Genomic DNA, 57,671 nt, shown 5'->3' on the forward strand with positions numbered 1-57,671 from the left:
ATACCTTATGGTTGTTGGGGTGACCATCTGCTCTCATCCCTTTTCACTTTATTTGATTGCTAATTTATCAATTGACAACAAACATAGGAGGGGTGACAAGCAAAGCGATGTCGGGGTGAGTAAACTCTGCGCCCGGTATCTGTTCACCAACTCACTTTGTAATTTTTAAATTACCCTCACAAACACAAGGGTTTAAGTTTGTAACTTACCATCAACATTAACCAAACAATAAACCCTTTACCATTATGAAAACCTTTTTACTGCTGTTTGCGGCCCTGCTGCTTTCGGGATACAGCTATGCCCAGCAACTACCTGCCCGTTGGGATGAGTTGGTTGCCTCCGATTTTCCAGCCGCGCTCGAAAAATCGGCTAAAACCTGTATCCTGCCCATCGGAATCCTCGAAAAACACGGCCCTCACTCCCCCATCGGTACCGATTTGATCCATGTACGTGAGTGGGCGGCTCATGCTGTTAAAAGCGAATACGCGGTAGTTTTCCCGGATTATTTTTACGGACAGATCAACGAGGCGCGCCACCAACCGGGCACCTTCGCATTGCCAAGCAAAGTGATATGGGATTTACTGGAAGCCACCTGCGACGAAATTGCCCGCAACGGTTTCGAAAAAATAGTGATCCTGAACGGACACGGCGGCAACCCCGAGTTTATCCAGTTTTTTATGCAATCGCTACTTAATAAGCGGCACAATTACGCGGTGTATTTTTATAATCCTGAAGGAGGCGATAAAGAATACAATGCACAATATCGTAAAATGCATAAATCGCCAATGGAAAATGATCAGCACGCCGGTGAAAGCGAAACGGCTACCCTACTGTACTATCGTCCGGATTTAATGAAGATGGACAGGGCTGCCTCACAATCGGGCGATAACCAGCACCGTTTAAGTCTGCCTAATGTATATACACCAATATGGTGGTACGCCGCTTACCCAAACCACTATGCCGGCGAAGGCACTAAAGCTACAACCGAGTTTGGTAAGTTTATAGCCGAACATGAAATAGCTACTTTTATACAGGCACTTAAAGTTATTAAGGCTGATACCAGTACCATTAAACTACAGAATGAGTTTTATGATAAGGTAGATGGGGTGAATAAGTAAACCTATCTCCAAAATGTCATTGCGAGGAGGAACGACGAAGCAATCGCTTGCTATACAGGGCGGCTATGCTTCCGTGCGATTGCCACGCTGCGCTCGCAATGACATTTTTGAAACTATCAATCCTCCTTTGCCCCTAACACTTCATCAATTACCCCAAAAGCTTTAGCTTCTTTGGCTATCATCCAGTAATCCCGGTCAGATACCTCGTGAATTTTCTCGTAACTCTGCCCGCTGTGCTTAGCTGCTACCTCGTAAAGTTCCCTTTTCATTTTGGCTATCTGTATAGCCGCAATTTCAATATCCGAGGCCTGCCCCTGCGCGCCCCCCAGCGGCTGGTGCATCATTACCCTTGAATGTGGTAACGCAGCCCTTTTGCCATGCGCTCCGGCACAAAGTAACGTAGCAGCCATAGAAGCAGCCAATCCGGTACAAATGGTTGCTACATCGGGCGCGATGAATTGCATGGTATCATAAATACCCAATCCGGCGTAAACCGACCCTCCCGGCGAATTGATGTATAGCTGGATATCCTTTTTGGCATCTGCCGATTGCAGGAACAGCATTTGCGCCTGGATGATATTGGCCACGTTATCATCAACCGCCGTACCCAGAAAAATGATTCTATCCATCATCAACCGCGAAAAAACATCCATTTGCGATATGTTCAACTGGCGTTCTTCCATTATGTAAGGCGTCATCCCCATGTTGATCTGGCTGTTGTTTGCCCGCGCTATAAACCTATCTACATGTAAACTTTGCACACGGCGGTGCCCTACCGCGTATTTGCGGAACTCATTTTTGATATTCATAAAATTTAAGGTGTTTAACGTTTACCGAATAAACGCATGATCTTTTGTCTGAAACTTTGGTGTTCGACTTGGCTGAATAGTTTTTGATGTACAGCTTCTATCTCGGTTTTGAGGTTGTTACGGCCGTACTGTTTTACCATGCTAAGGGTTTGCTTATGCAACACAATTTGCTCATGAAGTGCTGGGTTGATGATCAGTTTAGCCTCAAACAGCAACGCGTCATCGGGCGGGGCCAGTTTCAGTACATGATCATCAATTGCCTTGATCTCATTCAATGAAGTCCGCATAGGTTAATGATTGTTGTTTAACAGTTTCCCTTACTTTTTCAATGCATTTGTACTTCTGTACCGTGGCCGAGCGCTCGCTTGTGTAACCGAATAATCCGGCAAGTTCTTTCATTGGGGTTTTGTGGTAGTAGAAAGCGCTTAATAACTCCATACATTTTTTTCCGGCAGTTTCGAGGTAGTGCATCAGTTTGCTTCCCGATAATTGCTCGTCTGCTTCATCAGTAATATCAAATCCAGATTCATCAAGCGGCTGGTTATTGCTATCCTCCCTAAACTTTTTGAGCCAAAGATGTTTGGTTATGCCTAACAAATAGGCTTTCTCATTAGCCTGCACGGTCAACTCACCATTAACCAATTTCTCATAGTAAATAACCAGCGCATCGTGAAAAACATCCTTTGCATCATCAAACGACCCACCCATTTTGGCTACATATTTGGCCGCAACAGGGAAAGCCGTTTTATAAAGCGTTGTAATGAGCTTTTCCCTTTCGGCTACCGGGTTATCAAAAACTATTTCATTTGCCATGATCATCGCGTTTAATAATAAGTGCGCAAAATGGATGATATATCACCGTGAATTTATGAAATTATTTTTTGATGGAGTTTTTTTCACGCAGGGGACACGTTTTTATAGAATGTATGATGCAGAGTGAGGCACGCAAAGGCGCTAAGACGCAAAGTTTTTTTGTAGATTGGTTTAGAGTGCATGATGTAGAAGTAAGCACGCGAAGGCGCTAAGACGCAAAGTTTTTTTGTGGATTGGTTTAGAGTGCATGATGTAGAAGTAAGCACGCGAAGGCGCTAAGACGCAAAGTTTTTTTGTGGATTGGTTTAGAGTGCATGGGAAGAATTAAGTACGCCAAGTCGAGAAGGTTCTTTTATCATCTTCGTACATAAAAAAAACTCTCAACTATCCATCCCTTAAAAACCTTTGCGTCTTAGCGCCTTTGCGTGCTCAAAATCTTAAACTATCCATCCTTAAAAACCTTAGCGCCTTCGCGTCTTTGCGAGCCTAAAATCCCAAACTATCCACCCTTAAAAATCTCAGCGCCTTTGCGTGCCTAAAAATCTCAAACGATTCACCCTTAAAAACCTTTGCGTCTTAGCGCCTTTGCGTGCCTAAAAATCCCAAACTATTCACCCTTAAAAATCTTAGCGCCTTCGCGTGCCTAAAACTTCACCTGCGATCCTCAACTAATTTAATTCCAATCACATTACAGATAAGCATTTTAAAACCTTATTTTTAGCCCCTCAAATACCGATGCCCCGTGTATCAGTTTAACAGCAACATAAATAAATGAAAGTTTTAAAATTTGGTGGGACATCAGTAGGTAGCCCCGCCCGGATGAAAGCGCTGCTTGACATCATTAACCCGGCCGAGCGGCAGGTGGTGGTGCTCTCGGCAGTGTCAGGCACAACAAACAGCCTTGTAGAAATTGGACAAGCTTACCTTGCCGGCGATAAGAAGAAGGCGGCACAGCTTATTACTATCCTGAAGGATAAGTACGAAATTTTTATAAAGGAACTGCTTGCCAAGCCTGAGTTTTTAGCCCAGGGCAAGGAGGTGATCGACTACCATTTTTCATTACTAAGCAACCTGGCTAATGATCATTTCACCAATATTGAAGATAAGATCATCGTTGCCCAGGGCGAGTTGCTTTCAACCACGCTTTACCATGTTTACTTGAAAGAGATTGGCGTACCGTCGGTACTGCTGCCTGCTTTGGATTTTATGAAGATAGATGAAGACAACGAGCCTATTGTTGACTACATCACCGAGAACATCCAACCGCTGATTGATAAACACCCGGAAGTAAACCTGTTCATTACGCAGGGCTACATCTGCCGTAATGCCTACGGCGAGATAGATAACCTGCGCCGCGGTGGAAGCGATTACACAGCCTCACTAATTGGAGCAGGCATCCGCAGCGAAGAAGTACAGATCTGGACGGATATTGACGGTATGCACAATAACGATCCTCGCATTGTAAAAGGTACCCAGCCTATCGCCCAGCTATCATTTGATGAAGCTGCCGAGTTGGCCTACTTCGGTGCGAAAATATTGCACCCTCAAAGTGTTTTCCCTGCTCAACGCTACAAGATCCCGGTTAGGTTACTAAACACCATGGATCCTAAGGCACAAGGCACGCTGATCACCAATACCAGCGAGAAGGATAAAATCAAATCTATCGCGGCTAAAGATGCCATTACGGCCATTAAGATCCAATCAAGCAGAATGCTTTTGGCGCATGGTTTTTTACGTAAGGTATTCGAGGTATTTGAACGTTATAAAACCTCTATCGATATGATCACTACATCCGAAGTGGGCGTTTCGGTAACTATTGATGATACAACTTACCTTGGCGATATCACCAAAGAACTGAATACTTACGGCTCGGTAGAGATAGATGTTAACCAAACCATCATTTGCGTGGTAGGCGATTTCGGTGCTGAAAAGCATGGTTACGCGGCACGTGTGTTGGAGGCAGTTAAGCATATCCCGTTAAGGATGATCTCGTACGGTGGTAGCGACCACAACCTATCGCTATTGGTTAAAACCGAAGATAAGGTTGAAACTTTGAGGAGCTTGCACAACAGGTTGTTTTAATTTCGGATTTATTTAAAATTGAATTAAAAACGTCATTGCGAGGAACGAAGCAATCCCCGATTAGCATGATCCACGCATGATTTGATGATAGATTACAATGTTCACAACAAAAACTATAGATAAATTTAACGGCTTAGATACCCCGTTTTATTACTACGATATAGAAGTGTTGAAAAACACTTTAAGCGCCTGCCGTGATGCTTCGGCAAAGCATGGTTTCCATGTGCATTACGCCATGAAGGCCAACTTCAATCCAAAAGTTATCGATACCATCCAAACCTATGGCTTTGGTGCCGATTGCGTGAGCGGTGGCGAGGTTAAAGCAGCTATTGAGCATGGCTTTGATAAAAGTAAAGTGGTATTTGCCGGCGTAGGCAAATCAGACAGGGAGATAAACCTTGCCCTTGATGCGGATATCTTCTGCTTTAACGTAGAATCCATCCAGGAGCTTTTTATTATTGATGGATTGGCTAAGGCTAAAAATAAAAAGGCTGGTGTGGCTATCCGCATTAACCCTAACGTTGATGCCCATACCCACCATTTTATCACTACCGGTTTGGATGAAAACAAATTCGGCATCAATACATGGCAATTGCCCGATGTTGCGGCTGCTTTGCGCAAATGTGATAACCTGCAATTTTTAGGTATCCACTTCCACATCGGTTCCCAAATTACTGATCTGGAGGTTTACAAAAACCTTTGTACCCGCATTAACGAAATGCAGGATTGGTTTGAAGACCGTGGTTTCCCGGTAAAAGTGCTGAATACAGGCGGCGGCTTAGGCGTTGACTATTACAACCCCGATACTAACATTGCCGATTTTGAAGCTTATTTCCAGGTGTTTAAAAACTTCCTGAATGTTAAGCCGGGACAGGAAGTACATTTTGAGTTGGGTCGCGCATTGGTTGCTCAAAGCGCTTCGTTGATCTCACGTGTACTGTATGTTAAAAACGGTCAGAAAAAGAACTTCCTGATCCTTGATGCTGGTATGACGGAGCTGATCCGCCCGATGCTTTATCAGGCATATCACCAGATAGAGAACCTGAGCAGAAAACAGGAAGCCGAAAGTTTAGCTTATGATGTTGTTGGGCCAATTTGCGAAAGTACCGACTGCTTCAGGAAAGACGTTACCCTTCCCGAATCATTCCGCGGCGATTTGATCGCTGTACGCACAGCCGGTGCTTACGGCGAGGTTATGGCTTCGGGCTATAACCTGCGCGATAAAGTTGGTTCTGTTTACTCAGAATAGCTATTTGAACCGGTAGCCAAATCTAAACTGCCAGTAATATCCGCCTTCAACAATTACTATGTAATTTTTTGTCTGCATAAAATAAGCAGCGGTTACCACACCCGGACTATCAACCCGGTAAAGGTAATCGCTGTTTTTGTTGCGATAGCCATTGTCGCCAAACGTACCTCCCCAAAAAAACCTGAAACCAAACTGGTTGTCCAGGCTCCGGCTTTTAAATATCATCTCAGTTGTTGCACCCAGAGTAAATAAGTCGGTACGGGTATCGGTATAAAACTTTGGCATATTGGTTACCGCCCTTCTAAAATTGAGGTAATCGCCAAACTCATGGCTGTATGCCGCTTCAAAACCTATAATGCGAAAATCAATTTTACGGGTGCTGATCACGGCATTGCCTGAAAGTCGCCCGCCAACAGCGCCAAAAAACTTGTTCTTAAAATAATATGGATCATTAGGCTGTAGTTCTTTATTGTGATAACTTCCAAATGCTCCAAAGGCTCCGTAGGCCAGGTTAAAATGATCGAACGCATGGCCCCGGCTCAAATTCAGTTGTCCGCTAACCAGTTTGTCAGCGTAGTTAGGACTATAATCCTGCACTATCCCTCCGGAAATATAAGTTGAAGATCTGGCAGTATCCGAAACTACGGGCTTAGGCAGATAAGCAATATCGCTATGATGCATAGCAGGTGCGTACACATGTTCACTGCATGATGTAATGGTTATGGCAACGCCAAGCAAACAAAAAATTAAAGGGAGTTTCATCGTAATAGGTTCAGATACAAGGTTTATAATCTAAACAATAATACGCTAAAACTCCCGCTATAATAACAGGTGCCACTAATTATTTTACCAATGCGGTAAAATAGCTATCAGTAAAATCGGCGGCAAAGTGAACTACATTCTGCAATTCGGCAAACTCCTCTTGCTCATGTGTTGTGGTGAGTACCACGGCTTTCATTCCGGCGTTGGCTGCTGCTTCTGCACCTTTAGGCACATCTTCAAAAACCAAACAATCGGTTGGCAGGGTGTTCAATAATTCGGCGGCTTTTAAAAATGTTTCGGGATGGGGTTTGCTTAGTACCACATCATCAGCACTTACTATCGCTTTAAAATAATGGCGGATATTGAGGTTATCTAACACAAAATCGATATTAAAAGGAATAGCGGCCGAACCAATGGCCATCGGGATCCTTTTTTTATAGGCAGCTTCCAAAAACTCATGTAAGCCGGGCAGCAGTGCAAGGTGAGGTAAAAACTCATCCTGGTAACGTTGCTCTTTCAGGATAGCGAGGCGGTCCATCTCTTCCAACGTAAAACGATCGGGACCAAACAGGCGTACCAGTACTTCCTGGTTTTTACCGTACATCTGTGGTTTTACTTCGTCCCAGGTAAAGTTGCCGCCCAGATCATTATTTAAAAGATATTGCCATGCTTTGGTGTGGAACGGCATATCGTTTATCATTGTGCCGTTAAGATCAAAAATAAAGGCCTTCATTCGTTTTTCAATTTTATGAGGGGAATTTGAAACCAATCGCGGTTTCGGCGGCAAACTTAAGTTTTTAAAAACTAAAACCCGGAAACAGGCGTATATTCTTTAAACACATTAACAGGCTAAGTTGATAAGGATAAGTAATAAAATGTGGCTAAACTGATAAGGCGGGGCGTCGAGGTTGTTTTTTGTGCGATTATTGGTTTAGCAAGCCCTTTGGCCCCAAAAGCTGATGGGCTTTTTTGTGTACAACAGTGTCGCAACACCCATACAACCAACAGCTCTTTTATTTGCCTGTTTTTAACCTTTACGAATTATCGATTTAAACAATAGTTAACTCCTTTTGGTTATAACAGAACGATTACCAAAAACAAGCGTTATTTTTACATTTTTAACATCTGCAATGCAATCTATTGCGTAGTTCAGGAAAAAGGCATATATTTTGAATGCCGAAAAGAAAAAATTATTTAAGGCATTAAAAAAATCTACTAAAGATTGTATGACGAACAGCGCCCCCCTGCGCCTGCGTGCCGTTCAAAGGTTTAAGGACCTTAACGACGATATCATAGTCGATTTAAATGAATTGGTTAGCCTGGCGGCAGACATTTGTAACACCCCCATAGCGCTTGTTACGCTGCTTGACACCGATATGCAATGGTTTAAAGCAGCAACAGGAACTGATATTACCTGCACCCCGCGCGAGGTTGCATTTTGCAACCATACCATAGCCCAAACCGAAGTTTTGGTAGTACCCGATCTGTTGGCCGACGAGCGTTTTGCCAACAACCCTATGGTTACAGGTCCAACAGCTGCAAGGTTTTACGCCGGCGCCCCTCTTCTAACTAAAGATGGGCATGCCGTAGGTAGCTTATGCGTAGTTGATTTTAAAACAGGCGAGCTAAGTCCCCGCCAAATTAAATCATTAAAAAGTTTGGCAAAACAGGTTGTAAACCTGATGGAACTTAACTGGAGCCTGCAAACACTTGAGCAGCAGCATAAACAGTCTCAATCGCAAAAGGCATCCATTACCGAATCGGAAATGAAGCTTAAAGCTATCTTTGATAGTTCGAAGGATACCCATATTTTGGTTGACAGGAGCCTTGAAATAATGGCCTTTAATAAAGCGGCCTCTGTATTTTTCAAAACAGCTTACAATAAAAAGCTGGCTAATGGTGATAACCTGATCGATTATACCGATGCAGAGATCAGAAGCCAGTTCCTAAAATATTTCGCTGTAGCCTTAACCGGAAGATCGATCAAGCGCGAATGGGAACTAATGCCAGGAACGCCACAGGTTTGCTGGAAAGAAACGGCCTTTGTACCGGTAAAAGATGACGAAGGCGAAGTAATTGGCGTGGCCATCAACTCAACCGATATCACAACCCGCAAACGGCACGAAGAACAGATCAGCATCCAGAATGAAGCGCTTAATCGGATAGCCATCATCCAATCGCATGAATTACGTCGCCCCGTAGCTTCACTACTTGGCATCATTGATCTGATGCGGATGGAAGATATCGACTTTAGTTATTTCAGCATGCTTGAACATACCATTAACGAACTTGACGAGAAGATCAGGGCGATAGTAAAAGATTCGGAAGATACGATACAGGGCAGACACCTGGCCATAGTGGCCTGAGCGTAAAGGGCTTTATAACAAATCTAGAAGCAAACGCGGTTATAACCGTTCTAAATAAAGCTGTCCGGCCTGTTAAAGTATGCCAAATTATCCCTACCTTGGGCGCATTAATAAATAAAATAATGCAAAATCAAGGAACAGTAAAATTTTTCAATGAAACAAAAGGTTTCGGATTCATCGTACCAAGCAATGGCGGTGCCGAAATATTTGTTCATTCAACAGGCCTAATTGACGAGATCCGTGAAAACGACACCGTAGAATACGAAGTTGAAAACGGCCGTAAAGGTTTGAACGCGGTAAATGTAAAAGTTATATAATTATAATATAATCATTAAGCCTACAAGGCACCCATTTTTATGGGTGCCTTTTTTGTTTGTATATTGTTAACGCAGCAGGCACTATAACTTAATGTTTGAATGATATCTTTAAATTAAAACTGGCACTGTTGTTGTTTAAAGCATAGTATCATAAATCGTCTACACATAAACAAATAAAGAACATGAAAGATCAAGCAAAAGTTATAGCAGCATTATTAATAGGTGCGGCTGCAGGCGCGGCTTTAGGTTTGTTGTTAGCTCCTGAAAAAGGAACTGAACTAAGAGGAGACATTGCAGATTACATCAACGATTTAGTTGACAACGCAAAAAATAAGGCTCAGACCACTGCACACGATATAAAAGAATACAGCAGCAATGTTGTTGACAAAGCTAAAACCAAATTTAATGGTACAGTAAGCGATTTGTGGGATGCTAAAGACCACGCTGTTGACGCAGCAAAAGCAAAGTTTAACGACATTGCAGGCACTGCAACTGATGTTGCCGAAGATGCAAAATCAAAAGTAAAAGCTACTGCCGATAACCTGAACAATTCAGTACAAAACGCATAATATTTAGTACTATCATAAAAAAATAAAACCCGACCAATTGGCCGGGTTTTATTTTTTATATGCTTTTTTTTATTATTTAGTCCAGGTATTATCAGCATCGGTAGCATCCATAAATATGCCGCCATCCAAGGTAACTGATTTTACTGCTTTGGTGGTTTTGATATTTACAGTGATCGCCTTTTGATCTTTTTCCCATACAGCAGGTGTTTGGTGTAAGGTTTCTGTAGCGCCATCAGCATAAGTCACTTTTACATCGAACGGAACTACAAAGCCGCCAACGTTTTTGATTGCTACCACATAGCCCCCGGTTGCTTTAGTTACGTTTTTAATCGATAAGTCGATGTAGTAATTAGTGAAGAACCAATTATTAAAAAACCAGTTATAGTTTTTACCGGTAACGCTGTTAATTGAGTTAAAGTAATCCCATGGTATAGGGTGCTTGCCGTGCCAGCGATCCATATAGCCATGCAGGGCTTTTTTGAACAGTTCATCGCCCAGCATATCTTTCAACGCGAAATAGCTTAATGATGGTTTACCATACGAGTTATTGCCGTAACCGCCTCTTAACTCACTTGATGGGGTAATAACCGGCAAGTCTTCGGCAGTGGCCACATCATGGATCCAGCCATTAACACGGAACATTTTGTACAGGTTTTCGGCTTTTTCTTTACCTACTTCTGATGTGCCTATCAGCAGCTCGAAAGTAGTGGCCCAGCCTTCATCCATAAAGGCGTAGCGGCTTTCGTTAATGCCCATGTAAAAAGGGAAATAAGTATGGGCTATTTCATGATCCTGCACAAATTGCGAAAAACGGATATCATCGGTATGGCTATCGTTTACCATCATAGGGTATTCCATATCGGCAAAACCCTGAAAGGAGGTCATTTTGGGGAATGGGTAAGGTACGCCCGGCCAGTTGTGCGACAACCAATCCAGCGAATTACGGCCAGCCTGCACTGCATGGTGAAAATCTTCCGAACTATCTAAAAACGCGGCCTGCATGCTTGCACGGCGATGGGTTGCATCGTCAACCACAACGCTGGCAGCATCCCATACATAGTGGTCGCTCACGCCTACAGCTACATCACTAATATCATTGGCAGTCCATACCCAGGTATTCAGATCTTTTTGAGCAGTCACCTTGTGGGCCGCAAGCTCGGCAGCAGAAGCAACGTGTACGGTCGAATCGCTGGTGAATGAAGCCTGCAAACGTTTGGCATACTCAGGCTGTAGTACTTCGTTAGCATTTTGTAAGGTACCCGTTGCCCAAACTACATAGTTTTTTGGGGCGGTTACGCTTAATTTGTAGTCGTTAAAATCGTTATAAAACTCTTGGGCATCTAAAAATGGTAGCCTGTCCCATCCGTTATAATCATCATATACCGATACCCTTGGGTAAAAATAAGCCAGGTAGCAGGTGGTTGAATCGATCATACCTTCGCGGCCGCTTTCTTTCGAGATCTCAAAATGCCAGTCGATATCCAGCTTAACCGAATCGTGCGGCATTAAGGGTTTGGTTAAAGGCACCCATTGGTTGGTTGAGGTAGATGGAACTTTTTTAGCCTCGCCGTTAACAGCAAATTTATCAAACTGAATTCCGGGAGTAAGGTAATCGGCACCGGCATCGCCCATACGCGCAACACCTGGTTTGTGAATATTAACGATCAGCTTCATGTTAAGCCTTTTCAGCGTATCAGGGCTGTTGTTAATGTAAGTGATCTGCTCGGTACCTTTTAGCGAGCGGCTTTGCGGAATAGCGGTAATGCTAATGTTATATTTACCGGTATTTTGCCAGTACTTTTTCCCCGGACGTCCATCTACCGATCGGGTTTCTTTTTGATAAGCCTTTTGTATATCACGGGGCATATACAGGCTTTGAGCCTTAGCCTGCACTAAAAAAAGGCAGCCTACGGCCGATAAAATAATAGGTTTGATCATGTCGTCTTAAATTTCAACCTGCAATTTAATGTAAATGAATTAAATTTTGATGTGTAGAAAACATTAATCAAAAAATTCCTTTGCTCAAACCCTCTGGTAAATCGTTGTACTGCAATCCTTTTGTAACAAAGCTGTCACAAATATTTTTTATGATTAAATATTTTCGTTGTAACGAATATATTTTTTTTACTTTGCTTTAGTTATTTTAATAGGGGTATTAAATAACTAACATTTAAGCCATTCGCGCTATGCGGATGGCTTTCTTTTTTGCTATTATTTTCATATTAAATGTCTAACCTACAGCTATATACTCTTTTGTAATAAGCGTAAACAGTTCGTCATTATCAATCGATTCGTCTTTACACTCGGTTAAAAGCTGTTGAGCTTCGGTGTACTCTAACTGTGCGGCAACCATAATGAGCATATGGCACGATGTTATATTAATATGCTCCAGTAGTTGCAGATACATGATAATATCCATATCCAACAGCACCGGTATGGCCTGTTCCTCATCTAAACAAAACTCATCCTTAACAATAGATTTTATGGGATTACAATTTTTATCGGATGGGATCTCGTTCAGCAGTTTGTAAACCTGCTCCATCCGGGCAATTTGTTTTTTAATATCATCCCAAAACTCCTGTATCCCTTGTTGTAGTGCGGTAAATGAGGCGAGGCTTTTAAGGTGTTCAAGGTGATTATTGAGATAGCATTTTCCAAAATAAATCCGGTTTAAATTGTGGACAAATACGTGTTTAAGCGTATCCTGATCGAGGGTTTTAGGGGTACTGTTGCTCATGGGTGTGAAAATTAAGGAGATTGAACTATCTGTTAAACTTATTTAAAAAACTGTAAATTTTATTGTTGCTGATGGTTCGGTAGGATAAATTACCTTTGCATATTGATACTACCAATGTTATGAAATATAAATTAGGCGATTTTGTTCGGTTTGTTGATGAAAAAATGGAAGGTTTTGTAACCCGCATCATCGACGAGCAAATGATAGGTGTTACCGGCGAAGATGATTTTGAAATTCCGGTACTGGCTGCCAAGGTAACTTACGTACACGGATACGAACAAACCGGCGGTAAAAAGAGTGGCAATACCGTTGCCGACGAGAAACCGATAGATCTTGGCCAGTTTGTTAAAAACGGCGTTTACATTGGTGTAGCTGTAGACGAGAAAGCAAATTCGGTGGTACATTTTCATCTCATAAATGAAACATCTTTCCAACTACTGGCTACTTTAACCACAGATAAACAACAGGTTTTTAAAGGCGAATTTGCGGGCATTATCACCCCAAAATCAACCGAAAATATTTACTCAGCCCAACTGGCCGATCTGCAGGTTTGGCCTAAATTTATTTTTAATGTTTTGTTCAGCACCAAGCAAAACGTTGAACCTCCTGCCCCGCTCAACATCGAGGAAAAGTTTAAAGCCAAAGATTTTTCGACCACTAAAAAGAACCTCCCTTTACTTAATAAAGCGGGCTGGCTGATCAGGCTTGATGAACCGGAACTGGTTATTGATGCGCAAAAACTAAAAGAAAGTTTTTTTGAAACCCCAATCGAAAAAATTGTAGTTGAAAAACCTGTTAGCGAGGTTGATCTGCATATTGAAAAGCTGCGCGATGATCACCAGTTTTTAGATAGTTCGGAAATTATGAACATCCAGCTGGCCCACTTCCATAAAGCGCTGGATGCTGCTATTGTTCATCAACTGCCCGATATTACTTTTATACACGGCGCAGGCAACGGTACTTTGCGTAATGAACTGCACAGGCAGTTAGGCAAAAACAAAAAAGTACAAACCTTTATGGATGCCCGTAAAGAGAAGTTTGGTTACGGAGCAACCAAAGTAATCTTGAAATGATCCGGCTAAATAAACAGGGCTGCACATTGGCAGCCCTGTTTATTTCTTATCATCCTATAGCACCTTCAATTTTATAAACAACCGCTATATCATTAGGCTTAATGGCAGGCGTTTGTATTTTAAGCCCTTCGGCGGTTTGCTCCCAGCTTAGTTTGCCCGGATAACCAACCATACTTACACCGGTAATTTTCTTATCTTTTATTTGTGCCGATGAGCTTGCCAGCGTTTTTATCAGGCTACCTTTTTCGCCGGGCCAACCAAGCGCTATGGCATAAAGTGTATTTCCCTTTTTTGTAAACCGGACATCGTCGCCGGTAAATGGTTTGCCTTTACCCTCGTTAAAGCCCTGGGCACTTAAAGGCGCTGCCGATTCAATTGCAGGTCCTTCGCCAAATACCATCCAGGGGCGGGTGGCGTAAATGGCTTCGCTATGTACCTGCATCCATTGAGCAATGCCTTCAACCACGTTACGCTCTTCTGCATCAACGGAGCCATCGCCCCTGATGGGGATATTTAATAACAGGTTACCATTTTTGCTCACCACATCGGCCAGGGTGTGGATTATGGTTTTGGCTGTTTTATATTGTTTATTATCAAATATGCGCCTATCATAATGCCAGGCACCTATACAGGTATCGGTTTGCCAAGGTTCAGGCTCTATCTGGTTGCTTTGGCCGCGTTCAATATCCCAGATCATGCATTTACGTTGCTGCTCGTCCAGTATTTTTCCAAATAAAGCAGCCTGAAGCTTTCCGTGCTTTTTGATGCTTGTATTGTACATATGCGCGGCTATTTTTAAACCGGCATCGTTAACAGGCCAAAGTGGTAAAACGGTATCATCAAAGTAGATCAGGTCGGGACCGTATTTATCAATTAGTTCGATAGTGCGGTTCAAAAACTTATCGCAATAAGCTTTACTGGGCATAGCTACACCACCGCCCCAAGCCCATTGGCTATGTATAGCGCTATCATTCAAACTATCTTTACTTAAGGAATGGTTTTGAGCATAAAGTTCCTGCGGATCATAGCCATCCCACCATTTGCCTTTTCCATCCTGTTTGGTAAGTTTTCCATCGTAAGGGATACCGGCCAACGCTCCGGTTTTATCGGCACGTTGTGCAACCTCCATCCAGCTCCAGGTGTGGGCTGCATGCACGGTAACTCCAAAAGGGATATCATGAGTTTTAGCGGCTTTAGCCCAGCCACCTATCAAATCTTTTTTAGGGCCTAAGCGGGTTGAGTTCCATGATTGATAAGTACTGTCGTACAGATCAAAGCCGTCGTGATGGTTGGCCAGGGCCATAAAGTATTTTGCACCGGCGCGTTTGTAAAGGCCCAGCAACTCATCGGGTTGCCAGTTTTCGGCTTTCCACTCGTTAATAACATCCTTAAAGCCAAATTTTGAGGGGTGACCATATTTTTCGATATGATATTTATACTGATCGCTGCCCTCCTGGTACATGCCGCGTGCGTACCAGTCGCCGCGTTCGGGTTGGCACTGCGGTCCCCAATGCGCCCACAAACCAAACTTGGCATCTCTGAACCATTCAGGCACCTGGTATTGTTTAAGCGATTCCCAATCGGGTTTAAACGGCCCTCCGGCTATAGCCTGGCCATGGTTTGCAGCAAGCGAGGCAACACCGCCGAAGGCTTTTTGCAGGTAAAAAGCAGGAATAGCCGCGGCCATCCCCTTTAATAAATTTCTTCTCTTCATAGGTTTATAATTAATTGTTTTTTACACACTTAATTATTTGCAATTTAGAAGATAAAATTTTATTTCCCTACTTTTTTGCAAACCAGATATTCAGGTTGGGCAACTTCATAGTTTGATGTGGCGAAGCCGGGTTGTGCAGCTTTAAACTCACCGGGTACAGCTTGTTAATATCAAGCACAACAGGGGCAAGATCTTTTATATAAATATGTTGCGGAATGCTGTGCGTTATTGCAAATGGGATAGCTTTTTTAAAGTTATTAAACACTTTAATCAATAACTGATTGTTACCTGGCATCAAATCCAAACCAATAACATTACTTACAGATGCTGCCTTATCGGGGTTATTGTTGATAAGTAACTGTTCTCCATTAAGGAATACCACTATGCCATCGCCGCTGGTTATTTTAACCTGTGCATAAATTACATCAGTACCGGCGTTAATGTTTTGCAAAATGTAGTAGGCATTATCCATACCGGCTGGCAAATTAACCTGCTGCCCGTTTTTATAGTTATTCAAAACCTGCCACGGCTTACCAGCATCTTTGCCGAAAGGTTTGGTGATATCAATCTTATTGGCACTGCCATTCAGCCCGCCTAAACCAGTATCATAAGGGCCCGTGATATAAAGCTGTCCCCATTTTATTTTCGCCGTATCGGGCTTGTATTTCATCAGCCTGTCGCTATCCAGTTTTAGGGTAGTTGTCACGCCATCTACCGAAAAATCAACCATACTGCCGCGCTCCTCATCGGTATATTGTATAGTAGGCAGATATTTATCTTTATGTTTGGCCCTTATTGTCCAGGCTTGTTTTACTGTGCTTTGGTAGTTACTATTATAATCAACGCCCGATGAGCTATAGTAGTTATAAGCGTTATGTTCATCCAGCTTGATATGATCATAACTGCTGCTGATAATATGAACTGGGCGTACTTTATATCCTTCGGCTATATCAACTGCTATCACTTTTATCTCTCTCGCCGCGTCAAAGCCTGGCGGCAAGGTAATTTTGGTGGTATCTGCTGTTTGCTTAAACGCCAGTTGCTGTTGCTGGCCCAAAACAGCAACATTGTTTATTTTACCTTCCAGTCCGGGTAAGGTGATCAATGCATCAGCGGGCACATTAGTTATAAAAAGGTATAACTTGTTAGATCTGCTGGTAACGTTTCCCCATTTAAACGCGGTAAAAAAAGGATCGGCAGCGGTACCGTAAACAGCATCAGCATTTTTGTGCAGCCATGTGCCTATCCGCAGTAAAATATCTTTTTCAAACCCTACAACACTTCCATCTCCTTTAGGGCCAATGTTTAACAGGTAGTTTCCTCCCCTGCTTATTACCCTGATCAGGCTTTCCAGTTTCTCTTTATATTTTTCATCTTCGCTGCCCCGTACCTGCCACGAACGATAGCCCCAGGTTTCGTCGAAAAAAGAGGCCGGTGATTGCCATGGCGTGCCTATAGCGTAATCAGGATATTGGTTATCTCCCATCACCGCGAAATCGCCCTGATCATTACCTAACCTACTGCTTACCATACAATCGGGCTGCAGGCGGTGCACTAACGCATATAATTCCTGGCTTTGCTCACGGCTTTGCGATCCCATATCAAACCAAAGTTCGGAGATGCTGCCGTAGTTTGTAAGTAGCTCGGTTACCTGCTTTTTATTGTATTCGTGATGCTCGGGAGTGATATAGTCCGAATTATGACTTGATATTGGCGAGGCTTGCGGGTAATGCCAATCTATCAGCGAAAAATACAAACCAAACCTTAAGCCCTGGCGTTTGCAGGCCTCGGATAGTTCTTTAACTACATCACGTTTAAAAGGTGTAGCATCAACTACATTAAAATCTGTAGTTGCGGTTTTAAACATGCAAAACCCATCGTGGTGTTTTGAGGTGAGCACTATTGATCGCATCCCTGCGGCTTTAGCCAACAAAGCAATACTATCTGCATTCCAATGCACGGGATTAAAATTTTTGGCCAGGTTAGCGTATGTATCGCTATAAATACCGGCATGTGCCTGGATCTGCTCGCTTAAGCCCCGACTAATTGGCTTGCCATCCCAAACACCACCTAAAACAGAGTAAATGCCGCCGAAGTGAATAAACATCGAAAACTTTTGATCCTGCCATTGCTTTACAGAGGTTGCTACAGGTTGTGCCATTAGTACTTGTTTAGCGGCCAACAAAAAAACAATTAAAATGAATTTATACCTGGTCATAATTTTAAGGTGAGACAAACACAAATGTAAAAAACTTGTTATTACACAGATTACCTACAACCTGAGGTTGAGCAGTTTTAAAAAAACAAACCAACATCAGAAGCTGTAAATGAACATTTTTTAAAATATTTCAACAATATCAAAATCCTGTTAACATTTTGTTACGTAAATGAGCTATCTGTTATTAAAAAAAAATCGCCATCTTTGTAGCGCTCCCCCTAATTTTAATTGCAGACGCGTTAACCAGCTGTAAAATCAGCCGATCCGTTTAATTTTTTTATAGAAATATGTCCGAATACATTACCATTCAACCAAACATCCATTGCGAACCTTGTAAAGACTGCGGTACCCGTCCCGTAATTCAGCAAACTCGTAAGGGTTTTGTAGTAGCGTGCCCAACCAGTAAAAAACACTTCTCAACACAACCTGGTTTGGTAAATATTGATGAATGGAACAGAGCAAACAAAAAGTCACCTGTGCTTACCACTCCTGTATATAAAAATAAAGCATCTTAAAGTGATTAGAGGTTAGAGATTGGAGTTTAGGCATGGTAATTCATTTTTGCCTAAAACAACTGATCTCTAACCTCCATCAAATCTCACAAAAAGCTATCTTACAAACGGAAGCTTTGATTGCTTGCTCCCGTTTTTCACATACTGAGAGTAACTATCTTTAATATAGGTTACCATATCATAATCGTTCATCTTTTTCACCTTTTTGATGTCGGGGTGATACTGGTTCATGAAGTTTTGTAATGAATCGCCTTTAAGATTAGTTACAGATGAAACTTTCTCTGGCGAGAAAAACCTATCCACATATTCATTTTCCTCATCCTTTAATAAAACCTTTTGCAGCTTTGATTGCGGCGTTTTATGGTTACCCAACATATCGATCACCGAAAGCAGGTTCACGCTTAATATTGTCGCGGTGCTTTTATCGGCGGTAATGTTATTGCTCGGAACGTATTTGGTTGACCGGGTTATAAAGGCATCTTTAACCGTTGCCCCGCGATAGTTAAAAACAGAAGCATATTCGCGCCTGTTCCGCAACGAATCGGCTTTGGCGTTACGCTTCGCCTTGATGCGCACCTCATTTAACACGGTTGAAGCGGGATCGATATAGCACCGTAGTGTATCAGTTTTTAAAAACCCGGTAACCATTTGATAGGGCTTATACCCAACACAGGTTATCCTCAAGGTATCGCCGGGTTTAATGTTACCCAATATAAACTTGCCTTGCAGGTTACTGATTCCCTGCGACGACCGGGTGCCAACAAAAGCGTTACCAACGGGCAGATATGTATTTTTATCGATAACAATACCAGCTATACGCTGCGCGAAAAGATTGGATGACAAGAGCATCAATACCAATACGGAGATGTTTTTCAATGCTTTCATGACGGTTCAGTTTAGAGTTTGGTAGGTTAAATAAATATACCACTTTAAATAATCCACCGTATGTTTTTAACGAAAATTAACAGTGTATTTACAATTTGAAAAGTGTTTCTCAGATAGTAAACATTGATGCATTCTTTTTATTGATGGTTAAAATAAAAAGGATGGTTATTAAAAGTAATGCAAGTAAAAGCAAATTACCCGGCGAACAGAGAAAGTCGAAAGTCCCTATTTTGTAAAAAAGAAAAGCAACCATAAAGGGTTACTTTTCTTCTTATTATACAACGCCATTTGTAGCTTTATCGAAAACAAAACCAGTACACCACAAATTAACACACATATGGACACTCTGGTAAAAATATTTGGCCAGGCGGGCGAATTAAACACCATACAGATGAGCTGCCGAGGGGTGGTGCTATTTTTCATAGCATTGGTACTCATCCGCATTTCGGGCAGGCGAAGTTTTGGGATCCGCGGCCCTTTAGATAATATCATTACCATTTTACTGGGCGCGATACTCAGCCGCGCAGTGGTAGGCGCAACGCCCTTTGTTCCGGTAGTTGTAACCGGTTTGGTAATTGTATTACTTCATCGTTGGATATCGTGGTTGATAACAAGCAATGACAGCATCGCGAAAATAGTGCAGGGCCAGAAAATCCTCTTGTATCAGGATGGAGAATTTATTGAACGCAATATGAAACGCGCCTTATTAAATCACGAAGATGTGATGCACGCGATACGCAGATCCGTCCTTACTGAGGATATGAGCCGAATATCAAAAATTTACATTGAGCGCAGCGGCGAAATTACAGCTGTTAAAAAAGATGATTAAGCCTGGTTTCCCAGGCGTCTCCTATTTTATCTGCCAGTATCCGGCTTACTTATTATAAGCGATAACGCCCCTAAAAAACTGGATACCGCCAAAAACTATCGCTCCCCAAAATATGAAGCCGATATGCGCCAGGGTTAAAAGCAAGCCACCTACGCACCATAAGGCGCCGTAAAGCATATCTTTTTTAGCCCTGCCCTGACGTGCATCGCTAATTTTCTGCTCCAGGTCCTGAACAATATAATCGGCATTGCCTTCATCCAGGCCACGGGCCAATAGTGCTGTTTTTACCTCGTAAGAGTTTTGTCCGGCTATTAAAAGATTGGTGGCGTATTGATACATCTCGTTGATATCAACTGCTGCAGCGGTGGCTTCGGTGTTTTCTGACATGATAAGGGTTTGGGTATTGATTGTTTGTTTAAGCAATGTAAAGCTATTTATTATCAACCGGATTAGCAATAACAATTAACTTCTTGCTAAACCGGGGTTTCGAGCTAAATAACCACCATACATTTTTTCCCATTCAGTAATGGGAATAGCCGTTTCCTCAGTCTCGTTATCAAAATAGATCCAAGCACTAAACTCGTTTGAAAGCTGAATAAGGGTATCAATATCATCCTGATTTATAAAATGGCGCCCATATTTCCGTGGCCCATTTAGTACCATCTCCCACAATTCGTATTCTAATCCACTCATCCAACCTGCGGCATAAGCCTCTTCTGATAAATAACTCATAAAATCTGCAAGCTTTTGTTGAGCAGCCGTTAAAATGGTTTTCATATCATAAATATAAAGATATTGTTACCGAAGGCAGAGTAGTACCGCTGCCCTCAATTGCATTTTTTTTATAATTTGCGCCAATTTTATTCACAACCTGCAATCCTATTTTATTAATGAACAATAATGAGCTGGCCACCAAGCCACATTATCCCATATTAGATGGCCTTCGCGGCGTAGCGGCTATCATCGTAGTAACCTTCCACCTTTGCGAACCTTTATCAACCAGTAATTTCGATAAATTGGTTAATCACGGCTATCTCGCTGTTGATCTTTTCTTTTTGTTATCCGGTTTCGTGATCGGTTACGCTTATGATGATCGCTGGCAAAAAATGACTATCGGCAGTTTTTTTAAACGCCGTATCGAACGCCTGCAACCCATGGTGGTTTTGGGGATGACTTTGGGCGCTATCGGGTTTTACTTTACAGATTCAACGCTGTGGCCGCTTATCCATACTGTTCCCGTTTGGAAAATGTTGTTGGTAATGCTGATCGGTTATACCATTTTGCCCGTACCCCTATCGCTCGATATCCGTGGTTGGGAGGAAATGCACCCGCTAAACAGCGTGGGCTGGTCGTTATTTTTCGAATATATTGCCAATATTCTTTACGCCGTTGGTATCAGGAAGTTATCGAAAACGGCGTTGGGTGTCCTCGTGGCTATCTCGGCCATCGCGCTCGCGCACCTGGCAATAACCAATGGCGATGTTAGCGGCGGCTGGACATTGAACGTACCCCAGGTGCGCATCGGGATAACCCGTACAATTTACCCTTTCTTTGCAGGCTTACTACTTTCACGCATAGCTAAGCCAGCCCAAATTAAAAACTCTTTTTTATGGTGCAGCCTTATATTGGTTGTTATACTTTATATGCCACGCATTGGCGGTGCCGATAATGTTTGGATGAACGGCCTTTATGAATCTGTGTGCATTATCCTTATTTTTCCGCTTGTAGTTTACCTCGGTGCCAGCGGAGTGATCCGAACTCAATTGGGAAACCGGATCTGTAAATTTTTAGGCGATATCTCCTATCCGCTTTACATGGTTCATTATCCATTGGTATATTTTTATGTTGCCTGGATAAGCAATAACAAGGGTATAACCTTTGCACAGGTATGGCCTTATGGCTTGCTTATTTTACTAAGCGCGATAGTTTTGGCCTACGCCGCGCTGAAATGGTATGATGAGCCGGTGCGGAAATGGTTACGAAAAAAGCTTGGGTAATTATTCAAGCTAAAAACAAAAAGCCCCTCTAATTGCTTAGAAGGGCTTTTTTGTTTGTGATACCCTGGTAAGATTAGGCCTAAACCAAATCATAACGCATCTTAGAAAACAGATCACCATTTAAAATACGAGCAGAGCAGCACAGCTTGATCAGATAAAGTTTAGGAAGGTTTTTCTTTATAGTATAAAGAGGACGTTATAAAACCGAAGCGAGTTTCTTAAATAACCCCGCGGGTTTGCCAGGCAAAACACCGCGGGGAGGCAACCGCTACGTTACAACTCTTTATCCTCAAACATTTTCGCGTCGCGGGTATTTTTTTGTACGGCAATGGCCGAGAACATGCTTAAGCAAAATGCCATGGCGTAAAAACCTTTTTCGCTTCGGGCCAGGTCAGCATTCCATAGGCCTATTGTTAACAGTACCATTGCGGCAATGGTGGCAAACCAGCTTAGGCCATAGTACAAATCGGTAACTGCAAGTCCCTCAGACCTATCCCTTACACTTTTTTGCACCGAGATCACGGCGAATAAGCCGAATAATAAAATGGTGAAATAATATCCTTTTTCGTTCAGTTGCATAGTTGCATTCCATAAGCCAATGCAATAACCCACAAACCCGGTTAATAAGGCAAACCACGATGCACCTATAAACGCGCCGGTCGGTTTAAATGGGTTTCTGGCTTTGTCGCCATATTTACCGTTGATTGAATTTTCTTGTGTTGTGTTTTGTAGCGATTCCATGTTTTGTTTGATTAATATGGAACAAATGTGGGGCATAAACCCTCGCATAAAAAACAAGAATATGTAAATTACTGACGATATAATTTCACGATTAATGTATCTTTAGATAACACAATACATGCTTATGGATTCACTTTCGGAGTTAGTTAACCTCTTAAACAGCAATGATAAAAAGCTTTTCAGAGCATTTTTAGAGCGAAAAAACAAGAGAGAAAATGTTAAAAACCTGCGGTTACTCGATTTGATAGAAACTGACGATATCAACGGTTTAAATAAGCTTTATAATACTAAGAAAAATAATGATGCATACCATGCCCTGCGCAAAAGGCTACAGGATCGCTTACTGCTTTTTTTATCACAGAAAACTTTTGAAAGTACTCATTCCGAAACCTACGATGCCTTGCGCCTGGTGGTAGTAAGCCGTTTTTTGTTAGAAAACGATGTACCCAAAATAGCCTTCAAGTGCCTGGATAAAGCAGAACGCCTGGCCGAACATCTGGAGCAGTTTAATTTATTGAACGAGCTGTTGCTGCTAAAACTACAGTACGCTCATTTGCCCGGAGCTGAAAACCTGGATGCGCTAACTGCACGCTTTATGCAAAATCAACTGCATATGCAACGCGAAGCCAGGCTTAATATGGCCTACGCTTTTATGAGGCAGGAACTTCAGGAGATCCATCTGAAAGGAAAGATTGTTAACCTCAGCAGCCTGATGATAGCAACCATCCGGAAATACAAAATTTCTGAACAGGACCTGATGACCTACAAATCCATTTACCAGATCCTTTTTATAGCGAGTGAATATGCCGACATACAGCAAAACTACAGCTTAATAGAACGCTACGTTAGCCGAACAAACCAGTTTATACAGGGACAGCCGCTTCAAAAACACGCCTATCTTTTTTATCATATCTCTATTCTGTACTTTTTGGCCAACTTCCATTTGCGGCAAAAAAGCTTCGACAGGAGCACATCTTATCTTAAAGAAATGATGGACCTGATGGAGACAGATAGCCGTTATTACACTGTATTTTATTTGCGCCATCAACTGCTCTCCGCTCTCAACCTATTCTTTACAGGCTCGGCTCACGATGCCACAGCGCTATTACAAAAATCGCTCTCCGGCACCAACAACAGATCGAAACCAGAAGACATTGAAGACCTGCGGATATGCCTCACTATGTTTTTAGCCCTATGTAACAACCGCGGAAGCTTGAAGCAATTAAGCCTGCTCACACGCACCGATGCCTGGTACGAAAAGAAGATGGGCATGCTTTGGACCATCCGAAAACACCTGATGGAAATTTTAGTACAAGCACAGTTCGCCAACATCGAAGTGGCTATGTCGCGGTTAAGCAGTTTTAGGCGGAGGTATAAAAAGTACCTGCTAAAAACATCAGAAGAGCGGGTACTGTTGTTTGTGAAGCTGGTTGAGCAATACCTGATAAAACCAGATGTAGCTGCGGAGCCTGCTTACAGAAAAGCGGTTTTAATCCTGCTTGATGAGGTTGGGAATAAAGACATTTTTACTTTGAGTTTTATTGCATGGTTAATGGCGAGGTGGGAGAAGAAAACTGGTTATGAGGTGGTTTTGGGGTTAATAAAATAACTTAATACAAACTACTTTAAGTTGACTATTAAATTTAACTTAGTTAAACTTTTTGAAATATTAATGAAAAGAACCTGCCTTACACTGCTATTGAGTTTATTATTATTTAACACAATCAGAGCCCAGGACAAGAGCTTTCGCCCAACTTACAATTATGACGGATACATTCAGCCCCCATCTAAACCGAAGCTCCCGGTCAAACTTAATTTTCTGGTACTATTAGATTCATCTGTTGTTGGAGCATACTATTATCATCCCCAAAGCGGCCAGCTAAAACTTAGCGGCATATTTAATAAAGATTACACTATTTCTCTTTTTGAATGGAACGATAAAGACCAAAATACCGGCAGGTTTGACGGCAGGGTATCGAAAGACAGGCGATTGCTTACGGGCCTGTGGACATCTGCCGATAAGAAACATCGTTTCCCTTTTTCTTTTAGTTTAGTTACCGGAATGAAATCCTATTGGGATTACATCAAAAAAAAGGAAAAACTGAAAGAATATCGTGACATTAATATCGCACTTAAAGAACCTGAAAAAGTGCAACATTTAGATCTCGGCGATCGGCATTATAGCCATCTACCTGAAAGCTTTATTCGATTTGAAAATATGACCTCGCTCAACTTGCTTGGTAACGATTTCAAAATATTCCCCGCAATAGTATCTAAACTACCACAACTTGAAGAATTATCATTTGCCTCGACCGGAATGAAATATATCGGCCCAGAAATAGGTAAACTTAAAAACTTACGTATTTTAATACTTGATTTTAACACATTCGACCGGGTACCGGCAGAAATAGGCGAGCTGACAAATCTGATGTATTTAGATGTAAGCATGAATAAGAATCTTAAATCCTTACCACCATCCATCGCTAATTTAAAACAATTGCAAGAGCTACAAATTGGAAGCACTGGTATTTCTCCGCAAGAAGTAAAACGCATAAAAAGCTGGCTTCCGCATTGCGTAGTTGTAACTAATTAAAAATGAAGAATACGTCATAACAAAAAAAGCCTTCAACCTTCCGACTAAAGGCTTTTTAGCTGTGATTATTTTGAAATAACAGCCTCCAGCTTCTTATTCAACTCTCCCATATTAAGATTTTTTGCTACGATCTTTCCACTTGGATCTACCAGTATATTTTGCGGGATAGCATGAATATTAAAAACCTTGGCAGCCATACCATCCGAACCTTTTAAGTCAGAAACGTTGTACCATTCCATCTTTTCCTCATTTAACGCGGTTATCCATTTTGCTTTTTCATCATCGATAGAAACGCTTAGGATGGTAAAACCCTTATCTTTAAATTTCAGGTAAGCGCTTTTAAGCTCCGGGATCTGTGCACGGCAGGGGGCACACCAGCTGGCCCAAAAATCAACTAATACATATTTGCCTTTTAATGTAGCCAAACTTACATAGTGCCCGGATGCATCTTTTTCGTTGATCTCTTTGATCTGTGCGCCGATCTTTAAACCGCCTTCCAGATCCAGATATTCTGTAATACCGGCCCCTCTTGGCGACGATTTAAGAGCGCCTGACAGATCATGATAAGCAACGATCAATTCCTCGGTTTTACTTGCCCACTTGAATACATTTTTATACTGTTGTATTAAGTAAAGTGAAACATACGATTGTTTATGTTGCTTGATAAAATTAAGGATTATATTTCTCCTGGATACTTCTATCGAATCCCACTCCTTATCAAGCCGGGGTTTTACGGCGTCAAAGTTTCCTGCTTTCTTAGCTTCGCCTCCACGTTTAATAATATTTTGCTGCGCATTATCAGTGGTATTAAGAAGTCGTTCAAAAGCACTGTACTCCTGCTGTGTGGGGTTTCCGCTGGCTATGGTACCCTTTGGCTGCGAATGCAGTTAAAGTAATGCCTGAAACTAAAAAGCCTACTATAAGATCAACTAAAAAAAGATTGTTAATAACTGACGAAGGCGTTGAAGGACTATTGGTAAGCGATAGTGGGACCGATAACTATGGATTAAGATTTGATATTCCTGATATCTTAGCTTATATACAGGGTAAAACAGACTTGACACGTAGTACAATTTTAGAAATACTCAAAAAATCAGGAAGAATAACTGAATCACTACTTAATCCTCAGTTATTTATGGATAACGCAGTGAATGTAATTAAGTCCGCGCTTTATGAATTGATGATTGATGGCATCAAGTATGAAAAAATAGGCACCAAAGTTTATGAAATGCAATTATTTGAAGATAATGAACTGGAAATATATCTTGACCAATTTACTCACACGGTAAGCGCTCCTGATAAAACAATTTACGAAAATTACATTCCACTTGACTCTAAAGTAGAAAATGATTTTGCTAGAGATTGCGAAAGCAGTGAAAACATAGAATTTTATTTTAAGCTGCCTTTTTGGTTTAAAATAGATACCCCCATAGGAAAATATAACCCTGACTGGGCAATAGTATTTAAGGGAGAGAATAAGATATATTTTGTTGCAGAAACGAAGAGTGCAGGACAAGAATTACGAGGAAGCGAAAAATTAAAAATCAAGTGTGGAAAAGAACATTTCAAAAATTTTGATAATGTTATATACAAACAAGTCACCAAAGTGAGTGACCTTACCTGATTATAATCATTCGATTATTTGATCCCTTGAGCAATAACCAATAGAAGTCAAATGGTTCTGATTTTTATTGGTTGCGCAATCTAAAATCATTCTATCAAGAAGCCTCAAGTTGTGTTTATAAGTTGAAAAATCTCGCCGTTGCTAATTTTGATGCTTTGGTAACGCTAAATTCAACCCTCCAATTGTTTGAATTTTACAATATTATATCTAATTTTATTGACAGCATCTTTGACAGCAAAAGCAAAAAAAATCCTGTAAATATTTGATTTACAGGATTTAAACTAAGTATTTAGTGATCCCATTAGGATTCGAACCTAAGACCTACAGATTAGAAATCTGTTGCTCTATCCAGCTGAGCTATAGGACCATCACATTAAAATTTAAACAATTTACCTGGTTTCAAACCCGAAGCAATTGCATAACTTTTTTGCGGTGCAAATATGCTAAATTTTGCTGAAAGTAACAACCAATTTTACAATTGATTTACCACGTGCTACTTAGCTGCCCACAAAGGTAAAACTACGGCTTCTTTATATTTGTTTTTGATGGTGCTGCAAAAGTCGGTGGTACGGGCAAAGGGGTAACCTTTTGCTTTTGCCCAATCAATAAAATTGCTTAGGCGCTCAGTTAAAGGTTCGCCCGAGTTTTTGGCTACGTAGCCGGGGATGCCGAAGCGCTCCTTATCATGCAGATCGGTAAACTCCCAGGGGTGAAAATAGAGGTTCAGGTAGCCATCTTTTTTATAGGCACCTTCACTCATCCGCTTTAATAAAAGCATAGGGAGATTATGGAAACTCAACCAAAAAAGCGGGAAACGCAAGCTTGACGATACCGATGCCGGGATCTGCAATACATTGCGGTCATAAAACCAGGTGCGGGGCTTTTTTAGGTTGTTGTACCTGCCGGGTAGCCATGTTGGGTTTAATGATGAGTTGTACTCATAGCCGGCTTTAGCAATTTCGGCTTCATCAACGGGCATCATCCTCGCCATCCTGAAACCGGTTACCGGGGTTCCTGAAACCTCTTCAAGTGCCAGTTTTGATTGCAGCAGGTGTTCTGCTTCAAACTCCGAATGGTAGTAGCCGTGCGATGCTATCTCGTGTCCGTCCGTCATTATGAGTCCAATAATTTCTGGCCGGTTAATGGCGTAGTTTGCCGTGCAGAAAAACGTGGCTTTTACGTTTTTCTGCTTCAGCAAATTGAGTATAGTTTGGGTACCTCGGGTAGAAATTTCAAGTTGTTCATCAAAAGGGATCGACTTGCCGTATTCAAACGGCAGGTCGAACTCCTCTACATCAAATCCTAATAAGATCATTATTTACAATAACAACATTTGATGAACGGATAATATAATGCGGTCTGTGTTTTGATTGCATAAATATTTTACCCACATAAACCCCTATCACGCTCATTACCATTAGCTGCAACCCACCAAAAAAGGCGATTGTTGCAATGATAGATGCCCAGCCAGATACGGCGTATCCTAAAAAGTAGCTCGCCAGCACATATGGGATATACAATATAGCAGCCGTTGAAAACAGCAAGCCGATCATCGAGATAATATAAAGCGGCCTGGCACTAAACGCCACAATGCTTGTAACCGCCAGTTTAACCAGCTTAAAAAACGAATAGCTGGCCTCGCCGGTGTGGCGCTTTGATGGTACATATGGGATGCCTATCTGTTTATAACCGGCCCACTTGATGATCCCCCTGAAAAATATCTCATACTCATCCATCAGTTTCAGCTGCTTCACTACTTTCTCGTCTATCAGCCTGAAATCGGCAGTGCCGTTTTCTATTTTGATATCCGATAGCATGCTTAGCCCCTTGTAAAACAGCTTAGAGGTAACTTTTTGGTAGCCTTTACCATGCGGGTTTTCGCCTTCACGGTAGGTGTAAACAATATCGAAACCTTCTTCCCAATGGTGCAGCATTTTCAATATCATTTGCGGCGGGTGCTGCAAATCGGCATCCATGGTTATAACGGCGTTGCCGCTGGCCATCGCTATGCCGGCTTTAAGGGCGTAATCCTTACCAAAATTGCGCGATAGCTCTACATAAAAAACGTTTGGATGTATTTCGGCGTTGATCTTGAGTTCGTTCAGCGTGTTGTCCCTGCTGCCGTCATCAACAAAAATCAATTCGTAAGCGTACCCGGTGGGCGTAAGTGTTTCGTAAATCTGATCTATCAGGTAACTGATATTTTTTTCCTCATTATGCGAGGGTATAACGATAGAAAGTTTTTTATCGACAGGGTATGCCATTTTATTTTATCACTATAGATTTTCTTTGCAACAGGTTGTGAAAGGTAAAAAATCATATATTTGACGTTCCCTTGCTTACCCCCGTGTAACATATCTATTACGATAAAGCATTTAAAACGCTACAACGCTTATCAATATTTTTTAATCAGGGCTGGCAAAAGCTCAAATCGTAACTTTCCCGTTACAAAAATAAATAATAATACAATATTATTTCACAACCTTTTCACACTTTTTTTACAAAAATGGTAACCTTTCCGTTTGGCCTGTTACCATTAGTTTGATTCATTAGTCAACTACTGCTATAGGGCCTGATTTTCGGCACTGAAATCCCTTCTAAGCGTTTCGTAAACAATTTTAAGCCAGATCAAAAAGCAGGGTACTGACTTTAGTTTATAAGGCACTATATAAGTTTTGCGGATATAATCCGGAAACAGATCAGATGGCGATAAACTGGTGATAATGAGCGCCAAAACCAGCAGAAAGATCTCTAAGCGGGTAACCGGTCGGTTAAGGTTCATGAACCAGATGGCAACGCCTGCAAAGGCGATGATATAAGTAGATGACTCGGCCGAGCTGCTGAAAATAACCGCGAAAATAAGCACCGACGACAGGATGAGTAACTGGTACTGGAGTGTTTTATACTGCTTGATCCGCAAATACGATGAAGCAAACAATACCAATGCAGGGCCTATCACATATATATTTTTCAAGCCTTGGTAATTAAATACCCTGCGGATACAGCCAGTAATACAGATCTCCTGCATATACGAGTGCTGGTTATCATTATTTTTAACCACCAGATCGGCATACCAATCGTGATAGGTTTGGATGATGAACGATGGCGACGAAATGGCCATAGGCAACACAAACAACACTGCCGACCAGAACAGAAAGCTTAAAACAAACTTAGGTTTATTGGTAGAGAAGAAAAAGAACGCCAACCCAACTATGCCATAAAGCTTTATAAATGCCCCTAAGGCTATCATCAGTGCAGCCCAAAAATCCTGCTCGCGTTTTATAAAGTTAAAGCCGAGGATGATCAACGCCGCTATCATGGGGTTGCTTTGCACGTTGGCCGAGGCCGTCATCAGTTCGTGCGCGCACAGCAGCAGGATCACTACGTATTGATCTTTCTTTAACGGCAACGTTTGGATAGCCTTAAGCAGGATAAAAGCGTTGAAAACAACCCATAAAATAACTCCGATACTATCTGGCAATAAGGAAAAAGGTGCCATGATGATCGAAAATATCGGCCCATAATGGTTCAGATCATAATAATGCTCAGGCTGGTAAGCATACAGGTTATGCTGATGGATAGTATTTAAAAAGTTATACTTAAAAATGGTATAGTTATTAAAAGCCTGGTGGGTTAATACACCTTTAACAACCAAAAATAAACTTAAACCAAACCATAATGTGTAAACAAAAGGTTTGTTGTAGGCGAGTTTAGCAAGTTTTTGCACTTAATTAGAAATTTCGCTGCGAAGATATAACATCAGGTAACAAACCTGTTACTTTTTTAACAATTCTTAACAGATAAATTTTTGGTACATGTTTGGCTTAGGTAAGTTTTTAAAATATCAAAAGGTATGGTTTATGCCTTTTTGAAGCTACCGCGCACTGTACCATCAGGCACGGTGTATGTAAATGGTGCAAAACGTTGTTAAATTATTAAGACACTTTATTTTAAACAGAAATATATTTTCGAATATTAAGCAACAATATAAATTAGCAAGCACCCTAAAGCCTTATTTCAAAGCCCGGCTATTAAATCATCGCACCTCGGTAATTTATCTTTTTTCGTATCTATCCGGGGCATTTACCGTCAGTAAAAAACGACAGATCCTTGATCATCACTATCAATACCTGAAAAACGTATTGCCCCCTACCCAACTCCAAACATTATTTAAACAAGGCATTAGCTGTTACCAGGATAGCACAACAGCCGATGAATACAATATATTACTTGCATCAACCCACATGCTTGAGTTTGAAGGATCGCTTTCGTTATCATTATTGGTGAACAACATCAAAATAGCGATGTTATCATTTTCTATCGCTCCCGGAGTTGCTTTTGATTTACCTGATGAGCAGGTGATCTATATGGCCAATATGCAACGCTGGGGTGAGCACAACGAAGATATCCATAAGGCAACCAAGTATTTTAACGATATAATCCCTGCCACCATCCTGCTAAAAACAATTGAAGCGCTTGCAAGCGTGTTAAGCATATCAACTGCCATAGGGATCTCGGCCAATAACCAGCTTACTGCTATCATCAAAAATGACCATGAAAGGTTTTATTCCATTTATGATCAGTTTTGGCTTAACCATGGCGGTGAGTTAAAAAATGGCGATTATATTATTCCCCTACCCCTCGTTCAAAAACCCATTGAGCAGGTGAAGCAAACCCACCGCAACCGAACCCTTAAAAAAAGGGAACGGCTTAAAGGCATTTATGAGGAAGCCTGCCGCAATTTATCTTCTGTATTTCATAAACGTTAAGCAGCTATTCCCCATCACCCTTAATTTATATATTTGGTTAAACGTAATTATCAACCAATGAATCAAACCCAAAATCCCCCGCCTTTTAAGGATGTTGTTAACCGTCGTAAGTTTATTGCCCAACTGGGTACGCTTGCTGGTACCGCGGCCCTTTTATCGAGCCCTTTAGCCGGCAATGCCTCCATCATAAAACCTGCCGAAACTTTTACCGTAGGCCAGATCATTGATCTGTTTATGAAGCAGGTGCCTGGCGCACCGTTCCCCGGCACCGTTGATACCTTAAAATCGGGCAACAGGGATATTGTGGTTACCGGCATTGTTACCACCATGTTTGCCACCATCGGCATCATCGAAAAAGCCATAAGCCTTGGTGCAAACTTTATCATTGCGCATGAGCCAACTTTTTATAACCACGCCGACGAAACCACCTGGCTTGCCAATGATGATGTTTACCAATACAAAAAGCAACTGCTTGATAAGCACAACATAGCCGTTTGGCGCAACCACGATACCATCCACAGTCTGAAACCTGATGGCGTGGGCCTTGGGCTGCTGAAACAGCTGGATTGGGTAAACTATTACAAACCCGAAACAGGCAACCTGCTTAGCCTCCCTCCTACCACATTAGGCGCGCTGATTGAAACGCTGAAAAAGAAACTAAGCATCGAAAAGGTACGCTACATTGGCAATGCCTCGCAAAGCTGCCAAAAGGTATTGCTGTTACCCGGCGCGGCAGGCGGCAAACGCCAGATCACCGAAATAAGCACCAAAAAGCCGGATGTAGCAATCTGCGGCGAGATCTCAGAATGGGAAACCGCCGAATACGTTCGCGATGCCCAGGCTAAAGGCGATAAGCTCTCGCTGATCGTTCTGGGCCACATCGCCAGCGAAGAACCCGGTTCGGAGTTTATGATTGGCTGGCTTAAACAGAATGTACCGGGTGTAAAGGCTACGCATATTCATCCGGGTAATTCGTTGCAGTTTATGTAGAGAGAAAAAGATAAGTAAGAAAGAAATAAAAAAAGCAAACAAGAACCTCACATCGTTTTAAGCGGATTGTTCTTTGTAAACGTATCCGTCAGCAGGAAAGCTTCGGGCGAAAGCGGGCAGAACAAGGTGGCCTTGAGCGTGGGAAGGGCATAGCTACTTTTTGCAGAAGCGGGGGCTACGAGCGAACGCAGTAGGGCAAAATTTAGCAGCCCGTGGTTCTGATCGATTTGCAGGGCAAAGGCAAGCGGGGGGATAGTGCGCAGGGCAGCGGGCAAAGAAGCCTTCCTGGTGACTTGATTTTTGGTTCTTTTTATCAAGAAAAAGAACAAAGCCTACCCGCGGCGATTGAGCGGGCCGATGCTGGTGTGTTAACACAGAGTATCTTTCCTGGTGGGAATAACGAATGCCTCACGCACTGTGTTGAGAGGGTTCAAAACGACTATTTTGCTAACAAACTAACATCGTCGCCCTCTTGGCCGGGCGGGGCCAGGTACTTTTGTCTTGACACAAAAGTACCCAAAAAGTCAAGTCATCAGGAAGGCTTCTTTGCCCGCTCGCCAGCGCATCACCCCCCGCTTGCCTTTGCCCTGCAAACCGGGCAGAACCACGGGCTGCTAAATTTTGCCCTATTGTATTCGCTCGTTGCCCCCGCTTCTGCAAAAAGTAGCTATGCCCCTTCCTACGCTCAAGGCCACCATCGTTCTGCCCGCTTTCGCCCGAAGCTTTCCTGCTGACGGTAACGGCTACACACGGGCAGTATTCTAAATAACATTCTTTTCTTGCTTCTTACCTCTTGCCCTCCTGCATCTCATCCCCTGTCGTCCGTCCGTCACCCTGTGCCCTATCCTTAATCAAACCGAATGGACACCATCCCCCTAAAACCATCGATTTAGCATTAAATAAAACCAATATTTTGCTAAATATGGTGCAATTGCGTACAATTGTAAATTACTCTGTTTTTAGCTGGATAGTAAGCACCCTTATCTGTAAACTTTACATTTAAAAACAGCCTAATTTAGCCTATTAATTATTGATGACATTGGCAGTAAAATGCCTTTAAAAATTAAAATTATACACTAAGCAGGTATAATTTATAGTAAAAATCGCAATTTTTGACTTTTGAAAAGCAAAGTGTTTTTTTTACAATAAGTTAATCCTACTTTTAACCCGATTTTTCAAAAAACATAATTCTATGATCATAATTGCTGACGGTGGCTCAACCAAAACCAATTGGTGTCTGGTTACCGAAGAGGGAAAAAAAGTTTACTTTAATACAGAGGGTTATAACCCATACTTTTCAGGTACAGAGTACATTATACAATCGCTTAATGAAAGCCTGCCTACCGATCTTGAAAAAGACCAGATCACCGAAGTAAATTACTACGGTGCCGGTTGTTCAACGCCCGAGATGCGTAAGATTGTTGAAGATGCCATGAAAGTGGTTTTCTCAAAATCGAAAGTGAACATCGGTCATGATCTGTTGGCTGCTGCACGTGCTTTGTTAGGTAACACCGAAGGTTTTGCCGCTATTTTAGGCACAGGTACAAACACCTGCATTTATGATGGTAAAGATGTTATTCAAAACATTGACTCGGGCGCTTACATCCTGGGTGATGAAGGCAGCGGTTGCTACATCGGCAAAAAATTATTGACCGATTACCTACGCGGATACATGCCTGAGCCGGTGCGTAACCTATTTTGGGAAACTTACAAGCTTACTCCGGATGATATCAACGAGCAGGTTTACACCCAACCACGTGCCAACCGTTTTTGCGCAAGCTTCAGCAAATTTGTTTACGATAACAACGTACACCTTGAGTACTCACGTAACCTGGTTCGCACCTCGTTTGAAGACTTTTTCCGCAACCTGGTAACTCACTATCCAGATTATCAAAAATACACTTTCAACTGTATCGGTTCGGTAGGTTACAACTTCCGTAACGTACTGGAAGAAGTAGCAACCGAAAACGGCATGACCGTAGGTAGCATCATCCGCTCACCTATAGATAACCTGGTGAAATTCCATTTGGAGTTAGCGCCAAGTTCGTTGTAAGAAAAGAGTCAAGACGACAAGAATCAGGAATCAAGACGAGAAAAAATAGATTCGGGAAGTCAAGAAAGTCGAGATTTCAAGATAAAATAAAAAAGGGCTGGAAGATTTTCCAGCCCTTTTTTATTACCACCTCGTCATTGCGAGGCATGAAGCAATCCCCTTATTTACAGGGCGAATCTGCATAACAGACTTACTGTAATAACTTGCTGGAGAAAACTTTAAACCATCACCTTACCAAGGCGTTTCCCCATAATCACTCACATACTTACCCGTAGGCCCATCAACACCAAGCATAGCATACTCAACAATCGGCGCAGCGCCATCCTCAACCGGTTTAGGGCCTTGGTTACCGTTAAACTCGGTGTTGGTATATCCGGGGTTTACCATATTCACCTTAACCTTATCTTTCAGATCAAAAGCCAGGGCAACGGTATAAGCGTTCAACGCCGTTTTTGACGGACCGTAAGCTGCCGACTTAAAGTGGTAATACTGCCAATCAGGATCGTTATGATAAGCCAGCGAACCCAAATCGGAAGTAACATTCACTATGCGTGGGTTTGGTGATTTTTTAACCAGATCGATAAAAATGCGCACCGTGCGGATAACGCCGAAAAAGTTCACTTCAAATACCTCCTTCATGGTGGCATCGCTGGTGGCGTAGCTTACTTGTGGGAACGAACCGGGGATGCCGGCGTTATTGATCAGTACATCCAGGTGATCGATTTTGGCGGCTAATTCATTGTGGGCTTTTTGTACCGATGCCTCGTTGGTAACATCTATCAGTAATAGTTCAACATCGTTTAAACCTTCGGCTTTAAGCTCGGCAACGGCTTTTTCGCCCCTGTCCTGATCTCGACTGCCGAGGTAAATATAGTAACCCGCGGTAGCAAGCTGACGGGCGGCTTCCAGGCCAATTCCTTTATTGGCACCGGTTATTAATACTGTTTGTTTTTCCATAATGCAAAGCTATAGCAGGGCGCGTTTGGCACCACTGCACTTAGCAGGGCATTAACTGTACATTTCACGGATTTGCTGTCGGTAGGCTATGGGCGTGGTATCGGCAAGGCGCTTAAAAAAGCGGTTAAAGTAGGCAGCATCCTCAAAACCAAGCTCATCGGCAATTTGTTTTACCGATAGTTCGGTGTGCAGCAGGCGACGTTTTGCCTCAACAATCAGCCGCTCGTGAATATGGGTGATGGCGGTTTTGCCGCTTTGCTGTTTTATCACCTCGCTAAAATGACCAGGCGTTAGGTTAAGCTTTTCGGCATAGGCGGCAACATCGTGCAGGGTTTGGTAATGCTCACCTATCAGTTTCTGGTAGCTTTTAAGCAGGCAATAATTGAGGGTTACGCAGGTTTCGTTATACTGTTCGCTGTACAACCTGCTCATATAAATCACCAGTACCCGAAGCCAGGAGGCCAGCATCTGGTTGCGCCATGTGCTCTCGGTATTAAACTCTGCAAGCATTTTGCGCATGGTATCGTCAATAAAAGCCACATCTTCGGGGGTAAGCTGTATTTCGTGTGCGGCGGCGGGGTTTTGGATGATGGGCAGGGCACGGAGCATGTGGTTATCTTCCAGTTGCAAAAACTCGTCGGTAAAGCTAACCATCAGGCCGTCGGTGGGGCCGGTATGTTCTTTTAGGTGAACCTGTTGGGGTACGGTAAAATAGAAAGTATCGGCCTTCACGGTGTAAGGCATAAAATCTATCCAGTGGCGGTTAGCACCGCTTTTTATCAGCACAAACAGGTAATAATCTTTACGGTGAGGTTGCAGAAAAGCTGGGTCGAGCTTGTACTCGCCGCACTCACCGCCTGCATTACGCACGTAGATCATAGCATTGCTATCGCCATTGTTTTGCGCAAGGGTGTAGGTGGGGATTATCGGTTTTTCGGGTGCTGTTAATACGGCCATGGTACAAATTACGCAATTAGCAGGCATTGTTTAAAAGCCCAACCAACAGGGGATTGTAAATGTTTTTTGGGTATGGGAAAAGAGAGGCAGGAATGTTAGAGACAGGAAGCAAGAAGAAGCTATCTCCATTCCGCCATTGTGAGCAAGTAAAAGCGGTCGCCTTTAAAGAAGCGGGTCGGCCCGTCACCCTGAGCTTGTCGAAGGGTCGCGCGCAGAGGCCTTGCCCACCATGCTTCGACAAGCTCAGCATGACAACCATTTTAAACTTGCTATAGGTAGGTATGAAGCAATCGCGAACTTTACAGGGCGGATTTGTATAACCGCTCGGCTTCCGTGCGATTTCTTTCCCGAAGCAAGTTCGGGACAGGCCGTACCTCGCAATGACATGATGGAGAGCCCGGTTTTTAAATAAGAATCCCTATTTTAGATGCATAAACCAAACCAGCAATCGCAATATGGGCTTATTCGATTTTTTTAAGAAAAAACAAACAGAACGGAATCAAAAAAATGATGCAATTCTGCCTATTACCGATAACGAATTCCTCATTCAAATTTTAAAAGTTAGGTTAATTGAATTGGGTTACGAAGTCGAGTTGCATCCGCAGTACCTCGCGCTGATAGTCAATTCCGAATTAGAGATCGCTACAGCCATAGTCAATAATCCAGATGCTCATCCTTACGTTGCGCATGCTATGTTTCTTATCATTCATCCGGTATATTTTCCGAAGGGGGTGGTTGAAAACCTGGCCGGCATTGGCGAAAGCCTTGGGAAACGAATGGAATCGGCAGTTGATAACTACCTTACCACCGTCTTTCCAACCGTAATGGATGGATTTACCGATACCCACGATTCGGAATTCGACTTTTACAAAGACGAAATTCTCTGGCATCCTAAACTAAGCGACTTGGAAGTACAAGGACGGTGGGAAAACTTGCCTCTGGGCGAACATCTTTTTAATATCATAAAAGAAAAGGTTAAACCCCTGCTAACCGAAAACAAATTCAACTGGTTGAAAATTTATGTCTCAAAAAATGCCGACGGGACAATTATAAGCGAATGTGTTTTCAATAACCAGCTATGGTTAGAGGGCACAGAAGATATCACAGCAGACGCCAACCTATGGCAAGTTAAAGGCGACTTTATGGCTTTGAAGCAATTTATTATGTTTAGGCGATGTGATAAATATGATCCGGTACCGCAGGTTTAGTTGATGAAACAGAGATTGTGCGAACTAATAATGAAAGATTTGCACTCAGAAAGCTTCACGTTGCGATCACCTCACATCAACTCATTATCCTTTTTAACATGATAAGCCTTGTACGATAGATAAAACAAAGCCAGCGCAGGCAAAGCACCAAGTACAATACCAGTGGTGTTCATATTTGGGTAAGTAGCCACAATTTGCACAATGAGCAATATGGTTGCTACTATGCCGCCTATAAGGTAAAGTAATTTGAATTTGGGGTTCATGGGTTGTTAACAACTATTTGAATATACTTGTTTAAGCCGCGGCGTACATTTACTCACCCCGACATCGCTGCGCTTGTCACCCCTCTCTACGCTGCGCGTAAAGAGGGGAAAGCTCAATTCTATTTTATTCTTTTCCTTACCCTCTTTGCGGCTTGCCGGAGAGAGGGTGGTCCAGCGAAGCGTAGACCGGGTGAGTCGACTATGCGCCGGATATTAACGATCTACTTTTTCAACTCATACTTAGCAGGCACATCAGGCAACCTTTTAAACACGGCAGCACCTAATGGAGGTACGCTTATGCTGATAGATTGCGATTTACCATGCCAGCTAACCTGATCACTCTGTACGGCATCGTAATTGATGATACCACTGCCCCAGTATTTTTCATTATCCGAGTTGAAGATCTCTTTCCACTTACCGGAAACGGGAACGCCTATGCGGTAATCTCTGCGTACAACCGGTGTCATGTTTAGCACTATCATCAGGTCGTTTTTACTATCGTGGCCCATGCGGCGGTACACGAGGATGGAATCGTTGGCATTGCCGCCATCTACCCATTCAAAGCCCTGGTGCGAGAATGCTTTTTCGTACAGTGCAGGCTCATCGCGGTAAAGGTGGTTTAAAGCTTTCACCGTTTCGCTGATACCGATGTGGTTAGGATATTGCAGCACGTGCCATTGTAATGATTGGCTGAAATTCCATTCTTCGCCCTGCCCAAATTCGGCACCCATAAACAATAACTTAGCGCCGGGGTGGGTAAACATATAGCCGTACATCAGGCGCAGGTTGGCAAATTGCTGCCACTCATCGCCGGGCATTTTGCGCAGCATTGATCCTTTGCCGTACACCACCTCATCGTGCGAAAAAGGCAGCATAAAGTTTTCGGTAAAGGCGTATATGGTGCTGAATGTTATCTCGTTGTGGTGGTATTTACGGTGGATAGGATCCTCGTGAAAATAATCAATAGTATCATGCATCCAGCCCATCATCCACTTCATGCCAAAGCCCAATCCCCCCAAATAAACCGGGCGACTAACACCCGTGAACGAAGTAGATTCTTCGGCAATGGTTTGCACCGACGGGAAGTTAGCATAAACAGCCTCGTTAAACTCCTTCAAAAATGAAATAGCCTCAAGGTTTTCGTTACCGCCGTATATGTTGGCTTCCCACTCGCCATGCTTGCGCGAGTAATCGAGGTATAGCATCGACGCCACAGCATCAACCCGTAAACCGTCAACATGGTATCGCTCTAACCAAAAAATAGCGTTACTGATCAGGAACGCCCTAACCTCGTTACGGCCATAGTTAAATATGTACGATTTCCAATCCGGGTGGAAACCTTTGCGTGCATCTGCATGCTCGTATAAATGCGTACCGTCGAAGTTGTACAGCGCATGCGCATCACCAGGAAAATGCGACGGAACCCAATCCAATATCACACCAACGCCGGCTTTGTGAAATTCTTCAATCAAAAACATCAGTTCCTGCGGGGTACCATAACGTGATGCAGCGGCAAAATAACCGCTCACCTGGTAACCCCAGCTTGGGTAAAACGGGTGCTCCATTATCGGCATAAACTCTACATGCGTAAAGCCCATTTCCTTAACGTAAGGTACCAGTTTGGCAGCCAGTTGAGTATAAGTTAAAAACTCATCAGGGCTTTCGGGGTTGCGCGCCCACGAGCCTAAATGCACTTCGTAAACCGAATATGGTCTATCCAGCCCGTTATGCTCATGGCGGGTTTGCATCCAGCTTTCATCATTCCACTCGTAAAAAGTGTCGGCTACTATGGATGCCGTACGTGGAGGCAGCTCCCAGCGTAAAGCGAACGGGTCGCTCTTCTCCAGATCTTCCCCGCTCGATGCTTTTATATAATATTTATAGGTTTCGCCATTGCCAATGTTAGGTATAAAACCCTCCCATATGCCCGACGAATCCCAACGGGCATTTAAACTATGCGAACCCCTGTTCCATCCATTAAAATTACCAATAACCGCTACATATTGCGCGTTAGGTGCCCAAACCGCAAAGTAAGTACCCACAACACCCAAATGCTCCACCACATGCGATCCCAGCTTTTCATACAGCTTATAATGCTTGCCCGATTTAAACAAACTGATATCAAAATCAGTAAAACGGCTGTAAGGCTCAACTGCCTTTAACTGTACAGGCTGTTGAGGCGCTGCAACTTCGGTAGTTTCAACAGTAGTTGCCTTAGCTTTTGCCGAAACGGCTTTTTTAACAGGTGCTGGCTTATCGGTAGCAGCAGGCTTAGCAGCTTTAGCAGCGGCAGGTTTCTTTGCAGCAGCGGGTTTATCGGCAGCCACAACAGCTTTAGCTTTGGTTGCTTTTTTAGCAGGGGCAGCTTCAACTGGCGGCTTAACTTGTTCTGTTTTGGCCTTAGTGCCTGCTTTTTTCTCTTTTACAGGCTTCGCGTCTGGTAAGGGAGTTTCGGTTTGAGTTGTTTTTTTGGCCATGAGATATGAAATAACCTATTTGGGTACCGTATGATAACCCAAAACACAGGATTGAGTTTGGTTTATATACAATCAAATATAACAGGATTAAAATACTATGCAGGGATTTGGGAATTTATTTTTGAACCTTGCCGCCGTTATCACCACCACGTCATTGCGAGGCACGAAGCAATCGCACGGAAGCCGAGGGGCTATGCAAATCTGCCCTGTACGGTTCGCGATTGCTTCGTACCTCGCAATGACGGGTGGGTGATTGCTCTGTAGTCCGTCCGTCACCCTGTGCCCAAGTTCGTTTTGATTTTATTGGACACTATCACGGGTTAGAGTTTTATATTTTAGTTGACAAAGTCAACTAAAATAACTTCCTTTGCTAATAAAACAAATTAGCAACCCACCATGGATACCATAACAACACCCCAGCTATCCGACATCCAGATCCGCAACCAACTCCTTCCTGGCGATCTCGGCTACATCGCCCACGTTCACGGCGACCTATACGCCAAAGAATGCGGCTACGGACTGGATTTTGAAGCCTACGTGCTACAAGGCCTTAAAGATTTCGCCCTCGAATACGATGCCACAAAAGATAAAGTATGGATCTGCGAACATAACCACCGCATCATCGGCTTCCTGGTGGCGCAGCACCGCGGTGCCGATGTAGTGCAGTTTCGCTACTTTATCTTTTTGCCCCAATACCGCGGCATTGGCCTGGGGAAAAAGCTTATGGAAAAGTTTCTGGATTTTATGCGCCAACAGGGCTACAACAACGCCTACCTCTGGACAACCGAAGAGCAGCACGCCGCCATTGCCCTCTACACCCGCTATGGCTTTACGCTAAGCGAGCAAAAGCCCTCATCGGCCACCTTCGGCAAGCCAGTGGTTGAGCAGCGTTACAATTTAACCCTAAACCAGCAATAAGCCATGAGCACCCAAAACCACATCAACCAGATCAGGGCCTTCAACCGCTTTTATACTGATCTTATCGGTCTGCTGGATAAGCACCTGCTCAACAGCGAATACTCCCTTGCCGAAGCCCGCATCCTCTTCGAAATTTATACCGCGGGCCGGCTAAGCGCTTCTGATATCATTTATAAGTTAAGCATCGATAAAGGCTACCTGAGCCGCATTTTAAAAAAGTTCGAAAAGCAGGGCCTTATCGGTCGCCAGCCGGCTGATGATGATGCCCGTGTATCACTGCTTTCCCTTACCGATGCCGGTTTGGAGGTATTTCACCAACTAAACACCGCCTCCGGGCAACAGGTGAACGATCTGATCGCTCCGATGACCGTTAAGCAACTGGATGAGCTGGTTGGGCATATGGAGGGGATTATGGGGTTGTTGGGGAGGTAGGGAATGATATACCTGCCGTAAGTTTAGTGCAGCTTATTCCTTGGTTGATAACCGCAAATGTTTATTAACTTCGGCGGGTAGCCTGAAGTTGATGTTTTCACCATACCACATGATGTGAAGAAGTTACACCAATGGAAATGACAACATTATCCCCTGAAAGTGGGACGGTGAAAACACCAACCACAAGCTGAATTTCTGTATGATGATGAGCAAAGGATTTGGATTATTTTGCGTTGTAGCATTTTTTGCGGGACTCATTTTTGCAGTGGCAATGATATTGAAGCAACAAAAAGCCCAGAAAGATGGATATGAAAAAACTTTTGAAAGCAGTTTCGGTGGAGTTATAACGCATATAAGCAGTAATCATTCAACAATCGCGATCAAACTCGATCACGAAAGGGAATATATTTTTGTGCAGGAAACAAGTTCTTATCTTAAGCGAGACGCAACGAAATTTATAGAACCGGGAGACAGTATATCGAAAACAGCATTTTCTGATATCATCCTGATCTGGCAACGTGGTCACGTAGATTCGATACGAATAGATAAGCCAGAATAGCTACTTTAAGGCATGGGTTTACAGCGTTGGGTTGTAAGATTGCGTACTCGTGACCCTCATCACCGAACAAGTCGCAAGTACAGCACGCTTTTCCCTGCGCTGCATACTCGCACCAGTTGGGAGCCGGAGGGCAAGCATCATTAATGCTCTACTATTAATATATCGTAAGCTTCAGAGAATGCTTCAGAAACTATTACCGCCTCCAGATCTTTCCAGTATCCTGCTCTCCCGCCAATACTTCCGGCAGTATAAAGATTATTATTGTAATAAAATGCAGACCCGGAATAAGTGCTGCTGCTTGCTGATACACTGTTGGATAAAGCATAAACTCCATTTTTCCAATATGAGTAGTGAGCAACATGCGCATTTCCAAACGGATCGCCCGGACTATCCATGCCCCCAACGTACACATCGTTGCCATTAACGGCTATACCAGTTGCCGATGATCCGCTAAAGGGAGTAGCATATGGACTAACAAGCGTATCAGCTACACCTTGATTTTTCCATACCAAACATACGCCGCTTTTTTGACTTTGACCTGTACCTGCAATATAAATGTCGTTACCCTGAATTGTTATAGCATCTGCTTCGGAAATCCATTTACTGTTAGATAACCGAATGGGATTCCCGTTTTTCCATACATATGCATCGCGCATGCCTTCGCGTTGTATAAAGCCTGTTACATAAATGTCGTTACCCTTTAAGGCCATGCTGGTTGAACCGGCCCATAGCACTCCATCGATTACTTCTATTTTAATTCCATTTTTAAAAACAGTAGGGTGACTTCGCCATTCTCCGTTTGTAGTTGCATAAACGTCGGCGAGTATATAAACATCGTTGCCGCTAACAATCAGTTTTCTTGGTATTGCGTCGGCGTCGGGGTCTCCTTTGTATAGTTCTTTACCATTTTTCCAACATATAAAATTATAACCTTTTGTACCTAATAGGCCCAATGTGTAAACATCATCGCCTTGTACCGCGATAGAAATTAATGGGGAATACGTATTTACTGTGTCTACTTTAACCAATTCGCCATTTTTCCAATATGCAGCCTTTCTGTTAACTGCTCCGGCCAGGTAAATATCTGTTACCTTAGGTTTGGTAGGTTTGTTGTCTTTTTTGCAGGAAACAATAGTTAAAACAAGCAGAAAAATTAATAAGGTGTTAGGTTTCATTTTGTGATAATTAAATGCGCCGTCCTGGTAATTTGGATGGCGCATTTAAAATACGCAATTATTTGTTAGGTTTTGTTGAATCTCTACGCTTTTATTGCTTCGTGCCTAATAACGATGTGATAGGTGATTTCTCTGTCGTCCGTCCGTCACCCTGTGCCCAATCTTCTTTTAAGCTCGCTGGACACCTACTTCTTCTACTTTTTTCTAAAATAATTCTTTATAAATAAAGAAAATTCTGTATAATTGTATCGAAAATAAACCTCCGGGGATTTTACCCCTTTTTTAAGCACCGTCCACTACCGTCTAAAAAATATTGGGTTCCATGTTACGGACGGACGTACAACAAGCATAGCAATTGCACAGGCAGTTACCGGTAAGGTAATGGTCAAAGCCCCTTATATAAATAGGCTATTGGAGGGGTATTTTTAAAAATCCGGGCAAGGATTTTTAAACCTTTTTTATCGCAACCCAAAGCAGGTTACAGCAAAGCCAATGCTGTTTTATTTTCTTCTGCATCTGCATACCAATCCAGTAGCCAGATCAACCCCAACATCGCAACTAATAAATAACAATGATAGATCAACAATCAAACAACAAAACTTGCATTACTGCAATGCAATTAGCCCAACAAAGCCTGCAACAGATTGAGGCAGATTTAGCGCATCAACATGATGATGTACTCATGGTACGCCATGCCGACCATTGGATGGAGCAGGCACATCAGCGCGACATACCCTTAATGCTTTTCGGCAAGCTTTGGCACCAGGGCGAAGTATGTATTTTATTTGCCGATAGTAACCTGGGCAAAAGCATCGTTGCCGTACAGGTTGCTGATGGCATAAGCAAAGGCGAGGGTAGTTATCCCTTTGATGTGGAAGCACCCGCACAGCCTGTTTTATACTGCGATTTTGAGCTTACCGATAAGCAGTTTGAAGCCCGTTACTCGGTAGATTACGAGTACCATTACCGCTTTGGCAAAAACTTTTACCGTGCCGAACTCAACCCCGATATGGAGTTGCCCCATGAGTTTGCAGATTTCGACGATTACCTCATCTTCTCCCTCGAGCGGTCGGTACAGCAAACCGGGGCAAAGGTTTTGGTAATTGATAACCTCACCTATCTGCGCAGCGAAACCGAACGTGCACAGGATGCCCTGCCTTTAATGAAACAGCTAAAAGCGCTCAAAAACAAGTATAACCTAAGCATCCTGGTGCTGGCGCATACACCAAAACGCGATACAAGTATGCCCATTACCCGCAACGATTTGCAGGGCAGTAAAATGCTCATGAATTTTTGCGATAGCGCCTTTGCCATTGGCGAAAGCAAGGCCGACGTAAATATGCGCTACCTCAAACAAATTAAACAGCGCAATACCGAGCAGCTTTACGGCGAAGGCAACATTTGCCTCTGCCAGATAGCCAAGCCTTATAACTTTTTAAAGTACGAGTTTGTGGGCTTCGGCAAAGAATGGGAACAACTAACCCGCCCCGCAGATCCCGAACAGGAACTGATGATGACCAACGCCAATAACCTAAAACAACAAGGCCTTAGCTTAAGGCAGATAGGGCAACAATTGGGCATCTCGCACCAAAAAGCCGACAGGCTGATCAAAGCCTACGCCAAACTAAACCCGAAAGTTTAACGGCGGTGTCGTCCGTCCGTCGGCGGGTGTCACTATGTTTTTTTGGGGGATGGACGGGTTTTCCCACCACGTCATTGCGAGGAACGAAGCAATCCCCAAAAGGCAGAGGGGCTATGCAGATCTGCCCCTGCCTCACCACCACGTCATTGCGAGGTACGAAGCAATCGCACGGAAGCCGAGCCGCTATGCAAATCCGCCCTGTACAGTTCGCGATTGCTTCGTACCTCGCAATGACGGCATTATACCACCACTTATCACATGAAATACCAACTACAACCCTACCAGGGCATGCAATCGCGCTATACATGCCCGGTTTGCAGCCAACATAAATGCTTTGTACGCTATATTGATACCGAAACCGGGCAGCACCTTGCCCCGCAGGTGGGCCGCTGCGGCAGGGAAGATAAATGCGGCTACCACCTAAAACCGCGCGACTACTTCGCCACCCAACCCGGAAGCTACAAACCTTACCAGCGCAAACGCCAGCCCTACATGCCCGGTAAAAGCCCCGCAGCACCCGCACCAAACCCCGCACCCGCCGCGCAACCCGAGGTTAAATACACTATCCACGCCGACTGGGTAGCCGCCTCCTTACGTAATTATAAAGACAACAACTTTGTACGGTACCTGGTTAAACGTTTCGGCAGGGAAATAACGCGTGCTGTTGTAAAACGCTACCACATAGGCACGCATACGCATTGGCCAGGTGCCTGCGTTTTTTGGCAATACGATACCGAAGGCGATGTACGTACAGGCAAAATAATGCTGTATAACGAAGAAACCGGCAAGCGGGTAAAAGAACCTTTTAACCACATTACCTGGGCACACACGCTAATTATAAAGCAACTAACAGCCGAAGGTAAACCGCCCGTGTTCAGCCTGCAACAATGCCTGTTTGGCGAGCATTTGCTGCCCGACAACCCCAACATGCCCGTAGCCATTGTTGAAAGCGAAAAAACAGCAATAATAGCCAGCGCCATGATCCCCGATTTTATATGGCTTGCCAGCGGAAGCCTGCAAGGCCTAAACCCCGCCAAATGCGCCGTACTAAAAGGTCGCACGGTAATGCTTTTCCCCGATGCCAACGGCTACGACAAATGGAAACTAAAAGCCCGCCAGCTGCACCAAGCCATGCCCGATACGCTTTTCAGCGTCTCGCCCGTGCTTGAAACCATAGCTACCGAAGCGGATAGGTTGAATGGAATTGATATTGGGGATGTGGTGGGGTGGTAGGTTTTTAGGGGTGTCCGTAGGGTGGCTGTGGAGGGAGTGGTTCAAGGTTACGGACGGACGGAAAATACTCTCCAAGCCGTCATTGCGAGGTACGAAGCAATCGCGAACTGTGCAGAGAGGCTATAAAAGCCAGCCTTGCCGTCTCCATCATGCCGCCCTGCATCACCACCACGTCATTGCGAGGTAGGAAGCAATCGCGAACTGTACAGAGAGGCTATAAAAGCACGCGCTGCCATCACCATAACGCCGCCCCGCATCATTACCACGTCATTGCGAGTATCCATCAGGGAAAACCCTGAAAAAAAACGTGATGACGTGTAAAAAGCATAATTGATAATCAGTTATTTACGATCACGTCATTATAAGGTACGAAGCAATCGCGAACACGGCATGTTTTTATCTTCGCTGTATATTGCGGCAGTTGAGATTACGATTAAAATGGAAATAAATCTTCCGCAAAAGTGAAACGCCCGGAATATTTGAAATTATTTTTTAACCACTCGGCTGTTTTAATTCGTAACCTTTCATTAAGATTAAGGCGTTCGTTTTCTGCCTCAATATCGGATACATTTATATTAAGTACATTTTTATCTTTTTCTAACAACAAAAATGTAAAATCCTTACTGATCCCCGTCTCTTGCTGATAGCAGAGCTTTACTAATTCCAAATATTGAGACTTGGTTTTACTAATTATAAATGTTTTCTTTTTATAATCATTAAAAACGTTTGCAAAAAAGTCTTTACTAAGTGTTTTGCAAAAATTAATGTTCCATTTATGAAGAGTATCATACTCTTCAATAACAGACTTTAAACTATCGAATTTTATAAAATCAATTTTATAATGTTGTTCTTGGCTACTAATCAAAAAGCGATTTAAATAATTTATTCTATTTATTTCTGTTGTAGTTACTTTATCGTCTTCATAATGGAGTTCATGAAAATTAAGATCGGCAACGGATAATAAATTTATATTATAAATATATTTTTGATCTTTTTTCCTGCCATCTTTAAGTGAAGAAACTTCATATGCTTGTGCTTTAATGAGTGAGGCGATGCTTGAATAAATATTAGAATCGTTGCTGGGCGCATTGTTAGATTTTTTTATTTCCTGATAAGCAAACACTACCCTATTGTAATTATACATCTTATTGATAAGACTATTGGAGTCGTACTTTTTGATGAATTTTTCTTTTGACCAATCGATTTCGCTTATTTGATAATTAAATACCTCAACATTTGAAGAAAAATTTACTGGTAGCATGTTTATATTCACATTCATTCCTGGAGCTTTCCGCGTAAGAAAAACCCAATCAAACTCCGAATTTTTTTTACAACTTATTATTAGTGCTGTAAATAACATAACATCATCTTCGAGTAATAGCGTCTTATATGCAATCATATCCATTTCCCTTTGGAGTTCGGTCACATCATCTAAATAATATCGATTATGAATAACAGACCAGTTTTCTTTTTCAAGCATCGAAGCTACCTTATGCTCTAAAACATATCCTGTTTTTTCAATTGCTTTCTCAATTGAAATTTTTTCATTCTCTTCTTTTTTTTCTGGCTTACCCATTATAAGATTTGATTGTTTGAAGGTATAGGTATTATAACTGATTTATAGTAATGTAAATTAATCAATTATATTAATTCCCCAAACGTTCCCTTAGAAGAGTATTTATATTAGACAGCTTTTGCAAACCCGCTCTGTACAGTTCGCAATTACTTCGTTTCTCGTAATGACGTGGTGGGGGAGGTAAGGCGGTGTGGTGGAGTAATGATGGCCTTACAATCCGCCCTGTACAGTTCGCGATTGCTTCGTACCTCGCAATGACGTGGTGGTGAGGTAAGGGGGCTGGTGATGAGGTGATCACAGCCTTGCAAATCCCCCTGTACAGTTCGCGATTGCTTCGTACCTCGCAATGACGTGGCGGCGAGCAGTTATATAATAATTAATCCTTTATTAAATCATCATACAAATCCTTCCATTCAGGATTTAGTTCTTCAACAAGTTTAACCTTCATTTGCCTGTTGCCAGCTTTTAGGGTTTTTTCGGCGGCTATTGCTTCTTCTATATGATGATAAAATAGGTAGTAAACTAACTTATTACAGTTGTATTTGGCTGCAAAACTTTGGGGGTAGGTTTTGTTTTTGTGGTCATATATTCTACCTATAATATCAGACGTTACCCCGGTGTATAGTACGGAGTTATTTTTATTGGTGATGATGTAAACACATCCGCCGCGTTGCATAACCATAGGCGTAATATTAAGGAAGATTTGCGTGTTTGGGAAGTTGGAGTTTGAAAAACTGCCTGCTTTTTCGCAGCCTGTCCACCATCCGTTCCTAAATACTGTAACACAGGGTTACGGACGGACGTACAGCCACCACGTCATTGCGAGGTACGAAGCAATCGCACGGAAGCCGAGGGGCTATGCAGATTCGCCCTGTAAAGTTCGCGATTGCTTCGTACCTCGCAATGACGTGGTGGAGAGGGCGATGGCGGCTGTGCAAATTCGCTCTGTATAGTTCGCGATTGCTTCATGCCTCGCAATGACGTGGTGGAGAGGGCGATGGCGGCTATGCAAATTCGCTCGGTACAGTTCGCGATTGCTTCGTACCTCGCAATGACGTGATGGAGAAGGGCGGCTAATCCGCTATAGCTTTTAAACAAAAAAACGCCCTTCGGCTAACCGAAGGACGTTTTTTATATGATCTGAAAAATCAGCGATTATAATTTGCCAAGTTCTTCAACAAGGTCAATCAGTTTGTTTGAGTAACCCCACTCGTTATCGTACCATGATACAACTTTTACGAAGTTATCATTCAGGCCGATACCGGCTTTGGCATCAAAAATTGAAGTACGTGCATCGCCTTTAAAATCTTCAGATACAACTTCATCTTCAGTGTAACCAAGGATGCCTTTTAGTTCGCCTTCTGATGCTGCTTTCATAGCTGCTTTGATGGCTTCGTAAGATGCACCTTTTTTCAAACGTACAGTTAAGTCAACTACAGATACGTCGGCAACTGGTACACGTAAGCTCATGCCGGTTAATTTACCTTTTAACTGAGGTAATACTAAACCAACCGCTTTAGCAGCACCTGTTGATGAAGGGATGATGTTTTGGTAAGCACCACGGCCACCTCTCCAGTCTTTAGCCGATGGGCCGTCAACTGTTTTTTGGGTAGCTGTAACAGCGTGTACAGTAGTCATTAAGCCTTCTTCAATACCAAAGTTATCGTCCAATACTTTAGCGATAGGTGCTAAACAGTTGGTGGTACATGAAGCGTTTGAAACGATGTTTTGATCGGCTTTCAGTTCTTTATGGTTAACACCCATTACAAATGTAGGGGTATCATCTTTTGCAGGGGCGCTCATTACTACTTTTTTAGCACCGGCGTCGATGTGTTTTTGAGCAGTTTCCTGGGTTAAGAATAAACCGGTAGATTCAATTACTACCTCAGCACCTACTTCGTTCCATTTAAGGTTAGCAGGGTCTTTCTCGGCAGTAACACGGATGGTTTTACCGTTAACAACCAAATGACCACCTTCAACAGCAATAGTGCCTTTGAACTGACCATGAGTTGAATCGTATTTTAACATGTAAGCCATGTAATCTGGCTCAACAAGGTCATTAATACCAACAACTTCAATGTCTGGTCTTTCAATTGCAGCCCTGAATGCCAGGCGGCCAATACGGCCGAAACCGTTAATTCCTATTTTCATGATTTTTTAATTTTTACTTGAATAGTAGGTTAATAGATTATTTATGGGTTCTTTAATAATGTTAGTGATCTGCAACTCGGCCTCGGCGGCGGCCTCATGTAAATGCTCCTGAAAATTAAAGGCAACCGACCCGGCGAAGTGTATTCCCGCCTCGGGATGTTGCTGGTATAAAGGTAGCAAATATGTGGAAATTAGCTTACTAAATCCTTTTTTTATGACGCTTTGCAGATGATGGTCTGCCTTATTATCGAGATAAAAATCGGTAAAGGAACTCAGGAATAATGCCGGCTGTTTTTGACGGTAAACCTTCTCGAGCAGGTTTTTACGGTCGGCATCGTACTTGTGTATAAACTTTTTGCGCAGTGATGGCGGCAGCGTATCGTTCATGAAACCTTTTATCAGCTGGCGGCCCAACCAGTTGCCTGAGCCTTCATCGGCAAGGATATAGCCTAAGCCGTAATTGTTGGTTGCAACCTTTTTACCATCGTACCAGGCGGCGTTGGTTCCGCTGCCGCAAATGCTGATAATGCCCGGCTCGTTTTTACAACAGGCAATGGCAGCACCGGCAATATCATGCTCAACAGTTATTTTGCCGAATTTAAAAAACTGGGCGAAGGCGTTGTGAACTATCTGGCGGCGCTCGTCAGACGAGGCACCCGCGCCGAAGAAGTAAATGCGTTTTATCTCTTCGGCGTGGTGTATGAGGTTAATGTTTTTGTTTAGCAGTTGCAGAATGTGCTTCTCATCGTTAAAATAGGGATTAATGCCATTGGTTTTAAAAGAGGCAATAGTGCGCCCCTTGTCAGTAAGCCGCCAATGTGCAAAGTACGATCCGCTATAAACAACTGCAATCATTAATTTTTATATCGATAAAATATCCATCATTTGTAAAAGATCTGGCTCCAGCTTAAACTCATGATGGTTAAGCGCCTGCTCCAGATCGGTCATCAGGATATGGTTAGCCTGCAAACCTACCATTTTTTGCGATTCGCCGGCTATTAAAGCATTAACTGCCGCGAAGCCAAGTCTGCTACCCAAAATACGGTCGAAACTTGATGGTGCGCCTCCGCGTTGCAAGTGGCCTAATATAGTAACTTTTATATCGTAGTTTTTAACTTCTTGTTGTACAGCCTTTGCCACATCATAAACACCGCCGTTTTTATCGCCTTCGGCAACAATTACAATGCTTGATGATTTTTTGTTCATGTGGCCCTCTTTCAGGTTCTGGATCAGATCATGAATAGCCGTGGTACGCTCTGGCAATAAAATAGCCTCGGCACCGCATGAGATACCGGCACGCAAAGCAATAGCGCCCGAATCGCGACCCATTACCTCAATAAAAAATAAACGATCATGCGCATCGGCAGTATCACGGATCTTGTCGATAGCTTCGATAACCGTGTTTGTAGCGGTATCAAAGCCCAGGGTATAGGTAGAGCCGCAAAGGTCATTATCAATAGTACCTGGTACGCCCATTACAGCTATATCAGGGTATTTACGCGAGAAACGTAACGCGCCGGTAAAAGTACCATCGCCACCGATAACCACCAGAGCATCAATGCCGCGTTCTTTGGCATGTTTGTAGGCTTGCTCCATACCTTCGTCGGTTTTGAAGGGCAGGCAACGCGCGGTTTTTAAAATGGTACCGCCTAAATTAAGGATGTTACTTACCGAACGCCTGTCCATCTCGTACATGTCGTTATCAATAAGGCCTTTGTAACCTTGCCTTATACCTACAACTTCCAGTCCGTTGTAAAGGGCTGTTCTAACAACAGCGCGAATACAAGGGTTCATTCCGGGAGCATCGCCGCCCGAAGTTAAAACCCCTATTTTTGAAATTTTACGCATCTTTCACTCCTTGGTTTATCGCCACGAAGATACTGTGTGTAATTTACACCATTAAATTTTATTTATTTTTTTTTGGATTAGAGATTAAGGCTATATCTTTAAACTTATTAACTAAATCTCACTAATAGTTTGGAACTAATGTTACCCAAGTTTGATTCCGTATTCTCGATAGACTGCGTGATATTCGGCTTTGAAGCCGGCGAGCTCAAAATTTTGCTCATTGAGCGAAACGAAGAGCCATATAAAGACTGGCTGGCACTGCCCGGCTATATTGTTGAGCAGGACGAGAGTATTGATGATGCTGCCGAGCGGATACTGTACGAGCTTACAGGCCTGCGCGATATGCACATGCAGCAGTTCCACACCTTTGGCGAGGTAAACCGTCACCCGCAGGGCCGTGTAATTACGGTGGCCTACTATGCGCTTATCCGCATAAACGGCCAAAAAGAACTGCGCCCGGTAACCCAATACGCCAAAAAAGCCTTCTGGCACCCGGTAAGCGAGCTGCCTAAATTGGCCTTCGACCATAGTGAGATCTTCAAAACAGGCTTTAACAAAATTAAACGCCGCCTGCACTATCAACCGATAGCATTCGAGTTATTGCCAGAGAAATTTACCCTTACCCAACTACAATCGCTTTATGAGGCCGTGCTGGATAAAAAGCTGGATAAACGCAATTTCCGCAAAAAAATGCTGAGCTACGGCTTTTTGAAAGAGCTGGATGAGAAGCAAAAAGGGGTATCATACCGCGCCGCCAAGCTGTATAAGTTTGATAAGCGTAAGTATGGGAAGATTTTTCAGGGAGAGATGAACCTGGTATAGCGGGTTATAGAGGCAGGAAATCAAGAAGCAGGAGATAAGAAAAGATAGATTCAGGAAGTCAAGAGTCAGGAAACAAGAGAGTCTGGATTTTGAGATAAAAAAAGAAAAGGGCTGGAAGATTTTCCGGCCCTTTTCCTTTTCATTACTGCCACGTCATTGCGAGGCACGAAGCAATCGCACGGAGGCCGAGGGGCTATGCAGATCCACCCTGTAAAAAGTTCGCGATTGCTTCGTACCTCGCAATGACATGGTGGAAAAATACTTCTTGATTAGTGTCCACAACCCGTCGGTTAGGATAGTGACACAACTGTACGGACGGACGTACAACCCAACACCGCCATAAACAAACAATCCCCGATTACAGGGCTAACCTGATTATCGGGGATTGTTTTATACTTAAAAAAAAGTTGCGATGAGACCTACTTACTTATCTCAATATGCTTAAACGTTTTGGTGTATTTAAACTCAATCGTGTTATCATCATTTAACTGAAACTCTTTCACATCCTTGCCATCAACAGTAATTTTTGATGGTTTGAAAGGGAAGCCGATCAGGTTAAAGTGGTAGCCATCATAGCGCGGGGTGTATAAACCTTCCAGACTTTGATCGATGGTTACGTGTTTGGCATCGCCGTTTACCACGAATTTTTTCTCGAGGTAAATATCCTGCTCGTAGGCAAAAGTTTCGCCGTAATCTTCAAACAGGAAGGAGTTAACCTCGTAATCGGTATAATAAATATTCAGCTTAACTTCTTCAATTTCGTGCTGACCAACGTATTGCATTACCGGGTACTCCGGAATTACCGAACCGGCTTTTACAAATACAGGCATGGTTTCTAACGGGGTATCTACCGATACTTCCTGACCGCCATCTACAACCTCATAGGTCCAGAAGTTGTACCATTTGCCTTTTGGCAGGTAAACATTACGCTTGCGCTGACCAGGTTCCATTACCGGGCAAACCAAGATCTTATCGCCATAAGTAAACTCATCCTGGCGGAAGTGGTTCATCACCGTATCTTGCTCGTGCATTACTATCGGCCTCAAAATAGGGAAACCGTAACGGTGATGCTCCCAGAAGGTTGAGTACAGGTAAGGGATCAAACGGTAACGCAACTCAATGAATTTACGGTTGATAGCGGTAAATGGCTCGCCAAAGCTCCATGGTTCACGCTCTTTGGTATCACCTGCCGAGTGCGCACGCATAAATGGTGAGAAGGTTCCCATCTGGATCCAGCGGGTAAACAATTCGCCATCAGGCTCGCCGCTGAAGCCGCCTATATCAGTTCCGCAGAAAGGGATACCTGAAATAGAAAGGCGCTGGCATTGGATATTACCTATTTTAAGGTGTTCCCAGCTGGCCACGTTATCGCCGGTCCACACCGATGAAAAGCGCTGCACGCCCGAGTAACCTGCCCTGGTAATGGTGAAAGGGCGTTTATTTTTCATGATCTTGCGCAAACCTTCGTAGGTTGAGCGCACCATCTGCATACCGTAAACATTGTGGGCCTTACGGTGCGAACCGCGGTAGCCATCATACTGGTGACGAACATCATCCGGGAAAGTACCCGCGCCAAATACGGCTGGTTCGTTCATATCGTTCCAAACACCGGCAACGCCCATCTGCACCAGTTCATCAAACAAACCACCCCACCACTCACGTACTTCAGGGTTGGTAAAATCTGGGAACTGGCAACGGCCCGGCCATACGTGGCCTTCCATAAAGTAATCGTCGCTACGGCGGCAGAAGTATTTCTTCTCCTTACCTTCCTTAAACACCGAGTAGTTATCATCCACGCGGATACCCGGATCAATAATTACCACGGTTTTAAAACCATCGGCAGCAAGTTCGCTGATCATCTTTTTAGGATCGGGGAAGTACTTGCGGTTCCAGGTAAAGCAACGGTAGCCATCCATATAATCGATATCCAGATAGATACCATCGCAAGGGATCTTGTTTTCGCGGAAGCCACGTGCAATTTTACGCACTTTGGCTTCAGGGTAATAGCTCCAACGGCACTGGTGATAACCCAAGGCCCAAAGCGGTGGCATAGGGTGCGTACCGGTAAGGGTGTGGTAGCTTTTTACCACGTCCATCATATGCGGACCGTGGATATAGTAATATTGTAATTCGCCCCCATCAGCCCAGAAACTCGTTTTAGTACGATCTTCCGAACCAAAATCAAACTGGGCTTTAAATGTATTATCAAAGAAAATACCGTGTGCAATACCCTCGTTTACGCTGATGTAAAAAGGGATGCTGCGGTAAAGCGGATCCTGGTTCCATTGAAACGAATAGGCATCCGTATTCCAGTTTTTTAAGCGTTTGCCGCGTAAGTTTAGTTCGGTTGGTTTATCGCCAAGACCGAAAAAGCTTTCATCAGGCGCGCATGTTTTGGTACAAAATACGTAGTAACCACCGGCCTGTACGTTCTCTTCCCAGTGCATAGGCACGGCATCCATACTGGTTACGTGGTTATTACCATCCGAAAAAGAGATAAAGAAATCCTTTTTACGGATATGGCAATTTACCTTGTATGTTGACACGCGAAACTCGTTCTCATCCTCGTGCAAAGAAAAACCTGCCGCTTTGGTTGGCAGTTTGGGCACACCGTACGAGAAATCTTCTAAAAAAACGCTGTGCGGTGCAAGGCGTACACGGATAATCTCGTCGGTAACTACAATAACCTCAACTTTGGCATCGCCATCGGTAAAGTAAAATTTATTGCCAACTTGCTGTGCATTGGTCGGTACACCGAGGTATTTTTTAACTACAGGCTTAATACCATCGGCAGGGTTATTAAGGTGGTGAAACTCCTCTTCTTCTTCTATCAGATTTTCAATCTCGGTCAATTTGCTGGTAATCAGCTCCGGATTTGGATTTGGGGTATTACTTTCCATTAAAACAATTTAGTTGGGTTCTGCAAATATGTATAAAGTGTACTTACTACGCAATATACAACAATGTTGTTAACGAAAAAACCATTTACCGTGCCAATTCCTTAACTTTTAATCAATCTGCAGACTCAATAATCTGAATTTTTTTGCCATCGTTAACAAATAATACCGCAACTGCCGCCAAAAACATAAAAACACCAGCCATTACCAAAGCATAGATAGCCTGGTTATGATAAAGATACTTTACAACCGGTCCGCCGATAATTCCGTTCACAATTTGGGGGAAAGTGATGAAGAAATTGAAGATGCCCATATACACGCCTATCTTTTTAGCTGGTATTGAGCTTGATAGGATAGCGTAAGGCATAGCCAAAATACTTCCCCAGGCCAAGCCGATACCTATCATGGAAAGGACAAGCAATTTAGGATCGGTAATAAAATATACCGAAATAAGCCCCAAACCGCCCATTATTAAAGAAAATGCGTGCGCTTTTTTACGGCTAAGCGTTTTCACAATGCGTGGCAGCAGCAAGGCATAAATAGCCGAAACAAAATTATAAACACCAAATAATACGTTTACCCAGTTGGCAGCATCGTTATAGGCGACTGATGAGGTATCGTTTGCGGGAATATGATACACATGTGCAGCCACAGCCGGGGTGGTAAATACCCACATCGAAAACAAGGCAAACCAGGAGAAAAACTGTACCAAACCCAGCTGTTTCATCGTTTTGGGCATATTTACCAAATCGCTGAAAATCTCGGTTAAGCCGCTTTTATGGCCTGATGCCGATTCGTCTTTTTCGTGAAAGGTAGAATAAACTTCGGGTGGATATTCTTTAGTACGGATAACGGTCCAGAGGATGGCCCCTATCAATACCGCCGCGCCGATATAAAAGGAGTACAACACGTTATAGGGCACGATACCGGGAGCAGCCGTTTTAGCGATGCCGAACCACTCGGCAAATACATAAGGCAACCACGAGCCAATTACAGCACCAACGCCTATCAGGCAGGTTTGCATCGAAAACCCGGTAGTATGCTGACTATCGGGCAGATTATCGGCCACCAAAGCCCTGAACGGTTCCATAGCCACGTTGAACGATGCGTCCATGATCATCAGCATCCCCGCTCCCACTACAATAGGCGGAATAATAGCCGCCAGCATAGATGAGTTAGGCATAAAGAACAGCGCCAGGCCAGACAGGATTGCCCCCATTAAAAAATACGGACGACGGCGACCAAGCTTATTCCACGTTCTGTCGCTATAATGACCAATAATAGGCTGAACGATCATGCCTGTAATAGGTGCAGCCAACCAAAACCACGACAGATGCTCCACATCGGCACCAAAAGTTTGCAAAATGCGGCTGGCGTTACCTGTTTGCAAGGCAAAACCAAACTGGATGCCCAAAAAGCCGAAGCTCATGTTAAAGATCTGCCAAAAGCTTAATCGTGGCTTTTGCGCGATGGTTGGTTTGTTTTGGTTCATTGGTTCAATAGTTCATTGGTTCATTGGTGGTTTTGGAATGGATGTCACCCCATTCTCCACCACCTCATTACGAAGCAAGGCCAGACTTACGAAGTTTTTAAAACTTCGTAAGTCCTAAACGTTCTCACCCACACGTCATTGCGAGGAACGAAGCAATCGCGAACTTTACAGGGCGGATTTGCATAGCCCCTCGGCTTCCGTGCGATTGCTTCGTACCTCGCAATGACATGGTGGAGAAGAGTAT

General features: G+C 43.2%; 52 protein-coding genes and 1 tRNA gene. 23 read left to right on the plus strand and 30 right to left on the minus strand.

Translation table 11 applies throughout. The features are described 5' to 3' along the window. The first annotated feature begins 245 nt into the window (after window positions 1-245). Window positions 246-1,118 (plus strand): creatininase family protein, encoded by an 873-nt coding sequence (locus AAFN85_RS30680; protein ID WP_347531786.1) that lies wholly within the window; start codon window positions 246-248, stop codon window positions 1,116-1,118. Between the two features lie 116 nt (window positions 1,119-1,234). Here the strand turns inward: AAFN85_RS30680 and AAFN85_RS30685 are convergent, their stop codons facing one another. The 3 genes from AAFN85_RS30685 to AAFN85_RS30695 are packed head-to-tail and all read right to left on the minus strand — an operon-like array spanning window position 1,235 to window position 2,740. Next, entirely contained in the window at window positions 1,235-1,927 is a 693-nt protein-coding gene (locus AAFN85_RS30685; RefSeq protein ID WP_347531787.1) for an ATP-dependent Clp protease proteolytic subunit, read from the minus strand. 14 nt (window positions 1,928-1,941) lie between these two features. Further along, window positions 1,942-2,214 carry a hypothetical protein gene (locus AAFN85_RS30690; protein ID WP_347531788.1) on the minus strand — a complete coding sequence of 91 codons (273 nt, stop codon included), beginning with the start codon at window positions 2,212-2,214 and terminating at the stop codon, window positions 1,942-1,944. Next, window positions 2,195-2,740, minus strand: coding sequence for a sigma-70 family RNA polymerase sigma factor (locus AAFN85_RS30695; protein WP_347531789.1), 546 nt, complete (start codon window positions 2,738-2,740; stop codon window positions 2,195-2,197). Before AAFN85_RS30695 ends, AAFN85_RS30690 begins: the two co-directional genes overlap by 20 nt. 771 nt (window positions 2,741-3,511) lie before the next feature. Between AAFN85_RS30695 and AAFN85_RS30700 the strand changes: the two genes are divergently transcribed. Next, window positions 3,512-4,822: an aspartate kinase gene (locus AAFN85_RS30700; RefSeq protein WP_347531790.1), complete on the plus strand. Its 1,311-nt coding sequence runs from the start codon at window positions 3,512-3,514 to the stop codon at window positions 4,820-4,822. A 97-nt stretch (window positions 4,823-4,919) separates the two neighbouring features. Then, window positions 4,920-6,071: a diaminopimelate decarboxylase gene (lysA, locus tag AAFN85_RS30705; protein ID WP_347531791.1), complete on the plus strand. Its 1,152-nt coding sequence runs from the start codon at window positions 4,920-4,922 to the stop codon at window positions 6,069-6,071. Here lysA and AAFN85_RS30710 read toward each other — a convergent pair whose 3' ends face one another. Further along, window positions 6,072-6,833: a hypothetical protein gene (locus tag AAFN85_RS30710; protein WP_347531792.1), complete on the minus strand. Its 762-nt coding sequence runs from the start codon at window positions 6,831-6,833 to the stop codon at window positions 6,072-6,074. A 79-nt stretch (window positions 6,834-6,912) separates the two neighbouring features. Beyond that, on the minus strand, window positions 6,913-7,578 hold the full coding sequence (locus AAFN85_RS30715) for an HAD family phosphatase (RefSeq protein WP_347531870.1): 666 nt from the start codon (window positions 7,576-7,578) through the stop codon (window positions 6,913-6,915). Window positions 7,579-8,059: 481 nt separating this feature from the next. Here AAFN85_RS30715 and AAFN85_RS30720 point away from each other — a divergent pair, with 481 nt between their 5' ends. The 3 genes from AAFN85_RS30720 to AAFN85_RS30730 all read left to right on the plus strand — a co-directional run bounded on the left by AAFN85_RS30720 (window position 8,060) and on the right by AAFN85_RS30730 (window position 10,085). Continuing rightward, on the plus strand, window positions 8,060-9,199 hold the full coding sequence (locus tag AAFN85_RS30720; RefSeq protein WP_347531793.1) for a PAS domain S-box protein: 1,140 nt from the start codon (window positions 8,060-8,062) through the stop codon (window positions 9,197-9,199). Window positions 9,200-9,321: 122 nt separating this feature from the next. After that, window positions 9,322-9,516, plus strand: a complete 195-nt coding sequence (locus tag AAFN85_RS30725) for a cold shock domain-containing protein (RefSeq protein WP_347531794.1) — start codon at window positions 9,322-9,324, stop codon at window positions 9,514-9,516. Window positions 9,517-9,698: 182 nt separating this feature from the next. After that, window positions 9,699-10,085 (plus strand): YtxH domain-containing protein, encoded by a 387-nt coding sequence (locus AAFN85_RS30730; RefSeq protein WP_347531795.1) that lies wholly within the window; start codon window positions 9,699-9,701, stop codon window positions 10,083-10,085. A 72-nt stretch (window positions 10,086-10,157) separates the two neighbouring features. Here the strand turns inward: AAFN85_RS30730 and AAFN85_RS30735 are convergent, their stop codons facing one another. Beyond that, window positions 10,158-12,023 (minus strand): M1 family metallopeptidase, encoded by a 1,866-nt coding sequence (locus AAFN85_RS30735; protein WP_347531796.1) that lies wholly within the window; start codon window positions 12,021-12,023, stop codon window positions 10,158-10,160. Between the two features lie 292 nt (window positions 12,024-12,315). Further along, window positions 12,316-12,822, minus strand: coding sequence for a DUF892 family protein (locus AAFN85_RS30740; RefSeq protein WP_347531797.1), 507 nt, complete (start codon window positions 12,820-12,822; stop codon window positions 12,316-12,318). Window positions 12,823-12,941: 119 nt separating this feature from the next. Here AAFN85_RS30740 and AAFN85_RS30745 point away from each other — a divergent pair, with 119 nt between their 5' ends. Beyond that, window positions 12,942-13,895: a Smr/MutS family protein gene (locus AAFN85_RS30745; RefSeq protein ID WP_347531798.1), complete on the plus strand. Its 954-nt coding sequence runs from the start codon at window positions 12,942-12,944 to the stop codon at window positions 13,893-13,895. 49 nt (window positions 13,896-13,944) lie between these two features. Here AAFN85_RS30745 and AAFN85_RS30750 read toward each other — a convergent pair whose 3' ends face one another. From AAFN85_RS30750 to AAFN85_RS30760, 3 genes are all read right to left on the minus strand, one after another. Next, window positions 13,945-15,609: an alpha-L-fucosidase gene (locus AAFN85_RS30750; protein ID WP_347531799.1), complete on the minus strand. Its 1,665-nt coding sequence runs from the start codon at window positions 15,607-15,609 to the stop codon at window positions 13,945-13,947. A 67-nt stretch (window positions 15,610-15,676) separates the two neighbouring features. Continuing rightward, window positions 15,677-17,827, minus strand: coding sequence for an alpha-L-fucosidase (locus tag AAFN85_RS30755; protein ID WP_347531801.1), 2,151 nt, complete (start codon window positions 17,825-17,827; stop codon window positions 15,677-15,679). A gap of 608 nt (window positions 17,828-18,435) precedes the next feature. Next, the gene (locus tag AAFN85_RS30760; protein ID WP_347531802.1) at window positions 18,436-19,224 is read right to left on the minus strand and encodes a hypothetical protein; all 789 of its coding nucleotides are present in this window, start codon (window positions 19,222-19,224) and stop codon (window positions 18,436-18,438) included. Window positions 19,225-19,561: 337 nt separating this feature from the next. On the opposite strand from AAFN85_RS30760, the gene AAFN85_RS30765 reads away from it, so the two are divergent. Beyond that, window positions 19,562-20,053: a YetF domain-containing protein gene (locus tag AAFN85_RS30765; protein WP_347531803.1), complete on the plus strand. Its 492-nt coding sequence runs from the start codon at window positions 19,562-19,564 to the stop codon at window positions 20,051-20,053. A 45-nt stretch (window positions 20,054-20,098) separates the two neighbouring features. On the opposite strand, the gene AAFN85_RS30770 is transcribed toward AAFN85_RS30765, so the two are convergent. Then, entirely contained in the window at window positions 20,099-20,440 is a 342-nt protein-coding gene (locus AAFN85_RS30770; RefSeq protein ID WP_347531804.1) for a hypothetical protein, read from the minus strand. 75 nt (window positions 20,441-20,515) lie between these two features. Continuing rightward, a complete protein-coding gene (locus AAFN85_RS30775; RefSeq protein ID WP_347531805.1) occupies window positions 20,516-20,830 on the minus strand; it encodes a hypothetical protein in 315 nt (104 codons plus the stop codon). 113 nt (window positions 20,831-20,943) lie between these two features. Here AAFN85_RS30775 and AAFN85_RS30780 point away from each other — a divergent pair, with 113 nt between their 5' ends. Then, on the plus strand, window positions 20,944-22,050 hold the full coding sequence (locus AAFN85_RS30780; RefSeq protein ID WP_347531807.1) for an acyltransferase: 1,107 nt from the start codon (window positions 20,944-20,946) through the stop codon (window positions 22,048-22,050). A 273-nt stretch (window positions 22,051-22,323) separates the two neighbouring features. On the opposite strand, the gene yiaA is transcribed toward AAFN85_RS30780, so the two are convergent. After that, entirely contained in the window at window positions 22,324-22,791 is a 468-nt protein-coding gene (gene yiaA / locus AAFN85_RS30785; protein ID WP_347531808.1) for an inner membrane protein YiaA, read from the minus strand. Window positions 22,792-22,915: 124 nt separating this feature from the next. On the opposite strand from yiaA, the gene AAFN85_RS30790 reads away from it, so the two are divergent. Both AAFN85_RS30790 and AAFN85_RS30795 read left to right on the plus strand, forming a co-directional pair. Then, a complete protein-coding gene (locus AAFN85_RS30790) occupies window positions 22,916-24,400 on the plus strand; it encodes a hypothetical protein (RefSeq protein ID WP_347531809.1) in 1,485 nt (494 codons plus the stop codon). A 63-nt stretch (window positions 24,401-24,463) separates the two neighbouring features. Further along, the gene (locus AAFN85_RS30795; protein WP_347531810.1) at window positions 24,464-25,384 is read left to right on the plus strand and encodes a leucine-rich repeat domain-containing protein; all 921 of its coding nucleotides are present in this window, start codon (window positions 24,464-24,466) and stop codon (window positions 25,382-25,384) included. 65 nt (window positions 25,385-25,449) lie between these two features. Here the strand turns inward: AAFN85_RS30795 and AAFN85_RS30800 are convergent, their stop codons facing one another. Beyond that, window positions 25,450-25,962: a TlpA disulfide reductase family protein gene (locus AAFN85_RS30800; protein WP_347531811.1), complete on the minus strand. Its 513-nt coding sequence runs from the start codon at window positions 25,960-25,962 to the stop codon at window positions 25,450-25,452. Window positions 25,963-26,279: 317 nt separating this feature from the next. On the opposite strand from AAFN85_RS30800, the gene AAFN85_RS30805 reads away from it, so the two are divergent. Then, on the plus strand, window positions 26,280-27,008 hold the full coding sequence (locus tag AAFN85_RS30805) for a hypothetical protein (RefSeq protein ID WP_347531812.1): 729 nt from the start codon (window positions 26,280-26,282) through the stop codon (window positions 27,006-27,008). Window positions 27,009-27,301: 293 nt separating this feature from the next. Here AAFN85_RS30805 and AAFN85_RS30810 read toward each other — a convergent pair. The 4 genes from AAFN85_RS30810 to AAFN85_RS30825 form a co-directional block, all read right to left on the minus strand. After that, window positions 27,302-27,375: transfer RNA gene (locus tag AAFN85_RS30810), tRNA-Arg, on the minus strand. Window positions 27,376-27,501: 126 nt separating this feature from the next. Next, window positions 27,502-28,323 carry a polysaccharide deacetylase family protein gene (locus AAFN85_RS30815; protein WP_347531813.1) on the minus strand — a complete coding sequence of 274 codons (822 nt, stop codon included), beginning with the start codon at window positions 28,321-28,323 and terminating at the stop codon, window positions 27,502-27,504. Continuing rightward, window positions 28,304-29,272 carry a glycosyltransferase family 2 protein gene (locus tag AAFN85_RS30820; RefSeq protein ID WP_347531814.1) on the minus strand — a complete coding sequence of 323 codons (969 nt, stop codon included), beginning with the start codon at window positions 29,270-29,272 and terminating at the stop codon, window positions 28,304-28,306. Before AAFN85_RS30820 ends, AAFN85_RS30815 begins: the two co-directional genes overlap by 20 nt. Before the next feature lie 299 nt (window positions 29,273-29,571). Continuing rightward, a complete protein-coding gene (locus AAFN85_RS30825; RefSeq protein WP_347531815.1) occupies window positions 29,572-30,735 on the minus strand; it encodes a glycosyltransferase family 87 protein in 1,164 nt (387 codons plus the stop codon). Between the two features lie 184 nt (window positions 30,736-30,919). Here AAFN85_RS30825 and AAFN85_RS30830 point away from each other — a divergent pair, with 184 nt between their 5' ends. From AAFN85_RS30830 to AAFN85_RS30845, 4 genes are all read left to right on the plus strand, one after another. Next, the gene (locus AAFN85_RS30830) at window positions 30,920-31,777 is read left to right on the plus strand and encodes a DUF535 family protein (protein ID WP_347531816.1); all 858 of its coding nucleotides are present in this window, start codon (window positions 30,920-30,922) and stop codon (window positions 31,775-31,777) included. Between the two features lie 57 nt (window positions 31,778-31,834). Beyond that, window positions 31,835-32,767, plus strand: a complete 933-nt coding sequence (locus AAFN85_RS30835; RefSeq protein ID WP_347531817.1) for a Nif3-like dinuclear metal center hexameric protein — start codon at window positions 31,835-31,837, stop codon at window positions 32,765-32,767. Window positions 32,768-32,979: 212 nt separating this feature from the next. Further along, a complete protein-coding gene (locus AAFN85_RS30840; protein ID WP_347531818.1) occupies window positions 32,980-33,501 on the plus strand; it encodes a hypothetical protein in 522 nt (173 codons plus the stop codon). A gap of 458 nt (window positions 33,502-33,959) precedes the next feature. Then, window positions 33,960-34,820 (plus strand): N-acetylglucosamine kinase, encoded by an 861-nt coding sequence (locus AAFN85_RS30845; RefSeq protein WP_347531819.1) that lies wholly within the window; start codon window positions 33,960-33,962, stop codon window positions 34,818-34,820. A 231-nt stretch (window positions 34,821-35,051) separates the two neighbouring features. Here the strand turns inward: AAFN85_RS30845 and AAFN85_RS30850 are convergent, their stop codons facing one another. Then, window positions 35,052-35,777, minus strand: coding sequence for an SDR family oxidoreductase (locus AAFN85_RS30850; RefSeq protein ID WP_347531821.1), 726 nt, complete (start codon window positions 35,775-35,777; stop codon window positions 35,052-35,054). A gap of 51 nt (window positions 35,778-35,828) precedes the next feature. Continuing rightward, window positions 35,829-36,734: a helix-turn-helix domain-containing protein gene (locus tag AAFN85_RS30855; protein WP_347531822.1), complete on the minus strand. Its 906-nt coding sequence runs from the start codon at window positions 36,732-36,734 to the stop codon at window positions 35,829-35,831. Window positions 36,735-37,189: 455 nt separating this feature from the next. Between AAFN85_RS30855 and AAFN85_RS30860 the strand changes: the two genes are divergently transcribed. Continuing rightward, on the plus strand, window positions 37,190-37,942 hold the full coding sequence (locus tag AAFN85_RS30860) for a DUF6348 family protein (RefSeq protein ID WP_347531823.1): 753 nt from the start codon (window positions 37,190-37,192) through the stop codon (window positions 37,940-37,942). Between the two features lie 71 nt (window positions 37,943-38,013). Here AAFN85_RS30860 and AAFN85_RS30865 read toward each other — a convergent pair whose 3' ends face one another. Beyond that, complete coding sequence (locus tag AAFN85_RS30865; RefSeq protein WP_347531825.1) at window positions 38,014-38,205, minus strand: hypothetical protein; 192 nt, start codon at window positions 38,203-38,205, stop codon at window positions 38,014-38,016. A 221-nt stretch (window positions 38,206-38,426) separates the two neighbouring features. Continuing rightward, window positions 38,427-40,682 carry a 1,4-alpha-glucan branching protein GlgB gene (glgB, locus tag AAFN85_RS30870; protein WP_347531826.1) on the minus strand — a complete coding sequence of 752 codons (2,256 nt, stop codon included), beginning with the start codon at window positions 40,680-40,682 and terminating at the stop codon, window positions 38,427-38,429. Window positions 40,683-41,078: 396 nt separating this feature from the next. Between glgB and AAFN85_RS30875 the strand changes: the two genes are divergently transcribed. The 3 genes from AAFN85_RS30875 (at window position 41,079) to AAFN85_RS30885 (ending at window position 42,591) form a co-directional block, all read left to right on the plus strand. Beyond that, entirely contained in the window at window positions 41,079-41,600 is a 522-nt protein-coding gene (locus AAFN85_RS30875; protein WP_347531827.1) for a GNAT family N-acetyltransferase, read from the plus strand. A 3-nt stretch (window positions 41,601-41,603) separates the two neighbouring features. After that, on the plus strand, window positions 41,604-42,032 hold the full coding sequence (locus AAFN85_RS30880; RefSeq protein ID WP_347531828.1) for a MarR family transcriptional regulator: 429 nt from the start codon (window positions 41,604-41,606) through the stop codon (window positions 42,030-42,032). Between the two features lie 199 nt (window positions 42,033-42,231). Beyond that, entirely contained in the window at window positions 42,232-42,591 is a 360-nt protein-coding gene (locus AAFN85_RS30885; RefSeq protein WP_347531829.1) for a hypothetical protein, read from the plus strand. A gap of 140 nt (window positions 42,592-42,731) precedes the next feature. Here AAFN85_RS30885 and AAFN85_RS30890 read toward each other — a convergent pair whose 3' ends face one another. Further along, the gene (locus AAFN85_RS30890; protein WP_347531830.1) at window positions 42,732-43,766 is read right to left on the minus strand and encodes a hypothetical protein; all 1,035 of its coding nucleotides are present in this window, start codon (window positions 43,764-43,766) and stop codon (window positions 42,732-42,734) included. 571 nt (window positions 43,767-44,337) lie between these two features. On the opposite strand from AAFN85_RS30890, the gene AAFN85_RS30895 reads away from it, so the two are divergent. Further along, a complete protein-coding gene (locus tag AAFN85_RS30895) occupies window positions 44,338-45,408 on the plus strand; it encodes an AAA family ATPase (protein WP_347531831.1) in 1,071 nt (356 codons plus the stop codon). A 258-nt stretch (window positions 45,409-45,666) separates the two neighbouring features. Then, entirely contained in the window at window positions 45,667-46,641 is a 975-nt protein-coding gene (locus AAFN85_RS30900; RefSeq protein ID WP_347531832.1) for a DUF6371 domain-containing protein, read from the plus strand. A 433-nt stretch (window positions 46,642-47,074) separates the two neighbouring features. Here AAFN85_RS30900 and AAFN85_RS30905 read toward each other — a convergent pair whose 3' ends face one another. From AAFN85_RS30905 to pfkA, 5 genes are all read right to left on the minus strand, one after another. Beyond that, window positions 47,075-48,217: a hypothetical protein gene (locus AAFN85_RS30905; protein ID WP_347531833.1), complete on the minus strand. Its 1,143-nt coding sequence runs from the start codon at window positions 48,215-48,217 to the stop codon at window positions 47,075-47,077. A 376-nt stretch (window positions 48,218-48,593) separates the two neighbouring features. Further along, window positions 48,594-48,899 (minus strand): GIY-YIG nuclease family protein, encoded by a 306-nt coding sequence (locus tag AAFN85_RS30910; RefSeq protein ID WP_347531834.1) that lies wholly within the window; start codon window positions 48,897-48,899, stop codon window positions 48,594-48,596. 473 nt (window positions 48,900-49,372) lie between these two features. After that, window positions 49,373-50,368, minus strand: coding sequence for a type I glyceraldehyde-3-phosphate dehydrogenase (gap, locus tag AAFN85_RS30915; RefSeq protein ID WP_347531835.1), 996 nt, complete (start codon window positions 50,366-50,368; stop codon window positions 49,373-49,375). Window positions 50,369-50,374: 6 nt separating this feature from the next. Further along, window positions 50,375-51,223: a hypothetical protein gene (locus AAFN85_RS30920; RefSeq protein ID WP_347531836.1), complete on the minus strand. Its 849-nt coding sequence runs from the start codon at window positions 51,221-51,223 to the stop codon at window positions 50,375-50,377. 6 nt (window positions 51,224-51,229) lie between these two features. After that, window positions 51,230-52,216, minus strand: a complete 987-nt coding sequence (gene pfkA, locus AAFN85_RS30925) for a 6-phosphofructokinase (RefSeq protein ID WP_347531837.1) — start codon at window positions 52,214-52,216, stop codon at window positions 51,230-51,232. Window positions 52,217-52,354: 138 nt separating this feature from the next. Here pfkA and AAFN85_RS30930 point away from each other — a divergent pair, with 138 nt between their 5' ends. Continuing rightward, window positions 52,355-53,038: an NUDIX domain-containing protein gene (locus tag AAFN85_RS30930; RefSeq protein WP_022834069.1), complete on the plus strand. Its 684-nt coding sequence runs from the start codon at window positions 52,355-52,357 to the stop codon at window positions 53,036-53,038. Window positions 53,039-53,457: 419 nt separating this feature from the next. Here AAFN85_RS30930 and AAFN85_RS30935 read toward each other — a convergent pair whose 3' ends face one another. After that, complete coding sequence (locus tag AAFN85_RS30935) at window positions 53,458-55,938, minus strand: glycoside hydrolase family 31 protein (protein WP_347531838.1); 2,481 nt, start codon at window positions 55,936-55,938, stop codon at window positions 53,458-53,460. A gap of 112 nt (window positions 55,939-56,050) precedes the next feature. Continuing rightward, window positions 56,051-57,427 carry an MFS transporter gene (locus tag AAFN85_RS30940; protein ID WP_347531839.1) on the minus strand — a complete coding sequence of 459 codons (1,377 nt, stop codon included), beginning with the start codon at window positions 57,425-57,427 and terminating at the stop codon, window positions 56,051-56,053. Window positions 57,428-57,671: the final 244 nt, after the last annotated feature.

This window comes from Mucilaginibacter sp. CAU 1740 (genome assembly GCF_039839285.1).
GTDB lineage: Bacteria > Bacteroidota > Bacteroidia > Sphingobacteriales > Sphingobacteriaceae > Mucilaginibacter.

Excerpts from the sequence above, each read along its gene's own strand:
- AAFN85_RS30900 (WP_347531832.1), top strand. The coding sequence starts at position 45,667 with ATGAAATACCAACTACAACCCTACCAGGGCATGCAATCGCGCTATACA.
- AAFN85_RS30740 (WP_347531797.1), bottom strand. The coding sequence starts at position 12,822 with ATGAGCAACAGTACCCCTAAAACCCTCGATCAGGATACGCTTAAACAC.
- AAFN85_RS30770 (WP_347531804.1), bottom strand. The coding sequence starts at position 20,440 with ATGTCAGAAAACACCGAAGCCACCGCTGCAGCAGTTGATATCAACGAG.
- AAFN85_RS30745 (WP_347531798.1), top strand. The coding sequence starts at position 12,942 with ATGAAATATAAATTAGGCGATTTTGTTCGGTTTGTTGATGAAAAAATG.
- AAFN85_RS30820 (WP_347531814.1), bottom strand. The coding sequence starts at position 29,272 with ATGGCATACCCTGTCGATAAAAAACTTTCTATCGTTATACCCTCGCAT.
- AAFN85_RS30830 (WP_347531816.1), top strand. The coding sequence starts at position 30,920 with ATGGTGCAAAACGTTGTTAAATTATTAAGACACTTTATTTTAAACAGA.
- AAFN85_RS30940 (WP_347531839.1), bottom strand. The coding sequence starts at position 57,427 with ATGAACCAAAACAAACCAACCATCGCGCAAAAGCCACGATTAAGCTTT.
- AAFN85_RS30735 (WP_347531796.1), bottom strand. The coding sequence starts at position 12,023 with ATGATCAAACCTATTATTTTATCGGCCGTAGGCTGCCTTTTTTTAGTG.
- AAFN85_RS30755 (WP_347531801.1), bottom strand. The coding sequence starts at position 17,827 with ATGACCAGGTATAAATTCATTTTAATTGTTTTTTTGTTGGCCGCTAAA.
- gap (WP_347531835.1), bottom strand. The coding sequence starts at position 50,368 with ATGAAAATAGGAATTAACGGTTTCGGCCGTATTGGCCGCCTGGCATTC.
- AAFN85_RS30845 (WP_347531819.1), top strand. The coding sequence starts at position 33,960 with ATGATCATAATTGCTGACGGTGGCTCAACCAAAACCAATTGGTGTCTG.
- AAFN85_RS30910 (WP_347531834.1), bottom strand. The coding sequence starts at position 48,899 with ATGGTTATGCAACGCGGCGGATGTGTTTACATCATCACCAATAAAAAT.
- AAFN85_RS30880 (WP_347531828.1), top strand. The coding sequence starts at position 41,604 with ATGAGCACCCAAAACCACATCAACCAGATCAGGGCCTTCAACCGCTTT.
- AAFN85_RS30765 (WP_347531803.1), top strand. The coding sequence starts at position 19,562 with ATGGACACTCTGGTAAAAATATTTGGCCAGGCGGGCGAATTAAACACC.
- AAFN85_RS30855 (WP_347531822.1), bottom strand. The coding sequence starts at position 36,734 with ATGGCCGTATTAACAGCACCCGAAAAACCGATAATCCCCACCTACACC.
- AAFN85_RS30725 (WP_347531794.1), top strand. The coding sequence starts at position 9,322 with ATGCAAAATCAAGGAACAGTAAAATTTTTCAATGAAACAAAAGGTTTC.
- AAFN85_RS30890 (WP_347531830.1), bottom strand. The coding sequence starts at position 43,766 with ATGAAACCTAACACCTTATTAATTTTTCTGCTTGTTTTAACTATTGTT.
- AAFN85_RS30720 (WP_347531793.1), top strand. The coding sequence starts at position 8,060 with ATGACGAACAGCGCCCCCCTGCGCCTGCGTGCCGTTCAAAGGTTTAAG.
- AAFN85_RS30690 (WP_347531788.1), bottom strand. The coding sequence starts at position 2,214 with ATGCGGACTTCATTGAATGAGATCAAGGCAATTGATGATCATGTACTG.
- AAFN85_RS30860 (WP_347531823.1), top strand. The coding sequence starts at position 37,190 with ATGGGCTTATTCGATTTTTTTAAGAAAAAACAAACAGAACGGAATCAA.
- lysA (WP_347531791.1), top strand. The coding sequence starts at position 4,920 with ATGTTCACAACAAAAACTATAGATAAATTTAACGGCTTAGATACCCCG.
- AAFN85_RS30710 (WP_347531792.1), bottom strand. The coding sequence starts at position 6,833 with ATGAAACTCCCTTTAATTTTTTGTTTGCTTGGCGTTGCCATAACCATT.
- AAFN85_RS30850 (WP_347531821.1), bottom strand. The coding sequence starts at position 35,777 with ATGGAAAAACAAACAGTATTAATAACCGGTGCCAATAAAGGAATTGGC.
- AAFN85_RS30920 (WP_347531836.1), bottom strand. The coding sequence starts at position 51,223 with ATGATTGCAGTTGTTTATAGCGGATCGTACTTTGCACATTGGCGGCTT.
- AAFN85_RS30815 (WP_347531813.1), bottom strand. The coding sequence starts at position 28,323 with ATGATCTTATTAGGATTTGATGTAGAGGAGTTCGACCTGCCGTTTGAA.
- AAFN85_RS30875 (WP_347531827.1), top strand. The coding sequence starts at position 41,079 with ATGGATACCATAACAACACCCCAGCTATCCGACATCCAGATCCGCAAC.
- glgB (WP_347531826.1), bottom strand. The coding sequence starts at position 40,682 with ATGGCCAAAAAAACAACTCAAACCGAAACTCCCTTACCAGACGCGAAG.
- pfkA (WP_347531837.1), bottom strand. The coding sequence starts at position 52,216 with ATGCGTAAAATTTCAAAAATAGGGGTTTTAACTTCGGGCGGCGATGCT.
- AAFN85_RS30885 (WP_347531829.1), top strand. The coding sequence starts at position 42,232 with ATGATGATGAGCAAAGGATTTGGATTATTTTGCGTTGTAGCATTTTTT.
- AAFN85_RS30790 (WP_347531809.1), top strand. The coding sequence starts at position 22,916 with ATGGATTCACTTTCGGAGTTAGTTAACCTCTTAAACAGCAATGATAAA.
- AAFN85_RS30775 (WP_347531805.1), bottom strand. The coding sequence starts at position 20,830 with ATGAAAACCATTTTAACGGCTGCTCAACAAAAGCTTGCAGATTTTATG.
- AAFN85_RS30730 (WP_347531795.1), top strand. The coding sequence starts at position 9,699 with ATGAAAGATCAAGCAAAAGTTATAGCAGCATTATTAATAGGTGCGGCT.
- AAFN85_RS30865 (WP_347531825.1), bottom strand. The coding sequence starts at position 38,205 with ATGAACCCCAAATTCAAATTACTTTACCTTATAGGCGGCATAGTAGCA.
- AAFN85_RS30760 (WP_347531802.1), bottom strand. The coding sequence starts at position 19,224 with ATGAAAGCATTGAAAAACATCTCCGTATTGGTATTGATGCTCTTGTCA.
- AAFN85_RS30795 (WP_347531810.1), top strand. The coding sequence starts at position 24,464 with ATGAAAAGAACCTGCCTTACACTGCTATTGAGTTTATTATTATTTAAC.
- AAFN85_RS30700 (WP_347531790.1), top strand. The coding sequence starts at position 3,512 with ATGAAAGTTTTAAAATTTGGTGGGACATCAGTAGGTAGCCCCGCCCGG.
- yiaA (WP_347531808.1), bottom strand. The coding sequence starts at position 22,791 with ATGGAATCGCTACAAAACACAACACAAGAAAATTCAATCAACGGTAAA.
- AAFN85_RS30680 (WP_347531786.1), top strand. The coding sequence starts at position 246 with ATGAAAACCTTTTTACTGCTGTTTGCGGCCCTGCTGCTTTCGGGATAC.
- AAFN85_RS30805 (WP_347531812.1), top strand. The coding sequence starts at position 26,280 with ATGCCTGAAACTAAAAAGCCTACTATAAGATCAACTAAAAAAAGATTG.
- AAFN85_RS30835 (WP_347531817.1), top strand. The coding sequence starts at position 31,835 with ATGAATCAAACCCAAAATCCCCCGCCTTTTAAGGATGTTGTTAACCGT.
- AAFN85_RS30695 (WP_347531789.1), bottom strand. The coding sequence starts at position 2,740 with ATGGCAAATGAAATAGTTTTTGATAACCCGGTAGCCGAAAGGGAAAAG.
- AAFN85_RS30905 (WP_347531833.1), bottom strand. The coding sequence starts at position 48,217 with ATGGGTAAGCCAGAAAAAAAAGAAGAGAATGAAAAAATTTCAATTGAG.
- AAFN85_RS30895 (WP_347531831.1), top strand. The coding sequence starts at position 44,338 with ATGATAGATCAACAATCAAACAACAAAACTTGCATTACTGCAATGCAA.
- AAFN85_RS30935 (WP_347531838.1), bottom strand. The coding sequence starts at position 55,938 with ATGGAAAGTAATACCCCAAATCCAAATCCGGAGCTGATTACCAGCAAA.
- AAFN85_RS30780 (WP_347531807.1), top strand. The coding sequence starts at position 20,944 with ATGAACAATAATGAGCTGGCCACCAAGCCACATTATCCCATATTAGAT.
- AAFN85_RS30685 (WP_347531787.1), bottom strand. The coding sequence starts at position 1,927 with ATGAATATCAAAAATGAGTTCCGCAAATACGCGGTAGGGCACCGCCGT.
- AAFN85_RS30750 (WP_347531799.1), bottom strand. The coding sequence starts at position 15,609 with ATGAAGAGAAGAAATTTATTAAAGGGGATGGCCGCGGCTATTCCTGCT.
- AAFN85_RS30930 (WP_022834069.1), top strand. The coding sequence starts at position 52,355 with ATGTTACCCAAGTTTGATTCCGTATTCTCGATAGACTGCGTGATATTC.